Annotated in this window: 53 protein-coding genes, 1 tRNA gene and 5 pseudogenes (2 of these 59 running past the window's edge); 20 read left to right on the forward strand and 39 right to left on the reverse strand. The window is 70.9% G+C overall.

The window, feature by feature from the left end:
• Window positions 1-622, forward strand: the 3' portion of a protein-coding gene (locus tag FHX78_RS16165; RefSeq protein ID WP_145868165.1) for a pyridoxal phosphate-dependent aminotransferase. The gene continues 572 nt to the left of window position 1, outside the view; the window shows 622 of its 1,194 coding nt (coding positions 573-1,194); its start codon lies beyond the left edge, outside the window; the stop codon is at window positions 620-622.
• A gap of 65 nt (window positions 623-687) precedes the next feature.
• Here FHX78_RS16165 and FHX78_RS16170 read toward each other — a convergent pair whose 3' ends face one another.
• Together FHX78_RS16170 and clpB are read right to left on the reverse strand one after the other, a co-directional pair.
• A complete protein-coding gene (locus FHX78_RS16170; protein ID WP_145868166.1) occupies window positions 688-1,212 on the reverse strand; it encodes a YbjN domain-containing protein in 525 nt (174 codons plus the stop codon).
• A 458-nt stretch (window positions 1,213-1,670) separates the two neighbouring features.
• Window positions 1,671-4,286, reverse strand: coding sequence for an ATP-dependent chaperone ClpB (gene clpB / locus FHX78_RS16175; RefSeq protein WP_145868167.1), 2,616 nt, complete (start codon window positions 4,284-4,286; stop codon window positions 1,671-1,673).
• 126 nt (window positions 4,287-4,412) lie between these two features.
• Between clpB and FHX78_RS16180 the strand changes: the two genes are divergently transcribed.
• Entirely contained in the window at window positions 4,413-4,829 is a 417-nt protein-coding gene (locus FHX78_RS16180) for a pyridoxamine 5'-phosphate oxidase family protein (RefSeq protein ID WP_145868168.1), read from the forward strand.
• Between the two features lie 179 nt (window positions 4,830-5,008).
• Here the strand turns inward: FHX78_RS16180 and FHX78_RS16185 are convergent, their stop codons facing one another.
• Together FHX78_RS16185 and FHX78_RS36775 are read right to left on the reverse strand one after the other, a co-directional pair.
• Window positions 5,009-5,344 carry a Rieske (2Fe-2S) protein gene (locus tag FHX78_RS16185; RefSeq protein ID WP_145868169.1) on the reverse strand — a complete coding sequence of 112 codons (336 nt, stop codon included), beginning with the start codon at window positions 5,342-5,344 and terminating at the stop codon, window positions 5,009-5,011.
• A 1-nt stretch (window position 5,345) separates the two neighbouring features.
• Window positions 5,346-5,492 (reverse strand): hypothetical protein, encoded by a 147-nt coding sequence (locus FHX78_RS36775; protein WP_167531775.1) that lies wholly within the window; start codon window positions 5,490-5,492, stop codon window positions 5,346-5,348.
• 105 nt (window positions 5,493-5,597) lie between these two features.
• Between FHX78_RS36775 and FHX78_RS16190 the strand changes: the two genes are divergently transcribed.
• Window positions 5,598-6,611: a helix-turn-helix domain-containing protein gene (locus FHX78_RS16190; protein WP_145868170.1), complete on the forward strand. Its 1,014-nt coding sequence runs from the start codon at window positions 5,598-5,600 to the stop codon at window positions 6,609-6,611.
• 211 nt (window positions 6,612-6,822) lie between these two features.
• Here FHX78_RS16190 and FHX78_RS16195 read toward each other — a convergent pair whose 3' ends face one another.
• The 7 genes from FHX78_RS16195 to FHX78_RS16225 all read right to left on the reverse strand — a co-directional run bounded on the left by FHX78_RS16195 (window position 6,823) and on the right by FHX78_RS16225 (window position 14,685).
• The gene (locus FHX78_RS16195) at window positions 6,823-7,860 is read right to left on the reverse strand and encodes a helix-turn-helix transcriptional regulator (protein ID WP_145872014.1); all 1,038 of its coding nucleotides are present in this window, start codon (window positions 7,858-7,860) and stop codon (window positions 6,823-6,825) included.
• 129 nt (window positions 7,861-7,989) lie between these two features.
• Window positions 7,990-9,096 (reverse strand): sugar ABC transporter substrate-binding protein, encoded by a 1,107-nt coding sequence (locus FHX78_RS16200; protein ID WP_229923904.1) that lies wholly within the window; start codon window positions 9,094-9,096, stop codon window positions 7,990-7,992.
• 277 nt (window positions 9,097-9,373) lie between these two features.
• The gene (locus tag FHX78_RS16205) at window positions 9,374-9,823 is read right to left on the reverse strand and encodes a heat shock protein transcriptional repressor HspR (RefSeq protein ID WP_145868172.1); all 450 of its coding nucleotides are present in this window, start codon (window positions 9,821-9,823) and stop codon (window positions 9,374-9,376) included.
• 6 nt (window positions 9,824-9,829) lie between these two features.
• A complete protein-coding gene (gene dnaJ, locus FHX78_RS16210; RefSeq protein WP_145868173.1) occupies window positions 9,830-11,005 on the reverse strand; it encodes a molecular chaperone DnaJ in 1,176 nt (391 codons plus the stop codon).
• A 36-nt stretch (window positions 11,006-11,041) separates the two neighbouring features.
• On the reverse strand, window positions 11,042-11,713 hold the full coding sequence (grpE, locus tag FHX78_RS16215; protein WP_145868174.1) for a nucleotide exchange factor GrpE: 672 nt from the start codon (window positions 11,711-11,713) through the stop codon (window positions 11,042-11,044).
• Window positions 11,710-13,554 carry a molecular chaperone DnaK gene (dnaK, locus tag FHX78_RS16220; protein ID WP_145868175.1) on the reverse strand — a complete coding sequence of 615 codons (1,845 nt, stop codon included), beginning with the start codon at window positions 13,552-13,554 and terminating at the stop codon, window positions 11,710-11,712. The genes grpE and dnaK overlap by 4 nt, the downstream gene beginning before the upstream one ends.
• A 93-nt stretch (window positions 13,555-13,647) precedes the next feature.
• Window positions 13,648-14,685 carry an MraY family glycosyltransferase gene (locus tag FHX78_RS16225; RefSeq protein ID WP_145868176.1) on the reverse strand — a complete coding sequence of 346 codons (1,038 nt, stop codon included), beginning with the start codon at window positions 14,683-14,685 and terminating at the stop codon, window positions 13,648-13,650.
• A gap of 347 nt (window positions 14,686-15,032) precedes the next feature.
• Between FHX78_RS16225 and FHX78_RS16230 the strand changes: the two genes are divergently transcribed.
• The 3 genes from FHX78_RS16230 to FHX78_RS16240 all read left to right on the forward strand — a co-directional run bounded on the left by FHX78_RS16230 (window position 15,033) and on the right by FHX78_RS16240 (window position 20,117).
• Window positions 15,033-17,324: a (Fe-S)-binding protein gene (locus FHX78_RS16230; protein WP_145868177.1), complete on the forward strand. Its 2,292-nt coding sequence runs from the start codon at window positions 15,033-15,035 to the stop codon at window positions 17,322-17,324.
• Window positions 17,325-17,538: 214 nt separating this feature from the next.
• Window positions 17,539-18,996 carry an FG-GAP-like repeat-containing protein gene (locus FHX78_RS16235; RefSeq protein WP_167531776.1) on the forward strand — a complete coding sequence of 486 codons (1,458 nt, stop codon included), beginning with the start codon at window positions 17,539-17,541 and terminating at the stop codon, window positions 18,994-18,996.
• Window positions 18,997-19,088: 92 nt separating this feature from the next.
• Entirely contained in the window at window positions 19,089-20,117 is a 1,029-nt protein-coding gene (locus FHX78_RS16240; RefSeq protein ID WP_145868178.1) for a Yip1 family protein, read from the forward strand.
• Window positions 20,118-20,192: 75 nt separating this feature from the next.
• Here FHX78_RS16240 and FHX78_RS16245 read toward each other — a convergent pair whose 3' ends face one another.
• Entirely contained in the window at window positions 20,193-20,939 is a 747-nt protein-coding gene (locus FHX78_RS16245) for an SDR family NAD(P)-dependent oxidoreductase (protein WP_145868179.1), read from the reverse strand.
• 92 nt (window positions 20,940-21,031) lie between these two features.
• On the opposite strand from FHX78_RS16245, the gene FHX78_RS16250 reads away from it, so the two are divergent.
• Complete coding sequence (locus tag FHX78_RS16250) at window positions 21,032-21,640, forward strand: TetR/AcrR family transcriptional regulator (RefSeq protein WP_145868180.1); 609 nt, start codon at window positions 21,032-21,034, stop codon at window positions 21,638-21,640.
• A gap of 142 nt (window positions 21,641-21,782) precedes the next feature.
• On the opposite strand, the gene FHX78_RS16255 is transcribed toward FHX78_RS16250, so the two are convergent.
• Window positions 21,783-22,280, reverse strand: coding sequence for a phosphoribosyltransferase (locus FHX78_RS16255; RefSeq protein WP_145868181.1), 498 nt, complete (start codon window positions 22,278-22,280; stop codon window positions 21,783-21,785).
• The gene (gene dcd, locus FHX78_RS16260; protein WP_145868182.1) at window positions 22,277-22,852 is read right to left on the reverse strand and encodes a dCTP deaminase; all 576 of its coding nucleotides are present in this window, start codon (window positions 22,850-22,852) and stop codon (window positions 22,277-22,279) included. The genes FHX78_RS16255 and dcd overlap by 4 nt, the downstream gene beginning before the upstream one ends.
• 532 nt (window positions 22,853-23,384) lie before the next feature.
• Here dcd and FHX78_RS16265 point away from each other — a divergent pair.
• Window positions 23,385-23,455 (forward strand) — tRNA-Gly (locus FHX78_RS16265).
• Between the two features lie 200 nt (window positions 23,456-23,655).
• On the opposite strand, the pseudogene FHX78_RS16270 reads toward FHX78_RS16265, so the two are convergent.
• The 4 pseudogenes from FHX78_RS16270 to FHX78_RS37465 all read right to left on the reverse strand — a co-directional run.
• Window positions 23,656-23,898, reverse strand: a pseudogene (locus tag FHX78_RS16270) (PIN domain-containing protein); the annotation flags it as partial.
• Between the two features lie 59 nt (window positions 23,899-23,957).
• Window positions 23,958-24,020, reverse strand: a pseudogene (locus FHX78_RS38160) (type II toxin-antitoxin system VapB family antitoxin); the annotation flags it as partial.
• 230 nt (window positions 24,021-24,250) lie between these two features.
• A pseudogene (locus FHX78_RS16280) lies at window positions 24,251-24,691 on the reverse strand (PIN domain-containing protein); the annotation flags it as partial.
• Window positions 24,688-24,911, reverse strand: a pseudogene (locus FHX78_RS37465) (hypothetical protein). The pseudogenes FHX78_RS16280 and FHX78_RS37465, both read right to left, overlap by 4 nt.
• Before the next feature lie 222 nt (window positions 24,912-25,133).
• On the opposite strand from FHX78_RS37465, the gene FHX78_RS16285 reads away from it, so the two are divergent.
• Window positions 25,134-25,700, forward strand: coding sequence for a Uma2 family endonuclease (locus tag FHX78_RS16285; protein WP_145868183.1), 567 nt, complete (start codon window positions 25,134-25,136; stop codon window positions 25,698-25,700).
• A gap of 313 nt (window positions 25,701-26,013) precedes the next feature.
• On the opposite strand, the gene FHX78_RS36780 is transcribed toward FHX78_RS16285, so the two are convergent.
• The 3 genes and pseudogenes from FHX78_RS36780 to FHX78_RS16295 all read right to left on the reverse strand — a co-directional run bounded on the left by FHX78_RS36780 (window position 26,014) and on the right by FHX78_RS16295 (window position 26,932).
• Window positions 26,014-26,244 (reverse strand): hypothetical protein, encoded by a 231-nt coding sequence (locus FHX78_RS36780; RefSeq protein WP_167531649.1) that lies wholly within the window; start codon window positions 26,242-26,244, stop codon window positions 26,014-26,016.
• Between the two features lie 180 nt (window positions 26,245-26,424).
• Window positions 26,425-26,568 (reverse strand): annotated as a pseudogene (locus FHX78_RS37470) (phenylacetic acid degradation protein); the annotation flags it as partial.
• A 190-nt stretch (window positions 26,569-26,758) separates the two neighbouring features.
• Window positions 26,759-26,932, reverse strand: a complete 174-nt coding sequence (locus tag FHX78_RS16295) for a CsbD family protein (protein ID WP_145868184.1) — start codon at window positions 26,930-26,932, stop codon at window positions 26,759-26,761.
• Between the two features lie 137 nt (window positions 26,933-27,069).
• Between FHX78_RS16295 and FHX78_RS16300 the strand changes: the two genes are divergently transcribed.
• The 6 genes from FHX78_RS16300 (at window position 27,070) to FHX78_RS16325 (ending at window position 31,378) form a co-directional block, all read left to right on the forward strand.
• Window positions 27,070-27,240 carry a hydrophobic protein gene (locus tag FHX78_RS16300; RefSeq protein ID WP_145872017.1) on the forward strand — a complete coding sequence of 57 codons (171 nt, stop codon included), beginning with the start codon at window positions 27,070-27,072 and terminating at the stop codon, window positions 27,238-27,240.
• A gap of 315 nt (window positions 27,241-27,555) precedes the next feature.
• Window positions 27,556-28,125, forward strand: coding sequence for a DinB family protein (locus FHX78_RS16305; RefSeq protein ID WP_145868185.1), 570 nt, complete (start codon window positions 27,556-27,558; stop codon window positions 28,123-28,125).
• A 267-nt stretch (window positions 28,126-28,392) separates the two neighbouring features.
• Complete coding sequence (locus tag FHX78_RS16310) at window positions 28,393-28,788, forward strand: helix-turn-helix domain-containing protein (RefSeq protein WP_145868186.1); 396 nt, start codon at window positions 28,393-28,395, stop codon at window positions 28,786-28,788.
• A gap of 48 nt (window positions 28,789-28,836) precedes the next feature.
• Window positions 28,837-29,247, forward strand: coding sequence for a VOC family protein (locus FHX78_RS16315; protein ID WP_145868187.1), 411 nt, complete (start codon window positions 28,837-28,839; stop codon window positions 29,245-29,247).
• A gap of 91 nt (window positions 29,248-29,338) precedes the next feature.
• On the forward strand, window positions 29,339-29,755 hold the full coding sequence (locus FHX78_RS16320; RefSeq protein WP_145868188.1) for an SANT/Myb-like DNA-binding domain-containing protein: 417 nt from the start codon (window positions 29,339-29,341) through the stop codon (window positions 29,753-29,755).
• 168 nt (window positions 29,756-29,923) lie between these two features.
• Window positions 29,924-31,378 (forward strand): FG-GAP-like repeat-containing protein, encoded by a 1,455-nt coding sequence (locus tag FHX78_RS16325; RefSeq protein ID WP_145868189.1) that lies wholly within the window; start codon window positions 29,924-29,926, stop codon window positions 31,376-31,378.
• Between the two features lie 133 nt (window positions 31,379-31,511).
• Here FHX78_RS16325 and FHX78_RS16330 read toward each other — a convergent pair whose 3' ends face one another.
• Window positions 31,512-32,171, reverse strand: coding sequence for a fascin domain-containing protein (locus FHX78_RS16330; RefSeq protein WP_145868190.1), 660 nt, complete (start codon window positions 32,169-32,171; stop codon window positions 31,512-31,514).
• Window positions 32,172-32,722: 551 nt separating this feature from the next.
• On the opposite strand from FHX78_RS16330, the gene FHX78_RS16335 reads away from it, so the two are divergent.
• Window positions 32,723-33,496, forward strand: coding sequence for a polysaccharide deacetylase family protein (locus FHX78_RS16335; RefSeq protein WP_145872018.1), 774 nt, complete (start codon window positions 32,723-32,725; stop codon window positions 33,494-33,496).
• A 78-nt stretch (window positions 33,497-33,574) separates the two neighbouring features.
• Here FHX78_RS16335 and FHX78_RS16340 read toward each other — a convergent pair whose 3' ends face one another.
• The 12 genes from FHX78_RS16340 to FHX78_RS16395 all read right to left on the reverse strand — a co-directional run bounded on the left by FHX78_RS16340 (window position 33,575) and on the right by FHX78_RS16395 (window position 47,211).
• On the reverse strand, window positions 33,575-34,084 hold the full coding sequence (locus FHX78_RS16340) for an inclusion body family protein (protein WP_145868191.1): 510 nt from the start codon (window positions 34,082-34,084) through the stop codon (window positions 33,575-33,577).
• Between the two features lie 60 nt (window positions 34,085-34,144).
• On the reverse strand, window positions 34,145-35,983 hold the full coding sequence (locus FHX78_RS16345) for an alpha-keto acid decarboxylase family protein (RefSeq protein ID WP_145868192.1): 1,839 nt from the start codon (window positions 35,981-35,983) through the stop codon (window positions 34,145-34,147).
• Window positions 35,980-38,019 (reverse strand): flavin monoamine oxidase family protein, encoded by a 2,040-nt coding sequence (locus tag FHX78_RS16350; protein WP_145868193.1) that lies wholly within the window; start codon window positions 38,017-38,019, stop codon window positions 35,980-35,982. The genes FHX78_RS16345 and FHX78_RS16350 overlap by 4 nt, the downstream gene beginning before the upstream one ends.
• A 295-nt stretch (window positions 38,020-38,314) precedes the next feature.
• Complete coding sequence (locus tag FHX78_RS16355; protein ID WP_145868194.1) at window positions 38,315-38,788, reverse strand: DUF7919 family protein; 474 nt, start codon at window positions 38,786-38,788, stop codon at window positions 38,315-38,317.
• A 198-nt stretch (window positions 38,789-38,986) separates the two neighbouring features.
• Window positions 38,987-39,343 (reverse strand): hypothetical protein, encoded by a 357-nt coding sequence (locus FHX78_RS16360; RefSeq protein WP_208766188.1) that lies wholly within the window; start codon window positions 39,341-39,343, stop codon window positions 38,987-38,989.
• Window positions 39,344-39,549: 206 nt separating this feature from the next.
• Window positions 39,550-40,869, reverse strand: coding sequence for a phosphatase PAP2 family protein (locus FHX78_RS16365; protein ID WP_373313021.1), 1,320 nt, complete (start codon window positions 40,867-40,869; stop codon window positions 39,550-39,552).
• A gap of 649 nt (window positions 40,870-41,518) precedes the next feature.
• On the reverse strand, window positions 41,519-43,345 hold the full coding sequence (locus FHX78_RS16370; protein ID WP_145868196.1) for an ABC transporter ATP-binding protein: 1,827 nt from the start codon (window positions 43,343-43,345) through the stop codon (window positions 41,519-41,521).
• An 18-nt stretch (window positions 43,346-43,363) separates the two neighbouring features.
• Window positions 43,364-44,437 carry an LLM class flavin-dependent oxidoreductase gene (locus tag FHX78_RS16375; RefSeq protein WP_145868197.1) on the reverse strand — a complete coding sequence of 358 codons (1,074 nt, stop codon included), beginning with the start codon at window positions 44,435-44,437 and terminating at the stop codon, window positions 43,364-43,366.
• On the reverse strand, window positions 44,424-44,867 hold the full coding sequence (locus tag FHX78_RS16380; protein ID WP_145868198.1) for a lasso peptide biosynthesis B2 protein: 444 nt from the start codon (window positions 44,865-44,867) through the stop codon (window positions 44,424-44,426). The genes FHX78_RS16375 and FHX78_RS16380 overlap by 14 nt, the downstream gene beginning before the upstream one ends.
• Complete coding sequence (locus tag FHX78_RS16385; protein ID WP_145868199.1) at window positions 44,864-45,121, reverse strand: lasso peptide biosynthesis PqqD family chaperone; 258 nt, start codon at window positions 45,119-45,121, stop codon at window positions 44,864-44,866. The genes FHX78_RS16380 and FHX78_RS16385 overlap by 4 nt, the downstream gene beginning before the upstream one ends.
• Window positions 45,118-46,950 (reverse strand): asparagine synthase-related protein, encoded by a 1,833-nt coding sequence (locus FHX78_RS16390; RefSeq protein WP_145868200.1) that lies wholly within the window; start codon window positions 46,948-46,950, stop codon window positions 45,118-45,120. The genes FHX78_RS16385 and FHX78_RS16390 overlap by 4 nt, the downstream gene beginning before the upstream one ends.
• Before the next feature lie 135 nt (window positions 46,951-47,085).
• Window positions 47,086-47,211, reverse strand: a complete 126-nt coding sequence (locus FHX78_RS16395) for a lasso RiPP family leader peptide-containing protein (RefSeq protein ID WP_145868201.1) — start codon at window positions 47,209-47,211, stop codon at window positions 47,086-47,088.
• Between the two features lie 238 nt (window positions 47,212-47,449).
• Here FHX78_RS16395 and FHX78_RS16400 point away from each other — a divergent pair, with 238 nt between their 5' ends.
• Window positions 47,450-48,256: a hypothetical protein gene (locus FHX78_RS16400; RefSeq protein ID WP_145868202.1), complete on the forward strand. Its 807-nt coding sequence runs from the start codon at window positions 47,450-47,452 to the stop codon at window positions 48,254-48,256.
• Window positions 48,257-48,287: 31 nt separating this feature from the next.
• Here FHX78_RS16400 and FHX78_RS16405 read toward each other — a convergent pair whose 3' ends face one another.
• Both FHX78_RS16405 and FHX78_RS16410 read right to left on the reverse strand, forming a co-directional pair.
• Window positions 48,288-48,935 (reverse strand): hypothetical protein, encoded by a 648-nt coding sequence (locus tag FHX78_RS16405; RefSeq protein ID WP_229923905.1) that lies wholly within the window; start codon window positions 48,933-48,935, stop codon window positions 48,288-48,290.
• Window positions 48,936-49,126: 191 nt separating this feature from the next.
• Window positions 49,127-49,780: a LuxR C-terminal-related transcriptional regulator gene (locus FHX78_RS16410; RefSeq protein WP_229923906.1), complete on the reverse strand. Its 654-nt coding sequence runs from the start codon at window positions 49,778-49,780 to the stop codon at window positions 49,127-49,129.
• A 482-nt stretch (window positions 49,781-50,262) separates the two neighbouring features.
• On the opposite strand from FHX78_RS16410, the gene FHX78_RS16415 reads away from it, so the two are divergent.
• A complete protein-coding gene (locus FHX78_RS16415; protein ID WP_145868205.1) occupies window positions 50,263-50,922 on the forward strand; it encodes a DUF1326 domain-containing protein in 660 nt (219 codons plus the stop codon).
• Window positions 50,923-51,108: 186 nt separating this feature from the next.
• Here the strand turns inward: FHX78_RS16415 and FHX78_RS16420 are convergent, their stop codons facing one another.
• Window positions 51,109-51,948, reverse strand: a complete 840-nt coding sequence (locus FHX78_RS16420; protein WP_145868206.1) for a DUF2182 domain-containing protein — start codon at window positions 51,946-51,948, stop codon at window positions 51,109-51,111.
• A gap of 238 nt (window positions 51,949-52,186) precedes the next feature.
• Between FHX78_RS16420 and FHX78_RS16425 the strand changes: the two genes are divergently transcribed.
• Both FHX78_RS16425 and FHX78_RS16430 read left to right on the forward strand, forming a co-directional pair.
• Window positions 52,187-53,578 (forward strand): PE-PGRS family protein, encoded by a 1,392-nt coding sequence (locus tag FHX78_RS16425; RefSeq protein WP_145868207.1) that lies wholly within the window; start codon window positions 52,187-52,189, stop codon window positions 53,576-53,578.
• Window positions 53,579-53,629: 51 nt separating this feature from the next.
• A complete protein-coding gene (locus tag FHX78_RS16430) occupies window positions 53,630-54,211 on the forward strand; it encodes a hypothetical protein (protein ID WP_229923907.1) in 582 nt (193 codons plus the stop codon).
• Between the two features lie 19 nt (window positions 54,212-54,230).
• Here the strand turns inward: FHX78_RS16430 and FHX78_RS16435 are convergent, their stop codons facing one another.
• On the reverse strand, window positions 54,231-55,055 hold the full coding sequence (locus tag FHX78_RS16435) for a hypothetical protein (RefSeq protein ID WP_145868209.1): 825 nt from the start codon (window positions 55,053-55,055) through the stop codon (window positions 54,231-54,233).
• 158 nt (window positions 55,056-55,213) lie between these two features.
• A protein-coding gene (locus FHX78_RS16440; protein ID WP_145868210.1) for an NAD(P)/FAD-dependent oxidoreductase crosses the window boundary here: on the reverse strand, window positions 55,214-55,469 show its end. The gene runs 971 nt beyond the window's last position; only the last 256 of its 1,227 coding nucleotides appear in the window; the start codon falls outside the window, past its right edge; it ends in the stop codon at window positions 55,214-55,216.

Consider the following 55,469-nt stretch of genomic DNA (forward strand, 5'->3'; position numbering starts at 1 on the left):
GCTGGCGGCGATCGCCGAGCTGGCGGTGGAGCGCGATCTGCTGGTGGTGACCGACGAGGTCTACGAGCACCTGGTCTTCGACGACGCCGAGCACGTCCCGCTGGCGACCTTCCCGGGGATGCGGGAGCGCACGGTGACCATCTCGAGCGCGGGGAAGACCTTCTCCTTCACCGGCTGGAAGGTCGGCTGGGTGACGGCGACGCCGGACCTGGTGACGGCGGTCCGCTCGGCCAAGCAGTTCCTGACCTATGTCTCGGCCGGCCCGTTCCAGTACGCGGTCGCCGAGGCCCTCGCCCTGCCCGACACGTACTTCGAGGACTTCCGCGCCGACCTGCTCGCCAAGCGGAACCTCCTGGCGGCGGGCCTGGAAGAGGCCGGCCTGGCGGTCTACCGCCCGGCCGGCACCTACTTCGTCACCGCCGACATCCGCCCCCTGGGCGAGAGCGACGGCATCGCCTTCTGCCGCGCGCTGCCGGAACGCGCGGGCGTCGTCGCCATCCCGACGGCCGTCTTCTACGACCACCGGGAGGCGGGCGCCCCCTTCGTCCGCTTCGCCTTCTGCAAGCAGCGGACGGTCCTGGAGGAGGCGGCACGGCGGCTCAAGGCCGCCGGGGCGCGCTGAGCACACCCCGGGCGCACGCCCTCCGAGCACGAAAGAGCCGCGCTCCTTCGTGCCCGGGGGACGGCTCACTCGTCGTCGGGCTTCTCCGCCTCGTTGATCTCCTGCTCCAGGCCGAGCTGCTCCACGAGCCACTTGTCGAACTCGATCGCGGCGCGCACCCAGCTGACCGTGGAGGAGACGAAGTGCTCCAGGCTGACGCCCATGCCGATGAGCATCTGGGCCTCACCGATGAGACGGACGGTGCCGTCGTCGTGGGTGTGGGTGTAGACCTTGGGCCACAGGGTGCGCCGGTTCCAGTCGTCGATGGACTCCAGCAGCTGCGGCTTCTCGTCGATCTGGTGCGGCCGGTCGTAGAACGTCCGGACGGAGAAGATCTGCTGGTCGCCCTCCCCGCGGAACATGAAGTAGGTGCGGAACTGCTCCCACGGCGCCGCGAGGTCACCCTCGTCGTCGACGACGTACTTGAGCTCCATCTGGTCGAGGAGCTGCTTCACGAGGTCCTGATCCGGGACGACGGGGCCCGCCGGTCCTTGGGGCTGCGGCTCGGGCTGGCCCCCGAAATTCGGAATCGAGGACGGGTCGATGGTCACCGTGATTTTCCCTTCGTACGGATCCTGCCATCCTCCCCCATGCGGGGAGGGGGGTGGCAAGCCCCGACGGGGCCTGTCCGCCCCGGGCTGACATGATCTGGCCGTTCGGACGGTCGGCGGACGCGACGGGCGGGGGCGCGACGGCGGCGGACCCCGCGCGGACGTCCTCGGCTTCGGCGGTGCGGCACTCCCCCCGGGTGCCCAGCGGGCCGGGACCTGTACCCGCCAGGGTGGCGGGATCTCCACTGCGGCGGAGATCCGGATGCCGCGCGCGGACGACGACGCCGGTCCGTGTCCGGATCCGGGGTACGCGCGGGGGCTGCCGGAGGGCGTGGGAGCCGACACGGTCGAGGCGGGCGTGGTCCACGAGGACGCCGGCACCGCGCTCGTGCGGTTCTCCGCGTTCACGGTGTGGGGAAAGGGCCCTCCCGCCGCCGGAAGGGCCCTCGCGTCCGCGACTACAGCGTCTTGCCGGTCGCGGGCCCCACGATCAGCTCGTCACCGAAGCGGTCGACGCGGACCGTGTCGCCGTCCTTGATCTCGCCGGAGAGGATCTCCCGGGCGAGCCGGTCGCCGATGGCCGTCTGGACCAGCCGCCGCAGGGGACGGGCGCCGTACGCCGGGTCCATGCCCTCGTCGGCCAGCCAGGCCAGGGCCGCCTCGGTGACCTCCAGGGAGAGGCGGCGCTCGGCGAGCCGGCGGGCCAGCGCGTCGGTCTGGAGCCGCGCGATCCGGCTCAGCTCCTCCTTCGTCAGCGCTGAGAAGACCACGAGGTCGTCGAGGCGGTTGAGGAACTCGGGCTTGAAGGAGGCCCGGACCACTTCCAGGACCTGCTCCTTCTTCTCCGCCTCGGTGGTCAGCGGGTCGACCAGGTACTGGCTGCCGAGGTTGGAGGTGAGCACCAGGATGGTGTTGCGGAAGTCGACGGTGCGGCCCTGGCCGTCGGTGAGCCGGCCGTCGTCGAGCACCTGGAGCAGGATGTCGAAGACCTCGGGGTGGGCCTTCTCCACCTCGTCGAGCAGCACCACGCTGTACGGGCGGCGGCGCACGGCCTCGGTGAGCTGGCCGCCCTCCTCGTAGCCGACGTAACCGGGGGGCGCGCCGACGAGGCGGGCGACGGAGTGCTTCTCGCCGTACTCCGACATGTCGATGCGGATCATGGCCCGCTCGTCGTCGAAGAGGAAGTCGGCGAGCGCCTTGGCGAGTTCGGTCTTGCCGACGCCGGTGGGGCCGAGGAAGAGGAAGGAGCCGGTGGGCCGGTCGGGGTCGGCGATCCCGGCCCGCGCGCGCCGCACCGCGTCCGAGACGGCCCGTACGGCCTCGCCCTGGCCGATGAGCCGCTTGCCGAGCTCGTCCTCCATGCGCAGCAGCTTCTGGGTCTCGCCCTCCAGGAGGCGGCCGGCCGGGATGCCGGTCCAGGAGGCGACGACGTCGGCGATGTCGTCGGCGCCGACCTCCTCCTTGACCATGGTGTCCTTGGCACTCCCGCCGGAAGACGTCAACGCCTCCTCGGCCTCGGAGGCGGCCTCCAGGTCGCGCTCCACGGCCGGGATCTCGCCGTAGAGCAGCTTGGAGGCGGTGTCGAAGTCGCCGTCGCGCTGGGCGCGTTCGGCCTGGCCGCGCAGGTCGTCGAGCTTCTCCTTCAGCTCGCCGACCCGGTTGAGGGACTGCTTCTCCTTCTCCCAGCGGGCGGTGAGGCCGCGCAGCTCCTCCTCCTTGTCGGCGAGGTCGCGGCGCAGCTTCTCCAGGCGTTCGAGGGAGGCGGCGTCGGTCTCCTTGCCGAGGGCCAGTTCCTCCATCCTCAACCGGTCGACGGCGCGCTGGAGTTCGTCGATCTCCACGGGTGAGGAGTCGATCTCCATGCGGAGCCGGGAGGCGGCCTCGTCGACGAGGTCGATGGCCTTGTCGGGGAGGAAGCGGGAGGTGATGTAGCGGTCGGAGAGGGTGGCGGCGGCGACGAGCGCGCTGTCGGCGATCTGGACCTTGTGGTGGGCCTCGTAGCGGCCCTTGAGTCCGCGCAGGATGGCGATGGAGTCCTCGACGGTCGGCTCGGCGACCAGCACCTGCTGGAAGCGCCGCTCCAGCGCCGGGTCCTTCTCGATCCGCTCGCGGTACTCGTCGAGGGTGGTGGCGCCGACCATGCGGAGTTCGCCGCGGGCGAGCATCGGCTTGAGCATGTTGCCGGCGTCCATCGCCGAGTCGCCGCCGGCGCCCGCGCCGACGACCGTGTGCAGTTCGTCGATGAAGGTGATGATCCGGCCGTCGGAGTCCTTGATCTCGGCCAGGACGGTCTTGAGGCGTTCCTCGAACTCGCCGCGGTACTTGGCCCCGGCGACCATGGCGCCGAGGTCGAGGGCGACGAGCCGCTTGTCCTTCAGCGACTCGGGGACGTCGCCCTTGACGATCCGCTGGGCGAGTCCTTCGACGACGGCGGTCTTGCCGACGCCGGGCTCGCCGATGAGGACGGGGTTGTTCTTGGTGCGGCGGGACAGCACCTGGACGACGCGCCGGATCTCCTGGTCCCGTCCGATGACGGGGTCGAGCCTGCCCTCGCGGGCCGCGGCGGTGAAGTCGGTGCCGAACTTCTCCAGGGCCTTGTACTGCCCCTCGGGGTCGGCGGTGGTCACCCGGCGCGCTCCTCTCGCCTTCTGGAAGGCCTCCCGCAGCTTCTTCGCGGTGGCGCCCTGCCCGGACAGCACCTCGCCGGCGGCCCCGCCCTTGGCGGCGATGCCGATGAGGAGGTGCTCGGTGGAGAGGTACTCGTCGCCGAGGTCGCGGGCGCGGGCCTGGGCGTCCGCGATGACGGCGAGGAGTTCGCGGTTGGGCTGGGGCGGCGCGACGGTGGACCCGGTCACGCTCGGCAGGCCGGCCAGGATGCGCTCGGCCCCGGAGCGTACGGCGGCCTGGTCGGCGTCGACCGCGGCGAGCAGGTCCGTGATGTTCTCGTTCTCCTGCCCGGCGAGCAGGGAAAGCAGCAGGTGGGCGGGGGTGAGGTCGGGGTGCCCCTCGGTCACGGCCCGGTTCCCGGCGGCGTTGATCGCTTCCCGGCTCCGGTTGGTCAGCTCGGCGTCCACGTTCGCGTTTCCCTCCTTGGTGACCCTTCAGCGGCCATCGTGGCTGACTCGGTCAACGTACACAAACTTGAGTCTATTCCACTCAAGGCACGGGGCGGGAGGGCCGCACCGGCTAGGTTCCCGTCCATGGCCACCTCGTATTCGGTGGATCCGGGCGATCCGGACGCCCCGTACCTCAGCTTCTGGCGCGAGAAGCACCTGTGCACGCTGACCACCCTCCGCCCGGACGGCACGCCGCACGTCGTCCCGGTGGCGGTGACGTACGACCCCGAGGCGCGGCTGGCCCGGGTGGTCGCGAACACGTCGAGCGCGAAGGTGCGGCACGTGCGGGCGGCGGGGGCGGAGGGCGCGGCCGTGGCGGTGTGCCAGGTGGACGGCCGGCGGTGGGCGACGCTGGAGGGGCGGGCCGTGGTCCGCGCCGAACCGGAGCGCGTCGCGGAGGCGGAACGGCGGTACGCGGAGCGCTACGGCCGGACGCCGTCACCCAACCCCGCACGGGTGGTGATCGAGATCGCGCTCACCCGCGCCCTGGGCCGGGGGTGAGGCCGGGCGGGTCGGGAGGAATAGTTCGTCACATCCAGCGACCCTTTTCAGCCATAGCGCGATCTGGCCGATACCGGGAAATGTCACGCAAAACTGCAGCGGCGTCACCGTGTTCAGGTCACGGTGACGCCGCTGCGGGGGGAAGCACCTGAGCGATCTGTTACGACGGGGGAATCGCGTCAGGCACTGCGGGGGGTGGCCGAGATGGTCCGGGGGGCAGGGGAGTCGGACTCCGCCTGCCGGCGGTCCCGCTGGTCCAGGTTCACAAAGATCATTCCGTACCGGATGGCACACCGCACGGGCTTCGGCGCCCCCCGGGGCCGCCGCAGGCACCGGTACGCCCGTACGTCTCCGTCCTCGTCGCGGGTGACGACGACCGGTTCGCCGAAGACGGTCACCATCAACGAGTCACCGCTGTGGGGGATGGCGGTGACCAGGTCGATGAAGTGCCATCCGGACCGGTAGGCGGTCGCCATCTCCCTGCGGAAGGAGCGGTCGTCGGGTGGAGTGGTCACATCAACGCCCCGAGTCGACGACGATCGACGGCCAGTGGCTGTCGGCCTGTGTCCCGCTCTTCGCGTCGGAGTAACCGCTCAGCGCTCCGAAGGCCGCGACGGCGGAGAGGGCGGCTGCGAGCACCGAGCGAAGCAGTCTCTTGCGCATAGTCGGCTTCGTCCTCACGTGAAAGTCTCCTCGTTCCCCCGTCAGATAAGACGATGGCTCATTCGAACACGTCATGGCCACACAATCGGTGCATCATGTTCCTGCATGTTCAGGACCCTGGGGGGTGGAGATTTCGTGGCAAATCAGACTAAGGCGGAGCATCCCCATGCGGTGACCGAACTGTGCGAGGCAGGCGGCCGACTTTATGCCAACGCGCTGCGTGTGGGGAGGGTCGCACGGGAGGAAGCGGAAGCCGCCCCCTGCCTGATGGAACTGGCCCTGCTGCACCCCGACCCGGACGACAAGAACTGGCTGCGCCCGGTGCCGCCGGCGCTCGCCCTGGCCCAGCGCCTGCACCCCATCGAACGCGACATCGCCGAACGCCGGCGGCTGTCGATCCGGCTCGCGGACGCCTTCGAGCCGTTCATGGCCCTGGGTACCCAGGCCGTCACCTCCGAGAACTCGATCGCCGTGCTCGAGGGCAGCGAGCGGATCAACGCCGCGCTCAACCTGGCCGCCACCCAGTGCCGGACCGAGATGCTCACCATCCAGCCCAGTGACGACCGCTTCTCCGAACGCAGCATCATCCAGGGACTCGAACGGGACAAGCCCCTCATCGAACGGGGCGTGCGCATCAGAACGCTCTACCAGCACACCGCCCGCTACAGCCCGGAGAAGCGGGCCTACGTCGAACAGCTCTCCGCGGGCCGGGTGGAGTACCGCACCATCGACGAGGTGGTGGAACGCCTCATCGTCTGCGACGAGTCGGTCGCCTTCATCCCCACCCGCGACGACCAGCAGGTCGCCCTGGAGATACGCCAGCCCGGACTGGTCCGCTACCTCATCAAGGTGTTCGAGTTCATGTGGAGCCGGGCGGTGCCGCTGAGCGCCGGCGCGCCCTACGAGACCGCCCCCGGGGGCATCACCGACATCCAGCACTCCATCGCCAAACTCCTCGTCGAGGGGCATGTCGACGAGGCGATCGCCCGCCGGCTCGGCATGAACGTCCGCACCTGCCGCGCCCACATCGCCAAGCTCGCCGCCACCCTCGGCAGCGGCAGCCGCGCCCAACTCGGTTACCTCATCGCCCAGTCGGGGATCCTGCACCAGGAGGAGTGAGCCGAGGGCGGATCCCCCGCCCGGGCCCCGCAGCGGGTCCCGCAGGACCGGAAGCCGGCCGCACAGCACCCGCGGCGCCCGCGACGACGCCTGGAGCCGCCGGACGGGGCGGGCCCGGCGTCGTACCGCCCGGACCCTCCGGCAGGGCCGCACATCCGCCCTCACGGCCGCCGGGGCACCGCCGTCCGGCCCGTCGCCGCGCCCGTGCGTCTCAGCGGACGTTCCGGGACCCCTGCTCGGGAAGCGTCAGCGGCACCGGTCCGCGCGGGCCGTCCAGACCGGTCTGCGCGATGCGCACGCCCAGCTGCGTACGGCTGGCCGCGCCCAGGGTCTCCGACAGCCGGGCGATGTGGGCCCGGCAGGTGCGCACACTGATGCCCAGCCGCTCCGCGATCACCGCGTCCTGGTGGCCCTCCGCCAGCAGCGCGGCGATGGACTGCTCCCGGTGCGAGATGCCCTCGATGCCGGTGTCGGGCAGCGGGGCGGTGAGCGGGATGGCGAGCCGCCACAGCCGGTCGAAGACCGTCCCGAGGTACTCCACCAGTGCCGGGTGCCGCAGCTCCAGCGCCATGGTGCGCTCGGCGTTGGCGGGGATGAAGGCCACCGTCCGGTCGAACAGGATCAGCCGCTCGACCACCTCGTCCAGCGTGCGGGCCTCCACCGCGTCGCCCATCAGCTCCAGATAGGTCAGCAGCCCGTGCCCGTGCCGGGCCACGTGCGTGTAGAGGTCCCGCATCCGCACGCCGCGGCCGCGCAGCGCCATCGCCCGGTGCAGCCCCTCCGACAGCTCCGCCTCGCGCCGGATGCCGCCCGGCTGCACGGTGAGCACCTCGGTGGTGCACGCCTGGGTCGCCTCGTCCATCGCCGCCTGGATGCGGGCCAGCCCGTCCAGCACCCGGATCGCCGGGCCCTCCGTCGTCGCGGGGGGCGAGGCGGGTGCGCGGCAGCCGAGACCGGCGTACCACTCGAATGCCTCGACGGCGGAGCCGACCCGGCGCTGGCTCGCGCTGATCTCGTCGTACATCCCGCGCAGCAGCCGGGTCATGACCTCCTGCGGGGCGGTCGGCACCAGGTAGTCCATGTCGTCCGGGTCCGGGTGCAGCAGGGCCAGCTCCAGCAGGCAGGGCACCGGCTCCGCGTCCCGGCGCGGCAGCCGTCCGCGCCGTACGGCCCGGGAATACACACGATCCCCGGCCTCGCACAGTCGGTCAGCACCGTGTGGATGCTCGTCCGTCCCGTGCCCGGCCATCGCCCATCCCACCCCCGGTTCAGCCACTTTCCGCAGCGCAACTATGCGCGGCCGGAACCGGCTGTGCAACACACCTCCGCCCGGCGCCGGCCAGGAGACCGGCGGGGTGGCCGAATATCGACGGGGCGGCTACTTCAGGTTGATCTCCGCGCAGGCCGCCTCGTACTTCGCGGTGCAGATGTCCGACACCTCGTAGATCTTGTCGGCGATCACGGTGCCCTCGATGTTCTCCTTGGTCAGCGCGACCACGGGCACCAGCTGCGCCGGGATGTCCTTGGTCGTGGGGCTGTCCACCCGGTCGCGGGTCTGCGCGTCGAACTGGATGTCCCGGCCCTGGACCTTGGCCACCGCCATCTCGGCGGCGCTCTCGGCCTCCTCCGGGTAGGACTTGTACACGCTCATGTACTGCTCGCCGGCGAGGATCCGCTGCACCGCGGCCAGCTCCGCGTCCTGGCCGGTGATCGGGGGCAGGTCGGTCACGCCGGCGGCCTTGAGTGCCTTGACGATGCCGCCCGCCATGCCGTCGTTGGCGGAGTAGACCGCCTCGATGTTCGCCGCGCCGATCGCGTTGATCGCCTCGGCCATGTTGGCCTCGGCGTTCTCCGGCTTCCAGTCCTTGGTGTCGAAGGACTTGGCGATCGTCACCTTGCCCTTGAGCTCGGACATCGCGCCCGCCTTGAACTGCTTGGCGTTCGGGTCGGTCGGCGAGCCGTTCATCATCACGACCTTGTCGGTGATGCTGAGGTCGTCCCCGAGGGACTCCAGCAGGGAGCGGCCCTGCACCTCGCCGACCAGTTCGTTGTCGAAGGAGATGTAGGCGTCGATCGGTCCCTCGGCCAGCCGGTCGTAGGCGATGACCGGGATGCCCGCGTCCTTGGCCTTCTGCACGCCGTCCGCGATGGCGTGCGCGTCGACCGCGTCCAGCACGATGACGTCGACCTTCTCGTCGATCATCTGCTGCAGCTGGGTGGCCTGCTTGCCGGCGTCCGCCTCGGCGTTGGCGTACTCGACGCGGCCCTTCTCATTGGTGAGGGACTCCACCTTCGTCTTGAAGATGGGGTAGTCGAACTGCTCGTACCGCGTGTTGGCCTTCTCCGGGAGCAGCAGCCCGACGGTGATGTCGTCGCCCTTGGTCGGGCCGGCGTCGTCGCTGCTCCCCGTCGCGTTGAGCACGCCGCAGCCGGCGAGCATGACGGACATCGAGGTGGCGGCCACGGATATGGCGATACGACGCATGCGAGGGCTCACTTCAGGTGCGTTCCGGACGTGGGCACAGCTTTGTGGCCCATGTGACTGAAAAGCCAACGCTTCAGCCCCCGTCGGCGTCAAGGGCAACCACTTAACGAGATGGACACAGCACCGTGCGCTGAACTCGTGAAAGACCTGCGGACACCTGACGTGCATCTTGGGGACACGCGGCCATACCGTGCACACGGATGTGGACCCGCACACGCGACGGGGCCCGGAGGGTTCGGTGAACCTCCGGGCCCCGCGCGGCACTTCGCATCCGCGGTCAGTCGGACTGCTGCCGCTTCGGCCTCCACACCACGAGCGCGCTGGTCTGCTGCACTTCCTGGTAGGGGACCAGATCGCGGCGGTACGAGGCGTGCACCGCGGCCTCGCGCTGACGCATCGCCGCCGCCGCACCGTCCAGGGCGTCCTGCATTTCGGCCACCCGGGCCTGGAGGGCCGCGACCTGGTTCTCCAGTTCGATGATGCGCTTGATCCCGGCCAGGTTGATGCCCTCGTCCTGCGACAACTGCTGCACCTGGCGGAGCAGTTCGATGTCGCGGGCCGAGTAGCGCCGGCCCCGGCCGGCCGTGCGGTCCGGCGAGACGAGTCCCAGCCGGTCGTACTGACGCAGTGTCTGCGGGTGCAGGCCGGAGAGCTGGGCCGCCACCGAAATGACGTAGACCGGGGTGTCCTGGGTCAGTTCATAAGGGTTGCGTCGACGGCCGTCCATCTGCAATCAAGCTCCCTTCGCGGCCTGGAACAGCTCCGCCCGCGGATCCTCCTCCGCGGTCGCCTCGCGATACGCCTCCAGCGCGTCACGAGCCTTCCCCGTCAGATCCTTGGGAACACTCACCTCCACGGTGACCAGCAGATCGCCGCGGGTGCCGTCCTTGCGGACCGCGCCCTTGCCTCGGGCCCGCATGGTCCGCCCGTTGGGCGTGCCCGGAGGCAGCTTCAGGGTGACCGGGGGGCCGCCGAGCGTCGGGACCCGCACCTCGCCGCCGAGCGCCGCCTCGGGATAGGTGACCGGGACGGTGATGGTGAGGTTGTCGTCCTTGCGGCCGAACACCGGGTGGGTGCCGACGTGCACGACGACGTACAGGTCGCCGGCCGCGCCGCCGCGCTCGCCCGGTGCGCCCTTGCCGCGCAGCCGGATCCGCTGGCCGTCGCTGACGCCCGCGGGGATGCGCACCTGCATGGTCCGCGAGGACTTGGCCCGGCCGCTGCCCTTGCAGATGTCGCAGGGCTCCTCGGCGATCAGACCGCGGCCCTTGCAGTCCGGGCACGGGTCGGTGAGGGAGAAACCCCCGCCGCTGCCCCGGGCGACCTGCCCGGTGCCGACGCAGGTCGGGCACACGCGCGGTGTGCCGTTCTTGTCGCCGGTGCCCGAACAGGCCTTGCAGGCCGCCTGCGACGACATCCGCAGCGGGACGGTCGCGCCCTCGATCGCCTCGGTGAAGCTCAGCGTCACCTCGGACTCGATGTCCTGGCCGCGCCGGGGCTGCGTCCGCGTGGTGCCGGCGCCGCCGCGGTTGAACAGGCCCCCGAAGACGTCACCGAGGCCGCCGCCGAAGCCGCCGCCCGCCTGGCCGCCGGGCTGGCCCCCGAAGAGGTCGCCCAGGTCGAAGTTGAAGTTGCCGCCGCCCGCGCCCGGCCCCGGGCGGAAGCCGCCGTTGCCGAAGAGCGCGCGCGCCTCGTCGTACTCCTTGCGCTTCTTGGGGTCACCGAGGATGTCGTTCGCCTCGGAGATCTCCTTGAACCGCTCCTCCGCCTTGGTGTTGCCCTTGTTGGCGTCCGGGTGGAACTCGCGGGCGAGCTTCCGGTACGCCTTCTTGATCTCGGCCTCGGTGGCGTCCTTGGGGACGCCGAGGACCTTGTAGTAGTCCTTCTCGATGAAGTCCTTGGTGCTCATCCCCGACGTCCCTCCTTCCCTGCGTGAGTGTCGACGTCAGCCCTCCTCCGGGCCACCGCTCTCCTTGTTCTCCGCCGTGTCCGCCTGCGCCTCGGAGCCCTCCTCGGCCGGCTTGGCCGTCTGCGCGCCCGGCTGCGGCTCGGCGACGGCCACCCGCGCGGGGCGGATGGTGCGCTCGCCGATGCGGTACCCCGGCTGCAGGATCGCCACGCAGGTCGTCTCGGTGACGTCCGGCGCGTAGCTGTGCATCAGGGCCTCGTGGATCGTCGGGTCGAAGGGCTCGCCCTCCTTGCCGAACTGCTGGAGGCCCATCTTGGCGATGATCGTCTCCAGCGACTCCGCGACGGACTTGAAGCCGCCGACGAGTTCGCCGTGTTCCCGCGCGCGGCCGACGTCGTCGAGGACGGGGAGCAGCTCGGTCAGGAGGTTCGCCACGGCGATCTCCTTGACCGCGATGCGGTCCCGCTCGACACGGCGGCGGTAGTTCTGGAACTCGGCCTGGAGGCGCTGGAGGTCCGCCGTGCGCTCACCGAGCGCCGTGCGGGTCTGGTCCAGCTGGGCCACCAGGGCCGCGTCCTGGCCCGTGTCCCCGGCCGGGGCCGCCCCCTCCTCCGCGGAGGGGGTGGGGGCGGCCTTCGGCTCGGCGTCGTCGGAGGGGACGTCGGGCTGCTGCGACTGCTCGTCGAAGCCCGGGGTCTCCTCGGTCACGCCGCACCGTCCTTACGGTCCTCGTCGACGATCTCGGCGTCGACGACGTCGTCGTCGGCCTTCGTCCCCTCGGCACCGGCGGACGCGCCGCCGGCCGCCTGGGCGCCCTGGGCGTCGGCGTACATGGCCTGGCCCAGCTTCTGGGAGACGGCGGCGACCTTCTCGGTGGCGGTGCGGATCTCGGCGGTGTCCTCGCCCTTGAGCTTCTCCTTCAGCTCGGCGAGGGCGGACTCGACCTCGGTCTTGACGTCACCGGGGACCTTGTCCTCGTTGTCCGCGAGGAACTTCTCGGTCTGGTAGACGAGCTGCTCGCCCTGGTTGCGGGACTCGGCGGCCTCGCGGCGCTTGTGGTCCTCCTCCGCGTAGCGCTCGGCCTCCTCGCGCATGCGGTCGACCTCGTCCTTCGGCAGCGAGGAGCCGCCGGTGACGGTCATCTTCTGCTCCTTGCCCGTGCCCAGGTCCTTGGCGGTCACGTGCATGATGCCGTTGGCGTCGATGTCGAAGGAGACCTCGATCTGCGGGACGCCGCGCGGCGCCGGGGGCAGACCGGTCAGCTCGAACATCCCGAGCTTCTTGTTGTACGCCGCGATCTCGCGCTCGCCCTGGTAGACCTGGATCTGCACCGACGGCTGGTTGTCCTCGGCCGTGGTGAAGATCTCGGAGCGCTTCGTCGGGATCGTGGTGTTGCGCTCGATCAGCTTGGTCATGATGCCGCCCTTGGTCTCGATGCCGAGGGACAGCGGGGTGACGTCGAGCAGCAGGACGTCCTTGACCTCGCCCTTGAGCACACCGGCCTGGAGCGCGGCACCGATCGAGACGACCTCGTCCGGGTTGACGCCCTTGTTGGCCTCCTTGCCGCCGGTCATCTCCTTGACGAGCTCGGCGACGGCGGGCATGCGGGTGGAGCCGCCGACGAGGACGACGTGGTCGATCTCGGACAGCTGGATGCCGGCGTCCTTGATGACGTTGTGGAACGGCGTCTTGCAGCGCTCGAGCAGGTCCGCGGTCAGCTGCTGGAACTGGGCGCGGGTCAGCTTCTCGTCGAGGTGCAGGGGGCCCTCGGCGGACGCGGTGATGTAGGGGAGGTTGATCGAGGTCTCGGTGGACGAGGACAGCTCGATCTTCGCCTTCTCGGCGGCCTCGCGCAGACGCTGCAGCGCCATCTTGTCCTTGCCGAGGTCCACGCCGTGGCCGGACTGGAACTGCTTGACCAGGTAGTCGACGACGCGCTGGTCCCAGTCGTCACCACCGAGGTTGTTGTCGCCGTTGGTGGCCTTCACCTCGACGACACCGTCGCCGATCTCCAGCAGGGAGACGTCGAAGGTACCGCCACCGAGGTCGAAGACGAGGATGGTCTGGTCGTCCTTGTCGAGGCCGTACGCCAGGGCGGCGGCCGTCGGCTCGTTGACGATGCGCAGCACGTTCAGACCGGCGATCTCGCCGGCCTCCTTGGTGGCCTGGCGCTCGGCGTCGTTGAAGTACGCCGGGACGGTGATGACCGCGTCCGTCACCTTCTCGCCCAGGTAGGCCTCGGCGTCGCGCTTCAGCTTCTGCAGCACGAAGGCGCTGATCTGCTGCGGGTTGAAGGGCTTCCCGTCGAGCTCGATCTTCCAGTCGGTGCCCATGTGACGCTTGACCGACCGGATGGTCCTGTCGACGTTGGTCACGGCCTGGCGCTTGGCCACCTCACCGACCAGCACCTCACCGTTCTTGGCGAAGGCGACGACGGAAGGCGTGGTCCTGGCGCCCTCGGCGTTGGTGATGACGGTGGGCTCGCCGCCCTCCAGAACGCTGACGACGGAGTTAGTCGTGCCCAGGTCGATGCCGACCGCACGTGCCATTTCGATTCCTCCAGCTGACTTGAGTGGAACGGACTCAAGCATGCATGACGTCCGGCGCGGGGTCAACAGAGCTGAGTCGAGCGGACTCAACTCTTATCCGTTCCTTACACGCAACTGGCCTGTGACCTGCGACGATGTGGTGGCAGTCCGTTGACGAGGGCGGAAAACAGGGGTGACGGGAAGCCGCACCAGCGCGAGGACGACGACGGCGGCCACCGCCGCGACCCATCCCACCGCACCCCCGGACACCCGTCCGGTGTGCGCGCACACCCCCACCAGTACCCCGCCCAGCGCTCCGGCACCGAGCAGCACGGTCACCGCGCGGGGGGCGAGCCCGAGCCGCCGCAGCCGGTGCCCGAGGTGGTCCGGCCGCCCCCGCGTCAGGGGCCACCGGGCCAGCCGCCGCGCGAGGACCACCAGCACGGCGTCGGCGCACACCACGGCCGTCAGGGCGAACAACACCCCCGCTCCGGCCGCGATTCCCTGCCCGGCCCGTACGAACACGGCCGCCGAGGCGATGACGAACCCCGCGAACAGCGCGCCGCCCGCCCCGAGGGACGCCCGCGCGGGATGCCAGTTGTGCAGCAGGAACCCGGCGAGGGCGGCGGCCAGCACGCTCAGCAGCAGCGCGATCCCGTCCATCAGCTCGAACGCGGCGCAGGCCGCCACCCCGAAGGCGGTCACCACCCCCACGGCGCCGGCCAGCCCGTCGGCGTGGTCGAGGCCCCGGAAGGCGGCGGTGACCGCCACGATCCACGCCGTGGCGAGCAGCCCGCCCACCACCCCGGTCTCCCCGTACGGCACGACGAGCACCGCCGCCACGGCCGTACCGGCGACCGGCACCCACCACCGCAGCCGCCACAGGTCGACGGCGAGTCCGAGCACGTAGACACCGCCCGCGGCGGCCGGCAGCCTCCCGACCCCGCCGCCGAGCGGTGCGACGCCGGCCGCGTCACCGGCGGCCGCGACCAGGCCGGTGGCCAGCACGACGGCCGCTCCCCCGGACAGCGGCACCGCCCGCCGCCGCCTGCGGTCCAGGACGCCCAGGCGCTTGACGGGGGCCCGCAGCAGCGCCGTGAGGAGGGCGGACAGCAGCAGGGCGGTGGCGGTGGCGACGATCCCGGAGAGCACGGATATAAGTTAGGGGCATATCGACCGATTTAGCGCGAATAACACGATCGGATCCCGGACGCCATCCGGGACTCCACCCGGGTCGCCCCGACGGGTCACCGGAACGGCCGCCGAACCGGCCACCGGAACGGCCGCCGAACCGGCCATCGGAGCGGCCGTCGGAACGGCGGCAGGACCGGTTGCCGGAGTAGGCAACCCTCAGCGATTCAGATCACCCCGCGCCCGGCTACAGTGCGGCAGGGGATGGGGGTAGTCTCGAACGGACTGCATAAGTTACCGCTTAGTAATCTCGGGGAAGCCGTAGTGGAGCCCCGACGAATCCCCTCGCAGGCCCGAGGAGCCCCGTAATGCAACTCGCCGCGATCATCGTGTCGATGGTCCTCATGGCAGTCGGCGTCGCCCTGTTCGGCCGTGCCGTCGTGCAGATCTTCCGCTTCATGGCGCTCGGCCAGCCGCTGCCGGCCGGGTCGCGGACCAACGACCCCGTGCTGCGCACCATCACCGTGGCCAGGGAGTTCCTCGGCCACACGAGGATGAACCGCTGGGGCGTCGTCGGCATCGCGCACTGGTTCGTGGCGATCGGCTTCTACACACTGCTCCTGACCATCGTCAACGCCATCGGCCAGCTGTTCCGGGCCGACTGGGTGCTTCCGGTCATCGGCGACTGGGCGCCGTACAACGTCTTCGTCGAGTTCATCGGCACCATGACGATCGTCGGCATCCTGACCCTGATCGCCATCCGCCAGCTGTCCCGGCCGGACAAGCCGGGCCGCAAGTCGCGCTTCGCGGGCTCCAACACCGGCCAGGCGTACTTCGTCGAGACCGTCATCCTGGTCGTCGGCGTCTGCATCTTCATGCTGCACGCGCTCGAGGGCGCGCAGCACCACGTCGACGGCTACGAGGCGTCCTTCTTCGTCTCCTACCCGGTGGTGTCGTGGCTGGAGGGCATGGACGTCTCCACGCTCCAGAACCTCACCTACTTCTTCGCCGGCCTGAAGATCGCCACCTCCTTCATCTGGATGATCACGGTCGCCCTGAAGACCGACATGGGCATCGCCTGGCACCGCTTCCTGGGCTTCCCGAACATCTGGTTCAAGCGCAACGCCAACGGCGACACCTCGCTGGGCGCCCTGCTGCCGATGACCTCCGGCGGCAAGCCGATCGACTTCACCGACCCCGGTGACGACGACGTCTTCGGCGTCTCCCAGGTCGAGCAGTTCTCCTGGAAGGGCCTGCTGGACTTCTCCACCTGCACCGAGTGCGGCCGCTGCCAGTCGCAGTGCCCCGCCTGGAACACCGGCAAGCCGCTCTCCCCCAAGCTGCTGATCATGTCGCTCCGCGACCACGCCCACGCCAAGGCCCCCTACCTGCTGGCCGGCGGCGGCAAGACCATGGAGGGCGAGGAGAAGGCGTCCGAGGAGCAGCTGGCCGGCGTCCCCGCCGCCGCGCTCGCGGAGGCCGAGCGCCCGCTGATCGGCACCGCCGAGGAGAACGGCGTCATCGACCCGGACGTCCTGTGGTCCTGCACCACCTGCGGCGCCTGCGTCGAGCAGTGCCCCGTCGACATCGAGCACGTCGACCACATCGTCGACATGCGCCGCTACCAGGTCATGATCGAGAGCGCCTTCCCCTCCGAGGCGGGCACGATGCTCAAGAACCTGGAGAAGAAGGGCAACCCCTGGGGCCTGGCGAAGAAGCAGCGCCTGGAGTGGACCAAGGAGGTCGACTTCGAGGTCCCGGTCGTCGGCAAGGACATCGAGGACCTCTCCGAGGTCGAGTACCTGTACTGGGTCGGCTGCGCCGGCGCCCTCGAGGACCGCGCCAAGAAGACCACCAAGGCCTTCGCGGAACTCCTCCACATCGCGGGCGTCACGTTCGCCATCATGGGCGGCGACGAGAAGTGCACCGGTGACTCCGCCCGCCGCCTCGGCAACGAGCCCCTGTTCCAGGAACTGGGCATGGAGAACGTCGCCGCGCTGAACATGGCCTTCGGCGAGGACGACGAGGACGAGTCGACGAAGAAGCCGAAGTCGGCGAAGAAGATCGTCGCCACCTGCCCGCACTGCCTCAACACCCTCGGCAACGAGTACCCGCAGCTCGGCGGCGACTACGAGGTCATCCACCACACCCAGCTGCTCCAGCACCTGGTCGACGAGGGCAAGCTCATCCCGGTCACCCCGGTCGAGGGCCTCATCACCTACCACGACCCCTGCTACCTGGGCCGCCACAACAAGATCTACACGCCCCCGCGCGAGATCATCGGCAAGGTCCCGGGCCTGCGCAACGAGGAGATGCACCGCCACAAGGAGCGCGGCTTCTGCTGCGGCGCCGGCGGCGCCCGGATGTGGATGGAGGAGCGGATCGGCAAGCGCATCAACAACGAGCGCGTCGACGAGGCCCTGTCCCTCAACCCGGACATCGTCTCCACCGCCTGCCCGTTCTGCCTCGTCATGCTGACCGACTCGGTCAACGGCAAGAAGGCCGCGACCGAAAGCGGCTCCGCCGCGGGCGGCCAGGCCAAGGAGTCCATCCAGGTCGTCGACGTGGCCCAGCTGCTGCTGGAGTCCGTCAAGACCCCGGCCGACCCGGCGGGCGACGAGGAGAGCGAGAGCGCTCCGGAGCCGCAGCCGGTGAAGTAACGCGGCGGCACACACGCGTGACGAAGGGGCCGTTCCCACCGGGGCGGCCCCTTCGCCATGTTCACGTACAACCCTCCGGCCGACTCGGGGGTCTCCTGTTCGGCGATCACCCGTGAACCCCCGGGCAACTCCCGGCGACACACAGGTGCACAGCGCCCCAGGACCCGTGGACGGCCGTACCCGGCGACCGCCCCGCACACCGCAGGAGAACTCCTTGCACAGAAACCTCCGCACCGCTCTCGCGACCGCCACGGCGGCCGCCCTCACCGGCGGCCTGCTGGTCGCCATGGCCGGCCCCGCGGCCGCCGCCCCGTCGGGGCTCGACGGCGACTTCAACGGTGACGGCTACCGGGACGTCGCCGTCACCGCACCTCTCGCCCACGTGAGCGGCAAGGGCGGCGCCGGCGCCGTCACGGTCCTCTACGGCTCCCCCGCGGGCGCCGGCGCGAACAAGGTCCAGACCCTCACCCAGGACAGCGCGGGCGTCCCGGGCGCCGCCGAGAAGGACGACCAGTTCGGCGCCCACACCGCGCCCGGCGACTTCAACGGCGACGGCTACGCCGACCTGGCCGTGGGCGCCCCCGGCGAGGACGCCGGCGACGACGCCAACGGCGGCACCGTCGTCATCCTGTGGGGAGGCTCCGCCGGCCTCTCCGGCGGCACCACCGTCTCCGACCCCTCCCGCTCCAGCCACGACTGGTTCGGCCAGGTCGTCGCGGCGGGCGACTACAACGGCGACGGCCGCGACGACCTCGCGATCGCCTCCGACATCAACAAGGTCGACATCTACCGCGGCGGATTCACCAAGTCCGGCTCCACCGGCGGCCGCTACACCGTCACCGCGCCCATCCTGCCGGTCCCGGGCATCGACATCTTCAACCTCACCCCGGGCGACGTCGACGCGGACAACCGCACCGACCTCGTCGTGGACGGCTACGAGGGCGACAGCGACGGCGAGTACTCGTACAACGCCAACTACTGGCTGCCCGGCTCCTCCTCCGGCATCACCACCTCGGGCTCGCGGAAGCTCCCCGCCGGCGTCATCTCCGACATCGGTGACGTGAACGGCGACGGCTACGGCGACATCGTCATCGGCAACTCCTGGGACGCCGGCACGAACACCGCGGGCACCTCCAAGGGCGGATCGGTGGACGTCGTCTACGGCGCCTCGTACGGCCCCGAGGGCGGCACCGAGCGCGTCAACCAGAACACCGCGGGCGTGCCCGGCGACAACGAGACCGGCGACGGCTTCGGCTACGAGGTCACCCTCGGCGACATCAACGGCGACGGCCACGACGACCTCGTCATCGGCGCGCCGGGCGAGGACCTGGGCGGCATCGCGGACACCGGCATGGTCTCCGTGATCTACGGCGGCGCCGCCGGCCTCTCCGAGACCGGCTCCCAGTCCCTGCACCAGGACACCGCGGGCGTCCCCGGCAGCAGCGAGGAGGGCGACGGCTTCGGCGGCGAGGTCCTCCTCTCCGACGTCACCGGCGACGGAAAGGCCGACCTGACCGTCGGCCTGCCGTGGGAGAACGACTCCAACGGCTACGCCGTCGCCTTCACCTCCGACGGCCTGAAGATCAACGCCGCCGGGCGCGGCATCGGCCTCGGCGCCGTCGGCGTGTCCTCGTCGGGCAACCCGATGCTCGGCTTCCACGTCAACGGCTGATCCCCCGCCGACGTGCTCTCCGTCCTCCGCAGGACCCGGCCACCCCGGGCCCCCTACGGGGACGGACCACGGGGCTGACGACCCCTTAGGGGATGTCACAGCTCGGCCGCAAAGCCGGGCCCGAGAGCCGGGGCCCGGCACACGACCGCCCGGGACCAGGTACGTTCGAGGACGTGGCTGGATTCAGGATCGGACGCGGCCGGAACAACAACGGCGCTCCTCACGCGCGACCGCAACACCCCCCGCACGGACAGCAGACGCCGCAGGGGCCGTCGTACGGCTACCCGCAGGCGCCGCAGCCGTCCCCGCCGCAGCCGTCGTACGGCGGTGGCGGCGCCGGCCCCTGGCCGCACGCGCACCGCGGCCCGGGCGGACCCGGCGGTCACGGGGGTCACGGGGGGCACGGGGAGCCGGAGTACTTCGGCGACGGGGCGTACCCGCAGGGCGCCCAGGGCGCCCCGCACGACCCGTACGCGGCCAACAACCCGGGCCACACCCAGGCCTTCTCCCTCGGCGAGGACCCCTACCAGCAGGGCGACACCTACCGCGCCGGCTCGGCCCCGCCGGCCGGGCCGACCGGCCCCCGCCTGCGCTGGAAGGACCTGCTCAAGGGCATCGTCCTGTCCCCCGCCCAGACGTTCCTGCGGATGCGTGACTACACGATGTGGGGCCCCGCCCTCGTCGTCACCTTCCTCTACGGCCTGCTCGCCGTCTTCGGCTTCGACGGCGCCCGTGCGGACGCGATCAACGCCACCCTGGCGAACGCCGTCCCGATCGTCCTGACGACCGCCGTCGCGATGGTGCTCAGCGCCTTCGTGCTCGGCGTGGTCACCCACACGCTGGCCCGTCAGCTCGGCGGTGACGGCGCCTGGCAGCCCACGGTCGGCCTCTCCATGCTGATCATGTCCCTCACGGACGCGCCCCGCCTGGTCGTCGCCATGTTCGCCGGCGGCGACGCCGCCTTCGTCCAGCTGCTCGGCTGGGCGACCTGGGTGGCGGCCGGCGCCCTGCTCACCGTGATGGTCGGCCGCTCCCACGACCTGCCCTGGCCGAAGGCCCTGGGCGCGTCCGCGATCCAGCTGGCCGCCCTGCTGTCGATCGTGAAGCTGGGCACCTTCTGACCCACGGCCCGTGCTGACGAAGGGGGCTCCCGGCGTGAACCGGGAGCCCCCTTCGGCCTGTTCTCCCCCCACCGCTCAGAACTGCATCTCTCCGCCGTCCACGTACAGGGTGGTGCCCAGCACGAAACTGCTGTCCGCGGAGGCGAGGAAGGCCACCGCGGCGGCGACCTCCTCCGGGCGCCCCAGCCGGCCGACCGGCACCTCCGTCGCGAGGCCCGCCTTGACGGCGGCCGCGTTCTCCGCGCCGACGATGGTGTCGATCCCGGGGGTGTCGATCGCGCCCGGCGAGACCGCGTTGACCCGGATGCCCCGGCCCTTCAGCTCGTTGGCCCAGGTCCGCGTGAGGGACCGGACCGCGGCCTTCGACGCCGCGTACAGGCCGTAGTCCGGCCGGCCGTCGTCGGCGCGGACGGAGGAGTTGATGATCACCGCGGCGCCGTCGTTGAGCAGCGGCAGCGCCTTCTGCACGGTGAGCAGCGTGCCCCGGACGTTGACGCCGAAGATCTGGTCGAACTGCTCCCCGGTGGCCTGCGCGAGGGGTGCGAACGTCGCCGTGGCCGCGTTGGCGAACACCACGTCCAGGCCCCGGCCCCGGTCGCGGACCGCGTCGTAGAGACGGTCCAGGTCGGCCGGGTCGGCTATGTCGCCGGGCACGGCGGTGACGGCGGAGCCGATCGACCCGACGGCCCGGTCCAGCACGTCCTCGCGCCGGCCGGTGATGAACACGTGCGCGCCCTCGGACACCAGCCGCGCGGTGGTGGCCAGGCCGATCCCGGTGCCGCCGCCGGTGACGACGGCGGTCTTGCCTACCAACTGTCCCATTGTCTGAACTCCCGAAACTTAGATACCGATCGGTGCAGAACTGAACCGTAGCACTTCTGCACCGATCGGTATCGAGGGAGTAGGATGGGGCCGTGGAGATCACCCGGAAAGCACCGATCGGCCGGCCGCGAGGATTCGACGCCGACGAGGCCCTGGAACGGGCGATGAAGGTCTTCTGGGAGCAGGGCTACGAGGGCGCCAGCCTGACCGACCTGACCAGCGCCATGGGCATCACCCGCAAGAGCATGTACGCGGCCTTCGGCAACAAGGAGGACCTCTTCCGCAAGGCCCTGGACCGCTACACCGACGGCCCCGCCTCCTACGCGGCCCGCGCGATGGAACTGCCCAGCGCCCGGGAGGTGGCCACGGCGTTCCTCACCGGCTCGGTCCGGGCGACCACGAGCCCCGGCTGCCCCGCCGGATGCCTGGGCGTACAGGGCTCACTGGCTGCCGGCGACGCGGGGAGAGTGGCCCAGGACACCCTGACCGCCTGGCGCGACGACGGCCGCGCCCGCCTCCGCGACCGGTTCCGGCGGGCCGTCGACGAGGGCGACCTGCCCCCGGACGCGGACCCCGAACTGCTCGCCCGCTACCTCATGACCGTGGCGAACGGCATCGCCGTGCAGGCCGCGGGCGGCGCCACCCGCCCGGAACTCCAGCGGGTGGCCGACGCGGCCCTGCGCAACTGGCCACCGCTGTGACAGCCGGTGCGCATGGGCATCATGGGGCGCACGGGGCTCTCTTGCCCCGCCCGGAGACTCGGACGCGCGACGGCGTCCGCGAGGTGCCGGCCCGGCGCGCGGGCGGGGCCGGCGTACGGACGTGAGGTGTCCGCAGGCCCCCTCAGGCGTCGAGCACCTGCCCCGACCGCCTGACCACGGGCTCCTGGACGGACCAGGGGAAATTGATCCACTCGTCGGTCCGCTTCCACACGTACTCGCACTTCACCAGCGACTGCGTCTTCTCGTAGACGACGGCGCTGCGCACCTCGGCGACGGCGTCGAGGCAGAAGTCGCGGACGAGCTTCAGCGTCTTGCCGGTGTCGGCGACGTCGTCCGCGATCAGCACCTTCTTGTCGGTGAAGTCGATGGCGTTGGGCACGGGCGCCAGCATGACCGGCATCTCCAGGGTGGTCCCCACGCCCGTGTAGAACTCGACGTTCACCAGGTGGATGTTCTTGCAGTCGAGGGCATAGGCGAGCCCGCCGGCGACGAAGACACCGCCGCGCGCGATGCTCAGCACTATGTCGGGCTCGTACCCGTCGTCGGCGATCGTCTGCGCGAGCTCGCGCACGGCCACCCCGAACTGCTCGTAGCTGAGGTTCTCCCGCATGCCGCTCACACCTGCGTCCGGTGGAAGTTCAGGTAGGACCGCGAGGCCGTCGGCCCCCGCTGCCCCTGGTACCGCGAGCCGTACCGCTCGCTCCCGTACGGGTGCTCGGCCGGCGAGCTGAGCCGGAACATGCACAGCTGCCCGATCTTCATCCCGGGCCACAGCTTGATCGGCAGCGTCGCCAGATTGCTCAGCTCGAGCGTCACGTGCCCGGAGAACCCGGGGTCGATGAACCCGGCCGTGGAGTGCGTCACCAGCCCGAGCCGCCCCAGCGAGCTCTTCCCCTCCAGCCGCGAGGCGAGGTCCACGGGCAGCGTGATGACCTCGTACGTGCTGGCCAGCACGAACTCACCCGGATGCAGAATGAACGGTTCGTCCCCCTCCGGCTCCACGAGCCGGGTCAGATCCGCCTGCTCGACGGAGGGGTCGATGTGCGGGTAACGGTGATTCTCGAACACCCGGAAGAAGCGGTCGAGGCGTACGTCGATGCTGGACGGCTGCACCATGGATTCGTCGTAGGGATCGATCCGCACCCGCCCGGCGTCGATCTCGGCCCGGATGTCCTTGTCTGAGAGAAGCACGCCCCGAGGATACGCAAGGCGCGCGGAGCAGCGACAACCGCCGCCGCGCCGCGCGCCCACGCCCTCTGTCTCTACCGCTCTCCCGAGCCCCTCGCTACCGCTTCTGGAGGGTCACCGGCACGACACTGCGAAGCCGCGCACAGCGCGGGCACCGCACGAGCCGACCGGGGCCGAGTCGCTCGGCCTGCTGCATCGGGAACGAGGCGGCGGTGAACACGTGCCCATCGGCACAGCGGACGACGGTGCGCTCCATCAAGTCCAAGAGTCCCTTCCCCAAGAGCCGCGTCTGGCTAGCTGCCCTGACGACGAACGGCACATTACGGGATCAAAGAGACACCCCTCCAGGCGGCACCCCGGTACCCGACCGAACGCCGCCCGACCCCTCCACCGTACGCCCCAACTTCTGCCCCCCGCAGCAGCATCCATCCCCTGAAACACCGTCAGACCCCCGGGCTTGGACACCGGGGGCCTGACATGGGGTAAAGTGAGCGAGCGTCCGGAGACCACTCGGGTGAGGGGCTCTGGATCTTACGCGGGTGTAGTTTAATGGTAGAACATCAGCTTCCCAAGCTGAGAGCGCGAGTTCGATTCTCGTCACCCGCTCTTCTCGAAGCCCCAGGTCAGTGACCTGGGGCTTCGCAGTGCGCATCGCAATCTTTCCGCCTTGAGGCCCTCAGGTTGACCTGGAAGGTGACGGACAGGGCACTGTGACGGACGAAGAGCTGTGGGAAAGACTGGCGTGGGACGGCGGAAGCTCGAAGAGATGGGCGTCTTCCGGTCTCTGGTCGGGCGACAAAGGCACGTCAGACGACGTCGTGGACGTTGTGCTCGGTCAGGTCGGATGCGTGCCGGGCGACAGTGCTGTAGTCGGCATCGTCATGAAGGACAGTCAGGCCGTGGTGGGCGGCAGTGGCTGCGATGACGAGGTCTACTGCCGAAGCACTGCGATGCTCCCCTGCCTGGGCCATACGGTGTTGCACCGCGCTGATCCAACGCCCTGCGTTCTTCGGCACCGCCGCATCGGGATAGAGGTCGGGAAACATTTCCGCTGCTGCTCGGCGTAGAAGTTCAGAGCGAGATTGACCGCCTCCTCCTTGGTTCGGACGTGGGCCAGAGCCATGGCCCGCCCCAGGGCGTCGTCGTCGATATCGATCTGGGTCACGGACATACGGCACCTCCCAGGCAATGTTGGGTCCACATGTCGGCTCCCGGTGTACGCAGTCGCGACGGGTCCTCCAGAGCCGAATCGTCGGGCGTACGGAGAGCACGAGCTCCTTGAGGTGCCGGGCCGCTCGCCCCGCCGCACGGCGCCGACCCGCGCTTTCACCGAGCGCTTGCCGCGGGAGGCCACATGTCCCCTGCGGGAGTGGGCGCTTGGCTGCGGAGGATCCTGGGGCAGAGCGGGAGATCGTCGGGGAGTACCCGGAACGCCTTGTGGTGGCCCAAGGGGCGTACGGCCCGGAAGTCACGTCGGTCGAGAGCGAGGAGCGCGTCCGTGTCGTAGTCGGCAGCCAGCGCCACGTGGACCGCGTCAGCGAGGTCGAGGTCCAGCGCACGGTGGCGGACACGGACGGACTGGGCGGCGCCCAGGTGGTCCGCCGTGATCTCCGGCATGACGACACGCCCCCGGCTCATCCAGCGTCGGAGGTCGTCGACCGCGCCGAGGGCGGCCTCCCTGCCGAGCTCACGCGTGGCGACGTGATCCAGTTCGGCCAGCAGCAGCGGGGACATGACCAGGAGGCCGGCAGCCATGATCGCCTCGTTCGCCGCCCGGTGTTCGGGGTGAGCCGAGTCCAGGGCCGCCAGGAGACCGGACGTGTCGGCGATGACAATGATCACGCGGCGGTTCCGGAATCCGGGTCGGTCCCACGGCGGACAGCGTCGGCGACCGTGTCACGCACCTCCGATCTGGAGGGCGTGCGTCCCGTTCCTCGAAGGTGCGCGAGAACAGCGGCTCGCCCCAGACCCTGTTCGCCATGGCCGCGAGGTGGATGCCCTGACGGATGATCTCGGCCTCACTTATCCCCCGACGCTTCGCGGCCTCCTTGATGATCGCCAGGTCTTAGGGGTCGGCGTAGACGTTCGTGCGCTTCATGGACATGTACCAGTCCGTCGGCTCATCGGATACCGCGATCGCAGACATGGGTGCGGCATCGAGCTGTGGCCCCGCAACGTGCTCGCCAAGGTGCTGCGCCGGTCTCCGTGCCGCCCCGGCACAGCGGAGTCAGTACGCTGAGTGCAGCGGGATCGGGCCCGCCACACAGTGTCCGGGAGGCGTGTCATGACTGCCGAGATGGTGGCCCCGGCGTGGATGCACGAGCAGATCACGGCGGAGGAGTACGAGTCGTGGTCCGAGGAGCAGTGCGCCGGCATCGAGATCGTGGACGGAATGGTCGTCGTGAGCCCTAGCGCCTCCAAGCGGCACAACCGGCTGGCCCGCCTCCTGGCGAACGCCCTGGACGCCGCCGCGGGCCCCGACTGGAACGCCGACACGGACTTTGACGTCCGGCTACAGGACGTCCCGCTCACCAACCGCCGCCCCGACGTCATCGTCTACCGCGCTGACACGATCGACATCACGCCCACCCGGCCCGAGCACGTACTGCTGGTGGCCGAGGTGGTGTCGCCCGGCTCGGAGACCACCGACCGGATCGTGAAGGTGGACCAGTACGCCAAGGCCGGGATCGGCTTCTACTGGCGGATCGAGCAGGCCGCGACGGGCACACCGCTGGTGTATACGTACCTGCTCGATCCCGCGACGAGGACGTACCGCGAAGGGGACGTGTTCGCCGGCACCCTGAAGACCACCGCCCCCTTCGCGGCGGAGATCGACCTCGGCCAGGTCTGAACTGGTCGCAGGGCAGTCAGAGGGGCTGCTCAGCCTGGACGACAAGCACAGCAAATCAAGCGGGGAACAGCATCCACCCAGGTGACGCCCGAGTCGGCTCGAAGCGATCGCAGCGTCCCGGGCTGAGGGCTTCGCAGCGCTCGCGTGCGGTTGCCCCGGTCAGCCCTCCGCCCACCACCGGAAGCGGTCCGCCCCACCGCCGGCCTGTGGGGCTCGTGGGGGCCGATCACGGCGTTCGTCTCACGCAGCGCGGCCCGGCGCTCCGGAAGGGGACGCGGCGGCGCGTGAGCGGGTGGGCCGACTTGGCGGCGTTCTACGAACGCGCGTCACGATCCCTCAGGGCACTGATGCCACTGGCATCGTTGAAGTGGCGATAGGCGTGTGCCTGGCGACGCGCATCGTGAAGGCCTCTCGTAGCCGCCGCCTCAATTCGCTGCGCTTCCGGACTGGCAACCATCCGGCGCCGGTCGCGGCGCACCAGCACGATCACTGCGGCTGCCACGATGGACACGACCGCTGTCGCAGTCATCACCAGGAAGCCCATAGTCACCCCCCTTTTCACCCCAGGCCACTCATCACGGCGCTTCGGCCTTATCGCCAAAGACTGCCAGGTAACCGTACCCATTCGGCTGTCGCCGCAGACCGGTCGCTTCTCCGCAGCAGTAACGCCCTGAACTCTGCCGCCCTCCAGCAAAGCCATCTGTGGCCCCTGCTTTCCCGAGTGGTGGAAGAACTCCTCGTGCATGCGGGAGCGGGCGACCCCCAGACCGCGCAGCGCCCGCTCGGCGCACTCGACCAAGCCGTACGGCCCGCTCGGGAACCAGCCGTCCACCTGCTGCTCGGGCAGCAGGGCCGGCAGCAGTCCGGTTCCGTAGCCGGCCCACCGCAGGTCAGCGTGGCAGCCATGCGCAGGAGACCAAGGAGATCGTGGCTGCTGGTCGCGCGGAGTGAGGGCGGTGCCTTCGCCCGGGGCCCGGCAAGGGGCGCGCACCGTTGACATGAGGAAGGGCCGTCCCGGTTTATCCCGGGGCAGCCCTTCCTCAGGTGTCACGGCGGCGTCAGCGCTTGAAGACGTCCTTGGTCTTCTCCTTGGCTTCGCGGGCGTCTCCCGTGCTCTTCTTGGCCTGTCCCTCGGCGGCCATGCGGTCGTTTCCGACGGCGCTCCCCACCGCCTTCTCGGCCTTGCCCTGAGCCTGCTCGGCCTTCGCCTTGGCCTTCTCACCGGCACTCATGGATCATGCCTCCTCATGGCGTCCTTGCCGCTGTCGCGGTGAAGCCCGCGTGCCCCCACTTTTCCTTCACAAACAAGACGCTGTTGGTGAATGACGGCACCGACGCAGGGCAAACGGTGGCGCAGGAGGTAATGACTATGGTTCCCCTGTTGCTCGTTCTGCTTCTCGCGCTGATCCTCTTCGGTGCGGGTTTCGCCGTGAAGATCCTTTGGTGGGTCGCCATCGCCGTTCTGGTGATCTGGCTGCTCGGTTTCGTCATGCGTTCCACCTCGGCAGGCGGTGGCCGAGGCCGCTGGTACCGATGGTGATGCGTCCCTGAGTCGCGTTACGTATCGCAGGGCCCGGCCACCGCGGTGGCCGGGCCCTGCGATCACGCGTGGGACATCGGAATGCCGAGCCCGACGAATGGCTCGGCCGGCACGGGTGCGGGCCGCCGTGTTTTCACGGCGCCGCGTCGAAGCGGGCAGCCCATGTGGCCGAGCCGGTGTACCGGCATTGGACGAGGCGGTCGGTTGAAGCCGACACCGACGCCACCTCGCCGGTCATTGAGGTCAGGAACTGACCTACATGCCGCTTAGCGTCTTGCCTGTTCGACGGAGTACGAACCACGGAAGGCAGTGACCATGAGCGAGACCTCGACTGTCAACGAACCGGCCACCCACGACTCGGCCCATGAGCCGGCCCCCACCGGCGAGCGCGCCGACCTGCTGGAGTCCCTGGCCAAGCACCGGCACTTCCTGCGCTTCACCACCCGTGACCTCACCGACGAGCAGGCCGGGCGCCGGACCACCGCCAGCCAGCTGTGCCTGGGCGGGCTGATCAAACACGTGACCGCGGTCGAGCGAAGCTGGGCGCGGTTCATCCTGGACGGCCCGTCGGCGATGCCCGACTTCACCACCATGACCGACGCCGACTGGGCCCGACGGGCCGACGAGTTCCGGATGCTGCCCGGCGAGACGCTGACCGGCGTGCTCGCCGACTACGCCGAGACGGCCCGCCGAACCGACGAACTGGTCGCCACCCTCCCCGACCTGAACGCCACCCACCCGCTGCCGAAGGCCCCGTGGTCCGAGCCGGGCGCGCGATGGTCGGCCCGCCGGGTACTGCTGCACATCATCGCCGAGACCGCCCAGCACGCCGGCCACGCCGACATCATCCGCGAGTCCCTGGACGGCGCCAAGACCATGGGGTGACCGGCGGGCGCGGCACGGCGTATCGCCCCGATACAGGGGGCGATACGCCGTGCCTACTGTCGGGTGCAGGCCGGCGTCGCCCTGTGCACTCCTGGCGCCGTGGGAGTGCGTTCGCGAGATCGGGTGGCGTCGGGACGGAGGGGCCGGCGTGCCCGGTCGCGGAGTGGTGGCTTGTGGAGTACCGGAGGGTCCGGGGGCCAGGGGTGTCCGGGTGGGCCGTGGTGAGATGGTGTCGTGAGCCGCGCTGTGGAAGAGACCAATCGCCGTATGCTCCGGGCGCGTGACGTCATGGACCGTGACTACGCGCAGCCGCTGGACGTCCCCGCCCTGGCCCGTGTCGCGCATGTGTCCCCGGCGCACTTCACGCGTACCTTCCGGGCCACGTTCGGTGAGACACCGCACCGCTACCTGCAGCGGCGCCGCGTGGAGCGGGCGATGTTCCTGCTGCGGGAGACCGACCACAGCGTGACGGACATCAGCTTCGAGGTCGGGTTCACCAGCCCGGGCACCTTCAGCCGCACGTTCCACGACATCGTCGGCCGGTCGCCGCGGACGTACCGCAAGGAAGCGGTCGCCGCGGGGGTGCCGACGTGCTTCACGATGGCGTGGGCCCGCCCGTACGTCCGTATGCCCGGCCGGTCGTCGGACCAGCCGGGCGACTGAGCAGTTCTGGATAAGTTTTCCGCCCGGCCGGTCCTTAGGGTCGGTGTCATGTTCAACGCCATCACGCAGTCGCAGATATACGTCCTCGACCAGGACGAGGCCATCGACTTCTACGTCGGCAAGCTCGGCCTGGAGATCACCGCGGACGTCGACATGGGGTTCATGCGCTGGCTGACCGTCAGCGTTCCCGGCCGGCCCGAACGACAGATCCTGCTGGAGAGGCCGGGCGCACCGGCGATGTCGGAGGAGACGGCGGAGCAGGTGCGCCAGTTGGTGACCAAGGGGGCCATGGGCGGCTGGCTCATCCTCACCACGGACGACTGCCGCAAGACCTACGAGACGCTGCTCGGCAAGGGCGTGGAGTTCACCGAGGAGCCCACCGAGCGCCCGTACGGGATCGACTGCGGTCTGCGCGACCCGTTCGGCAACCGCATCCGTTTCACTCAGCCGAAGGCCTGAAGGAGGGCTCGGGCCCCTTCGCGCACGGGCGGGGTGGGCAGGGACGAGAAACGATCTACCGTCTGCCCCATGGGGACGCCAGGATGGTTCCATGGGGGATTCCACCGTGCACGCGGCGTTCCGTCTCACGTTCACCGACTACCAGCAGGACCCGAACGACAGTGATGTCCTGCGGCGGGCGGTGACCGTCCAGGCCGACCGGATCACGTTCGACGACGGCCACCTGAACCTGTGGCTCGACGGCACCCATGTCGGGGAGTTCTCCCTCGACATCATCGAGTCCGTCTCTCCGCAGGGCGACGGTGGCAGGAGGCGTGAGACGTGGGAGGAGCAACGGGCTCGTTTCCCTCGGATGGGCCACCCGTGGTCGCCGGAGGACGACGCCCGTCTCCTCGCCCTCTACCAGCAGGGGGAACGTGACCTGAGCGCCCTCGGGGAGCAGTTCGGGCGCAAGCCCGGCGCCATCCGGTCCCGCCTGGCCAAGCTCGGGCTCGAAAGCCTCGCCTGACAGGTTCGGGGGGAAAAGGAACGGCTGGACGGCTGGACGGCTGGACCGCTGGACGGCTGTGGCTGGGGGCGGCGGGCTCGTGGGCCACCAACTCCCCTGTTTCGTACAACCTTTCGGGTGCGACGGAGGTCTTTTCTGCGTCCTTATGTATGTCGTGGAAAGGAACTCATGACCCGGTCCCCTCACCAGCGTTCCCGGCGTTCCGTCGTGCTGGGCGCCACCCTCGTCGCCGCCCTGGCCGGTGGGCTGCTCATCGCCCTGCCCGGCGGGGCGAGTGCCGCCCCGTCGGGTCTCGCCGACGACTTCAACGGCGACGGCTACCGTGACCTGGCCACGGGCGCCCCGGGCGCCGTCGCGGGCGGGAAGGCGAAGGCGGGTGCCGTGGTCGTCACCTACGGCTCCTCTAGCGGTATCAGCGCCTCGCGCCACAAGAGCACGTCGCAGAGTTCCTCCGGCGTGCCGGGCTCTCCCGAGACCTCCGACCGCTTCGGCACCGAACTCGCGCACGGTGACCTCAACAGGGACGGCTACGGCGATCTCGTCGTGGGCACACCGCTGGAGGACGTCGGCAGCGACGTCGACGGCGGGTCGGTCACCATCCTGTGGGGCGGCTCGTCCGGCCTCTCGGGCGGTACGGCGATCAGCGACCCGAACGCGTCGGGCCACGACCGGTTCGGCCAGTCCCTCGCCGTCGGCGACTTCACCGGTGACGGGAAGCCCGATCTGGCGGTCGGGTCCACCGGCAAGGAGGTGTGGATCTTCAAGGGCGGCTTCACCAAGTCCGCCGGCGCGGCCGGGAAGCTGCGCTTCGACGCGAAGATCGAGTCCGGCGCGTACCCCAAGGGCGCCGTTCACCTGGCGGCCGGGGACTTCGACGACGACGGGTCGGACGACGTGGTGGTGGGGTCCTCCGTGGGCAACGTCGTCCACCGGGGCGGCCCGGCCGGGCCCACGCCGCAGACGCAGGTGGGCACGGGGTACGCGGGCGCGCTGGCCGTGGCCGACTTCGACCGCGACGGGCACGACGACCTGGTCGTCGGCACCGACTCCGCTCCCGTCCTGGACCAGACGGCGAAGGGCGGCTACGTCACCGTCTTCTACGGCGGTGGGGCGGGCGTCACCACCACGCGCAACACCGTTCTCACCCAGGACAGCGCGGGTGTGCCGGGAGCGGACGAGTCCTACGACCTGTTCGGTGGCGCGCTCGCCGCGGGCGACGTCAACGCCGACGGCTACCCGGACCTCGCCGTCGGCGCGGGCTTCGAGAGCATCGGCACCGCGAGCCACACGGGCATGGTCTGGGTGCTGCGCGGCGGCGCCTCCGGCCTGACGGGTACCGGTGCCCAGGCCTTCAACCAGGGCACCGCGGGTGTCCCGGGCGCCAACGAGTCCTCTGACGTCTTCGGCGGCGCCGTCCACCTCGCCGACCACGACAAGGACGGCCGCGCCGATCTGTCGGTGGGCGCGGCCGGCGAGAACAGCGACGACGGCGCGGTGTGGGTCCTGCGCGGCTCCACCGCGGGCGTCACGGTCACCGGCGCGGTGAGCTTCGGCGCGTCGTCCGTGGGCATCGGGGAGTCGGGGAACGACCCCATGTTCGGGGACGTCCTGTCCGGTTCCTGAGCACTGGACGGACGGCCGGAAGGGGCGGCACCGGAACTCTCCGGTGCCGCCCCTTCCTCAGTGCCTCACGGGGGTGATCCGCGGGGTGGGCCCCTCAGCGGTCCCCGTGTCGTCCGTGCCGGACGCGTGAGGGTCAGACGAGGGTGTAGAGGTTGAACTCCTGCCAGCCGGCGATCTCGGCGGAGCGGGCGCGCAGGACGTACTGGAGGGAGCCGGTGTAGCTGTTCTCCATGGTGACGAAGAGGCCGTTCAGCGTGGACTGGAGCGCCCAGCGGTCCTCGGTCTCGTTGTAGTAGAGGACGAACCGCTCCCAGCCGCCGACGCTGGTGGAGCGGGCGCGCAGCTCGTTCTGCGCGCTGCCGGTGTAGTTCTTCTCGACCGCCACGTAGAGGTCGTTGGCCAGGGACTTCAGCGCGTACGTGCTGGTGGTCTCGTCCCACTCGAAGGAGAAGCCCTCCCAGGAGCCGCTGTACTCGGCGGAACGAGCCCGCAGCACACCGGTGTTGGGGGCGGGGTACGTCTTCTCCGTGGCGACGAACCTGTCGTTGCGGACCGACTGCATGGCCAGCAGCTCGGGCTCCTCGGCCTGCGCGGAGACGTCGTCGCCGGCGGCGAGCGGCGCCTGGCGGGCGTTCGTGTTCTCGGTGATGTGGGCCAGTTCGGCGGCGTCGACCTTCTCCCAGCCGCTGGGGACGGCCGCCGGCCGATCGGCCTGCGGGGCGGCGCCGGCCGCGGGTGCGGTCCAGGCGGAGGCCGCCAGCAGGGCGCTGAGGGACAGGAGGACGGGGGTCATGCGTCTCACAGTTATTCCTCACCATTCGTCGAACGGATGCTGGGCACGGCGAGACGGTGGGCCCACGAAGGGTTCTCCGGCCGTTTCTCAGGAGGTCGGCGGCGCCGCGGCGCGAGCCGCTTCACGCGCGCGGGGACCTGTCCCCGACGCGCGGCTGGCCCCTCCCGTATTCCTCGCCCCCCACGACTGCGGTCGGTGCCCCTCCCCGGGCACTTCGGCAGCGGCTGCGCCCCATGGCGTAGCCGCGCCAGCGTAAGCAGTGGGGCGGGTGTTCCGGCAGTGATTTAACCTCGAATTACGTGAGGGTTCATCGCCGGACGCCGCCCCCTGCGCAGGGCGCGGGAAGGGGCTCACCGCCGGGCCGTCCGGGTCGTCCGGGTCGTCCGCGCCGTCCGCGCCGCGCGGTCGTCGCTCGTCGGGTTGTCCGCGAACTCCCCCGGAATTGTCCGTGATCGGTAACCGGCGCATCCGGGAGGCGCTGATCTCCGTCCTGCCAGGTGGTCTCCCACGGAGCGGGGATCGACGGGGAACTGCGGGAGGGCGGGGCGGACATGGCGCGGCACGGGGCTGGGCGGGGCTGGTACGGCAAGGTGGTCACGGCGGCGCTGGGGGTGACGGTGTTCGCCGTCGGTGCCTCGGTGTGGACCGCGCAGGCCGACGTCGTGGGCGGTTCCTCGCCGGAGGCGACCGCGCCGGCCACGCCGGGCGGTGACCTCCGTCCGGTCGCGAAGACCATCGTGCACGCCTCGGACCAGGGGGCGCGCGGCGTCAACATCACCGTCGACGACGGCCCCGACCCCGCGTGGACGCCTCAAGTGCTGGACGTGCTGGAGGAGTTCGGGGTGAAGGCCACGTTCTGTGTGACGGGGGCGCAGGCGCAGGCCCACCCGGATCTCGTGAAGGAGGTCGTGGCGGCCGGGCACCGGCTGTGCGACCACACGGTGTCGCACGACGTCACCATGGACAAGAAGTCCGAGGCCTACCAGAAGAAGGAGATCCTGGACGCCGAACGCATGATCGTCGAGGCGTCCGGGGGCGTACGGCCGCAGTACTACCGGGCGCCCGGCGGGGCCTTCACCCCGTACAGCCGGGAGCTGGCCGCGTCCCGCGGCATGCGTCCGCTCGGCTGGAACGTGGACACCAAGGACTTCGAGCAGCCGGGTGCCGACGCCATCGTCGCCACCGTCCAGCGGGAGATCGCCAACGGGCCGACGGTGCTGTTCCACGACGCGGGCGGCGACCGTGCCCAGACGGTCGAGGCCATGCGCCGCGTCCTTCCCTGGCTGAAGGAGCAGGGGTACTCCTTCGGGTTCCCGGTGCGCTGAACCCTCCGCGACGTGGTCGTCGCGGAGGGCGCGGTGATCAGCCGGGGGCCGGTCGGGGCCGCCGGGGCGGTGACGACCTCAGGGGCGCTCGATGGTGATGAAGGGGTCCCACTGGAAGTAGCCCCGCAGGTTGCGGTGGCGGTCCAGGATCTGGAAGTAGAAGTGGTAGACGACCTTGCCGGTCCGCTTGACCGTCGTGCGCCAGTAGTGGTCCTCGTACTCCTGGGTCGTGAACGCCGGTGTGCCCTCGCTGCCCTCCTGCGGCATCGGGTAGACGCCGTCGACCACCTCGATCTCCGGCGTCCTGATGAGCACGTGGCTGGTGTCGCTGCTCACGTACCGGTACAGGAGCGCCTTGTAGTCGCTGCCGAGTGACAGCGTCGTCTCCCGCCACTTGACGCTGTCCCCCGGCTCGGCCCGGAGGTTCAGCTCGGCGCCCGAGGTGCCGATGATGTGGTCCTGCCGCGTGGTCATGTAGATGAGGCTCTGGTCGGCGTAGGTCGGTGCGTCGGGGTTCCTCGACGCGTTGGGGTTGCGCTCGACGATGGTGGCCGCGTCGAACGCGATCAGGACGTTGAGTTCAGCCATGTCGTGCCCCTTCCGGATGCGGGTCGTGGGACGTCCGTGCCTGCCGGGCCGGTCGGCCCGTCAGCTGCTCGTGCCGGGCTTCGGCACCTTGTACGCCATCGCCCTCGGGTAGTCGTGCCGGTGCAGGCGGACGCGGACCAGCAGCGGTCCGGCGTTCACCGGGTCGGCGGGGTCGGTGAGACGGGCCAGCAGGGCGTCCAGTTCGGCGGTGTCCGTGACGCTGACGCCGCTCGCCGGTGTGTCCCGGCCGGCGAAGACGGCGGCGAGGCGGTCGTAGTGCCACGGGTGGAGGACGTTGTAGAAGTCCGGCTCGGGGCCGTCCTGTCCGGCGTAGTAGCCGGGGTGGACCAGCATCTGCTCGATGCCGTAGAAGTGCCCGTTGTCCATGACGAACACCACCGACCGCAGTCCCAGCCGGGTGTGGGTGGAGATCTCCTGGCAGGTCTCCTGGAAGGCGCCGTCGCCGACGAACACCATCGGGCGGGCGGGTGTGCGCTCGGGGGCGAGCGCGGCACCGGTGGCCGCGCCGACCGACCAGCCGATGGACAGCCAGCTGACCTGCGACAGGAAGCCGCCCGCGGGCAGCGACAGGTTCATCGAGCCGATGAGGGAGAACGCGGCGTCGGAGACGACCGTCCAGTCCTCCCGGGTCTCCTCGCCCAGGAAGTGGTTGATCCGGTCGAACACGCCGTCGTAGGTGAGGTGGTGGGGGTGCCGGGACGCGGAGCCGGGGACGCGCAGGGCGGCCCGGTGGTCCTCCAGGGTGGCCGGGCGGTGGCGGGGACCGCGGTGGTGGGCGTGGGCCTCGGCGTAGTAGTCGGCGCTCAGCCCGCCGGAGCCGTAGGCCTTGACCAGCGCGTCCTGGAGGGCGGGCAGCAGGTCCTCGAGCTGGACGTCGGGGAAGTAGGAGGTGCCGACGCTGACGCCGCCGTTCGCGGCCATCACCCAGTCGGTGCCGACGGACCGCTCGCCGCCGAGGTTCTTCGACGTGGACCAGGCGCCGAGCCCGATCCGGCAGGTGGCCCACTCCTTGAAGACCCAGTGGACGTCCGGGTGGCTGGCGTGGCCGTTGTAGACGCCGTGGAACTGCGGGTGGTCCTCGTCGAGGACGGCCTTGGCGCCGACGGTGGTGCAGAACGGCACCCCGGTGGCCTCCACCAGGTCGGTGAGCTGCCCGCCGAGGCGGAACCGGTCGGTCTCCTCACCGGCCCACACGATGGGGCGGGGCCTGCCGTCCGGACCCGGGTGCTCCTCGACCAGGGTGAGGATCGCGTGCACGGCGTCGTCCAGCAAGGAACGGCCGCGGTCGCCGAGCGGCCGTTCACGGCGCAGGAGCGGCTCCTCGGGCTCGGCGCAGGGCTCGTCCCACAGGTCCTCCATGACCTCCAGGTAGACCGGCCTGCGCTCGGTCAGGCAGGCGGTGAGCGCGGCGTCGATCTGGCCGGGGGCCAGGCCCGGGTGGGAGATGACCTGCGCGTCCACGGTGACCTGCCGGTAGACGTCCAGGTTGCTCTCGGTGCGCGGGCTCATGTGGGAGGTGAGCAGGCCGAGGGCGCGCTGGTTCTGCCACTGCTCGTAGGGCGGGGAGGCGTTGACGGCGACGAGCGGGACCCGTTCGACGTAGGCGCCGCCGCAGGCGTTGAGCAGGTTGAAAGCGCCGACGCCGTAGGTGACGGCGGCCGCGCCGATGCCGTGGATACGGGCGTAGGCGTCGGCGGCCTGGCCGGCGCCGCCCTCGGTGGGGGTGCCGACCCACTCGATGTCGCCCTCGGCGCGCAGGGTGGTCAGGAACGGGCCGAGGTGGTTGCCGGGGACGCCGAACAGGTGGGTGATGCCCAGCTCGGCCAGGCGCAGGGCGAGGTAACGGGCGACCGTGCACCCGGGGTTGACCGCGATCACGATGCGTTCCCCTCCCGCTCCGGGCCGGGGGTGGTGACCGGCGGGGCCTGGTGGACGGCGACGGCGGCGCGGACGGCGCTCTCCAGGGCGCCCTCGATCCAGGCGTGCTTGAGGGAGGTGTGCTCGCCGGCGAAGTGCACGGGGCCCTCGGGCCGGGAGACGTCCAGGTGGAAGCTGGTCATCTGGTGGGCGGTGTAGATGGCGGCCTCACCGAAGGCGTACGGGTCGCGGGCCCAGGACTGGGTGGCGCCCCGGCCGGTGAAGAACACCTCGATGCGCCGGCCGTGCAGGGCCTGGAGGTTGCGCAGGGCGTAGACGTAGCGCTCGGCGTCGGGCATGGAGTCCCAGCGGGCGGCGTCGTCGGACCAGCAGTAGGAGGCGAGGACGACGCCGCCGGTGCTGCCCTCGACCCGGTGCGAGGGGTAGTACATGAACCGGTTGGGGTTGTCGGCCGCGGAGCCCCCGCCGAAGCAGTGGGTGGCGGGGCGGACGGCGGGGCCGCGCAGCGGCAGGCTGCTGTCGATCCGGCGCATCTCCTCGGTGACGCCGCTGTCCTTGATCGCGGCACCGAGCAGGCCGGCCTCCGGCTGCGGGAGGGTGACGCGGGACACGGCGTCCGCGTCGGCGCCGTACCGGTAGGAGTCGTACAGGCCCGGGGCGATGGCCTCCAGCTCGCTGCGCCAGTCGTCCTCGGTGAACTCCCACCACCGGTGGCTGAACTCCAGCAGCACCTTGGTGGCCTGGTCGTAGTGCGTCTCGATGATCGCCCGGCGCTTCTTGTACGACATCGAGGGGACGATCTCCACGAAGCGCAGCGCGGAGAACGGGACGGTGACGATCGCCAGGTCCGCGGTCCACAGCTGCGGCGTGTCCTGGGGGTCGTCCTCGGTGACGGTCTGTACGGCCACGCCCCAGCCGTCGGGGCCGACGGCGCCGGTGCCGTCGGGGTCGGCGTCGCGGCTGGGGTCGTGGTATTCGAGGCGGATCACGCGTTGGCCGAAGCGCACTTCGTCGAGCAGGCCCTGGTGGAGGGCGTGCGGCAGGCGCCAACTGCCGCCCGGGACCTCCCAGTAGCGCACGCCGGGGTTGATGTCGCTGCGGCTGAGGAAGCTGTGGAAGAAGGAGAGGTGCAGCCGTGAGGACATGTTCTCCAGCGTTCCGACGGCCTCGATCGCCTCGTCGCTGAGCCCGGCGTGGTCGCGCAGGAAGCCGCCCATCGAGTAGCCGTCGAAGTCGCGGATCACCCGCGCCCAGCCCTCGATCCACTCGTCGACCGGCTTGTTGACGCGCTGCCCGTCGACGACGTCGGAGTAGTAGTCGCGGACGCTCTCCAGGGCGTCGTCGACCATTTTGACCACGGGGGCGCGGACCTCGTCGTCGGTGAGGTGGAAGCCCTCGTTGATCCGCTCGGGCCCGGCGGCGTACGCGGACCTGCGCACCTGGGTGCGGTTGGTGCGGATCCAGGAGTTGCCGCGCTTGTCGGGTTCGCGGAAGTCGGGGCTGTCGTCGCCGTAGGTCCAGGTGCGGCCGGTGAAGGAGGTGTACGTGACCGGGGGGACGGGGACGTCGGGGCCGCTGCCGGTGGCGGGGTCCACGTCCACGTTGTAGAACTGGCGCCGTCCGAGGCCGAGTTTGTCGACGAGGGCGAGGACCAGCGGGTGGAAGTCGGGCAGCCGCATGGCGCCGGCCTCGGCGTACTGGGCGGGGTCGGCGAAGGGCTGGTGGTGCTCGGTGGCGCGGAAGGTCTTGATGCGTCCGCCGACGCGGTTGGCGTTGGCCTCCAGGACGGTGACGTCGTGGCCGGCGTCCTTGAGCAGACGGGCGGCGACCAGGCCGGTGATGCCGGCGCCGATGACGAGGATCTTCTTGCGCGGGTGGCGGGTGGGGCCGAGGTGGCCGGTGTCGATGAGGGTGTGGAGGTAGTCGAGCTTGAGGTCCTTGTCGTCCGGGCCGACGAGGAGGAGTTCGCGGGCAAGTCGGAGACAGGTCTGCCAGCGCGCACGGGTGGCGGAGTTTTCCCGTGAAAGGTCGGTCATAGCTTGCGATCGTAGGGATGGAGAAACGGTTGCTCCTTTTCTTTCGGGGACAAAGTCCAAAAAGCACTGATCGCCTCGCATGACGTGAATTCGGCTTGCTCGGTCCATTCCCGCCGGACGGCAGGTCCGCCAGGGGCGGGTGGGAAAAGAGAAACAGAGCCGAATCGATAATCCACAAGGGGAGTACGGAATTCCCGTCGGCTCGGTGGGGGTGGTCCCGCCATTCGACGGGGGTGAAAAGGGCGCCGGGACGGTGGTTTTCCGCCGGGTCGCCGGGGCCGGGCGATCGCCGCCTTCAGACGACGGGGCGGTCCTCGTCGACGTGGCGGAGTGTCGCGTCGTCCGGGATCCAGGGGAACCGGATGCCGGGGAACCTCGCCGGCCAGGGCCCGTACGGGTCGAAGGCGAGGACCGCCTCGACGAACGGCCGGGGCGGCAGGTAACCGTGGTCGGCTACGTAGTGGCCGATGAGGTGCGGGGCCGCGAAGACGGTGCCGGGGGTGCCGGGCACGCGGATCTCACCGGTGCCGGCGCTCGCGCGCAGGTGTCCCGGCCGGGGCGTGTACCAGGGGTGGGCGTCCGGCAGCGGCGTGGGGCAGAGGGCGCACTCGTGCAGGCCGAGCACGGCGTTCACCTGCTGGGCGTCCAGGACGGCCGCCAGCCTGTCGGTGAAGCCGGCGGGGGCCGGGCCGGTCGTCCAGCGGTGGCCGGCCGCCGGCCAGCCGACGGTGACGCGTGCGTAGTCCGGCCGGAAGCCGACGGACCGCATGCGTCGGTGAGATCGGTGAACGTGTCGTCGCCGTCCCGGTGCGGGTAGCGGCCGAGGTCCTCGTAGAACATGCGGCCATCATCGCGCCGCGGCTGCGCGCCGCGGCTCCGCCGCCTCTGCCCGGTCGTTGCGGCGCGGCGGACGACGGCCGGGCGGCCCGCCGGGACCCCACGGGTCCGGCGGGCCGCCCGGGTCGCGTCAGCAGTGCGGAGCGTAGTAGCGCCACCTGTCCCCGGAGCCGGGCGTGCCGTTGCCCGAGGAATTGACGTAGACGGCGGACGCGTAACCGTAGACACCGGTGGCGGCGTTCCGTCCGCGCACCCACACCGTGCTGCCGGAGACGGACGTGCCGTCCGTCCAGCAGTCCACGTTGAAGGTCTGGAGCCGCTGCCCCTGACCCACCACCGTGCAGGAGGTGTAGGCGCACGAACGGATGTTCACGCCGTCTCCGAGGAAGAAGCCCGCCGTCGCCGCCTGCGCGGTACCGGCCAGCGTCATTCCGCCGAGCGCCAGCGTCGCGCCGGCGACGACCGTCGCTCGCAGCACGTTTCTCATGTGACAACCCCCCGTGGTCGACTCATCGAATAGCTGAGCCCAGCCAAACAGAAAAGGCATGCCCACGTCAATGGGATGGATTACCGGTCGGGGACATGGGTACGGGAATGGTGAATTCCACTCCGGGCCGGCGGGAAAGGGAATGCCGGCACCGAAACGGAATCCCCCTGGGTCACATCGGCTACTGGGTCAGATCGGCTACTGGGTCAGATCGGCTCGGGCTGTGGTTCCGGGGTGCGCGCCGGTGTGAGCCTCGGTTCCCACAGGGCGGTGGTCCGGACGTAGCCGTAGACCACCGAGGCCGTCACCAGCAGGAGCAGCGGACCGGAGATCCACGCGTGCCGGGCCAGCTCCACCGGAAGGAAGCGGTACGACAGCAGGAGGGCGACGAAGACCGTCGTGCCGTACGCGGTCAGCCGCACCCCCGACCGGTCCCAGCCGCGGTCGTACGCGCGCAGGGCCGCCTCGATGGTGAGCGTGAACACCACGCCGGCCAGGAGATCCGCGCCGTAGTGGTAGCCGAAGCCGAGCGTCGCGGCGAGCGTGGCGATCAGCCAGAACGTTCCCGCGTAGCGCAGGACGCGCGGGCCCTTCCGGGAATGGATGAAGATCGCGGTGGCCCACGCCGTGTGCAGGCTGGGCATGCAGTTCCGTGGGGTGATCCCGTCGAACGGTATGGAGTGCGGGGCCGTGATCGGCGGAGGGGTGTGCGGCCACAGGTCGGCCACCGCCCACTGGACGCTGGGCGGCATGTCCTCCGCCCACAGGCTGACCGCCGCCCAGTGCTCGGTGCCGGTGCCGTAGGCGAAGAGCGGGCCGACCACGGGGTAGATCATGTAGAAGGCCGGGCCGAGGAGGCCGATCACCAGGAAGGTGCGCACCAGGTGATGGGCCGGGAAGCGGCCCTCGGTGGCCACACCGCGCAGCTGGTAGAGCGCGACGACGACCGCGGCGACCGCGAGCTGGCCGTAGACGAAGTCGAGGAGGTTGAAGCCGAGGGGGCCACTGGCCGTGACGATCCGGCCCACCACCCACGAGGGGTTGCCCAGCGCCTGGTCGGCGATGGCCACGTACGGGTCGAGCACCTGTGGGCGGGTCTGGGAGGTGATGAACAGCCAGGTGTCACCGGTCTTGCGGCCGGCCATCAGCAGCAGGGCGAGCCCGACTCCCTTCAGCAGCAGGACACGTTCCCGGCCGGTGCGGCGCGTGACGGCGACGACCGCACAGCCCAGGGTCACCCACAGGGCGCCGTTGCCGAAGGGGTGGCCGCCGTTCGTGCCGATGTCGAACGCCCACCGGACCACCAGGAAGACGAGGTCGACACCGATCGCCGCCCCCAGCGCGACGAGCCGTTGCCGCCAGGTGAGGACCACCATCATCAACGCCATGGAGGCGTACAGCAGACCGCCCGACTTGGGGGCGAACACCACCTCGCGGGCCTGGTTGGTGATCGGCCCGGGAAGGCCGTGGCGGCGCGCGGCGACCTCCAGCGCGATCATGAATCCGAGGGCCACGGCACCCGCCAGGGCCCAGAGTCCCGCCCGCGGACGGCGCCACACGGACGACAGGGTTATTCGGTTCTCCTGTGCCCGGTTCTCATGTGCCGGGCTTTCATGTGCCCGGTTCTCATGTGCCCGGTTCTCGTGTATTCGGTTCTCACGCGAAAGGTGCTGCGGGGGTATGTCGGTCAATGTTCTGGCTGCTTCGCTAGATGGGGTGGACAGGGCGGGCGGCGGGGCGGGCCGGTGCGGTGCGGACGGTCGGCTTCGGGGCGGGGTGCCCTCGCTCCGGCGAGGAGCGGCCCGCCGTGGAAAGACGGGATGACGACGGTCCGCGTTCCGGGCGCGGGGTCACGGCGGGGCGGCACGGGGCGCCGGGCCCGTCACGCCGCGAGGCCGGCACACGAGCCGGCACGCGAGCCGTCGCCCCGATGCCGACACCTCATGCCCCCTTGTTCCGCCCCCACACGCCACCCGTTCCCTCGGTGTGCCCCCGGCCGCCCTCGACGGCCGCCCCCCGGCCCTGGCCGCGAGCGAAACACGGGGGATCTACGCAGGTCAATATGCGTGCCGGAGTCGTTTCCGGAGGGCTCCGCGGCCGGGTTCCGGCAGCGTCGGTACGAGCCGTCCGGGCGGTCGCGCCGAAGGCGACGGCGCCCGCGCCGCCGCCGTGTCCTCAGGTCACCGGCAGGTGCTCGCCCGGCGGGGGCAACAGCAGTTGCGTGGCCGCCAGTTGCCGGTACAGGACGTCCTGGGCAATCAGCTCCTCGTGGCGTCCGACCGCCCGCACCCGGCCGCGGTCCATGACGACGATGCGGTCGGCCATGGTCACGGTGGAGAGGCGGTGGGCGATGACGATCACCGTCGTCTCACGGACCAGGTCCGCGACGACGTCCCGCAGCGCCTGCTCGTTGGTGGCGTCGAGCTGGGACGTGGCCTCGTCCAGGAGGAGCAGCCGGGGCCTGCGCAGCAGGGCGCGGGCGACGGCCAGGCGCTGGCGTTCGCCGCCGGAGAGCTTCGTCCCCCGGTGGCCGACGTGGGTGTCGAGGCCCTGCGGCAGCGAGCGGACGAACTCGTCGAGGCGGGTGCGCGCGAGCGCCTCGTGGATCCGGTCGTCACCGGCGTCGGGAGCCGCGAAGACGAGGTTCTCCCGCAGGGTCCCGGAGAGCACGGGTGCGTCCTGCTCGATGTAACCGATGGCGGCCCGGAGCCGGGGCAGGGGGATGCCGAGCACATCGTGGCCGTCGACGAGCACCCTGCCACCGGTGGGTTCGTAGAACCGCTCGATGAGCGCGAAGACGGTCGACTTGCCCGCACCGGAGGGGCCGACCACGGCCGTCATGTGGCCGCTCGGCGCCGTGAAGTCCACGCCCCGGTGAACGTCGGGCAGTTCGGGGCGATAGCGGAAGACGACGTTCTCGAACGTGATGGTGACGGGGGCGTCGGGGAGGGCCGTCGCGCGTGCCGGCCGGTCCGCTCCGCCGACGTCGTCGGTCTCCAGCAGGTCGATCTCCCGCAGCCGTGCGACGGCGGCCGCGCCGACGTGGAACTGCGTGGTCGCCTGGATCAGCTGGGAGATGGGCTCCATCAGGTAGAAGAGGAAGAGGAGGAAGGCGACCAGGGTGGACACGCCGATGGTTCCCGAGGCCACGCGGGCGCCACCGACGCCCAGGACGGCGAGGAAGGACATCTGGACGGAGAGTCCCGCGGAAGTGCCCATCACCGACTGCCACTTGGCGGCCTGCACGCCGTTGCGCCACGCCTCGTCGACGGACTCCCGCACCACGGCGGTCTCCCGGTCCTCGGCTCCGGAGGCCTTCACGGTGCGGAAGGCGCCCAGCGCGCGTTCGAGTACGGCCCCCATCGCGCCCACCGACGCCTGGGCCCGCAGCGTCGCGCGGGAGATGCGCGGCATCGTCGTGGTGATCACCCCGCCGACGAGGGTGATGACGCCGACGGTGACCCCGAGGAGCAGGGGGTCGAGCCTGCCCATCATCACCATCACCCCCGCGAGGGTGAGGACACCGTTCACGGCCGAGACGGTGGACTGGGTGGTGACCTGCCGCAGCAGGGTGGTGTCCGAGGTGACGCGGGCCAGCAGGTCGCCGGGCTCGGTGCGTTCGAGCTCTCCCACCTTGAGGCGGAGGAGCCGTGCGACAAGCTGGTGGCGGGAGTTCCGTACGATCGACTCGGCGGTGTGGGCCAGGACGTACTGGCTCAGGGCCTTGAGGACCGCACCGAGCAGGACGAGGCCCGACAGCATGATCAGGGTGCCCGTGAACAGCTCCCCCTGGCCGAGGTCGTCTATGAGCTCCTTCGCCGCCAGCGGCTGGACCAGGACGGCCGCCGCCCCGGCGAGACCGAGCAGCCAGCCGGCGGCGATCCGCCCCCGGTGCCGGCGGACGTGGACCAGCAGCACGCCGAACGTGGCGCGCGGGGAGAGCGGGGGGCGGGGCCGGGAGCCGGTCCCCGGCCCCGTGTCGAGGCGGTCGGTGTCACGCATGGCGCGGCGGCCCGCCCCTCAGACGGCGCCACGGCCGGGAACCGCGCCGACGGCCCGCCGGACGGCGGGGAAGACCTCCGTGGCGAGCCGCTCCAGGTTGCGGAGCACGTCGCCGGTCTTCTCGGCGGCTTCGACCTGGCACATCACGCGCCGGCAGCCGGAGACGGAGACATGGCGCACCAGCCGTTCCACGCAGGTCTCCACGGAACCGACGGGCTGGGTGCCGAGGAGCCGGTCCGTGAGTGTCCCGACGCTCTCGGGGGACACCGGGGGCGGGACGGACTCCGGCCGGGCGGCCAGCCGGCTCGGGTCGTTGTTGAGGGAGAGGATGAACCGCGCCCGGTTCCCCATCAGCCGCCGTGCGCGCTCAGCCGACTCGGTCACCTGTGTGAAGACGGCGAACGCGTGGCCCCAGGGGGGTGCCGGGCGGCCGCCGGCGCGGGCCCTGGCGTCGTAGTGGGCCACCATCTGCGCCTTGGCCTCGGGGCCCTTGTCGTAGAACAGCAGCAGGGGCAGGCCCCGGTCGGCCGCGAGCTCCGTCGTCGCGGGCGAACCGGCGGCGACGTAGACCGGTGGGCGCGGGAGGGACCGTACGGCCGGTGACGGCCGCAGGGGCGCGGGGAGGCCGTGCGCGATGCCCGTGGTCACCTCACCGTTCAGCGTGGCGAGGGTGAGGTCCAGGGGCTCGGCCAGACCGGCCCGCCAGGACGCGAGCCCGGGGCCGATCACGTCGTACTCGACGCCGGGGAACCCACGGCCGACGCCCAGGACGAACCGGCCGCCCGACAACTGGTCCAGCAGGGCGGTCTGCTCCGCCACGTGGACGGGTGAGTGCAACGGCAGCACCGTCACCGCGGTGCCCACGTGCACGGTGTGCGTCTTGCCCAGCAGATAGGCCGCGAGCCCGAGCGCCGAGGGGTTCACGGAGGCGCCGAGGAAGTGGTGTTCGGTCAGCCACAGGTCGTCCAGGCCCAGCTCCTCGGCGAACCGCGCCACCTCGACCGTACGGGCGAGGACGTCGCCGTCGGACTCGTCCGCGTACCGGTCGGTGGACAGCAGCACACCGAACCGGATGTCGTCATGCGTGGTCACGGGCCCTCCGTCGGTCGGTCGGGGCGGGTACGCGGATGAGTGTGTGGAAGAGCCGGACGTTCTCGTCCTCGCCCACCGGGTGGCGGTTCACCTCGACCCAGGCGTGGGCCCGGAAGGGCTGGGTGCGCACGCCGGTGCACCAGTCCGGCCAGTTGCCCTTCACCCGGCAGAGCAGCACCGTGGCCACGGCACGCTGCAGGCAGCCCTGGCCGGCGCACCTGCGGCTGACGGACACCACGGCCCGGCGGCTCGTCAGGGCCTCGGCCTCGGTGGCGGGACGGGCGCCCCGGGCGGCGGCGCCCAGGACACGGCGCAGCCTCGCGGGGGGCAGCTTGATGAGGAACCAGGCGGCCGTCACGGCGATCCGGGCGAGGAGCGCCAGGGGCCAGGGGGTCCGGGTGCGCTGCTCGGGCAGGAGCGGGAAACTCATGAGGTCACCAGTCCGGCCCTGGTCAGACCCGCCAGCAGCTTCTCGACGTCCGCCGTCACGCGCGCGGGGTCCTGTGCGAAGCGTGTGCTGAGTTCGTCGACGACGTCCGGAATGCGCCTGCCTTCCTGGAGCAGCCGTACGACCGCCGCTCCGGTGGGGTTGAGCATCCAGTAGCGGCCCGTGCCCTCGTGGAGCAGGACCATGCCGTCGTCGGTCTCGGTCGTGGAGACCTCGGGGCCGAGTGCGAAGCTCATCGGGTTCCTTCCCTGCCCCGCGCCCGTGTGCGCGCCGCCTCGACCGAGCGCAGCCACGACTCGCAGGCCAGTGTGGCGACCATGGGGATGAACGTCCGGGAGGTGGGGTGCGGGCTGAGCAGTACGGTGCGGACCGCCTCCTCGTCCACGAGTCCCAGGCGCGCCAGGCGCATGTCCTCGCCGAGTGCGAGCAGGTCCCGCCGGTACCGGCGCACCCCCGCGTACACCTCGGCGCTGAACTCGCCCTTGGTGGAGCGGCTCAGGACGGGGGCGGGGACGACGCCCCGCATGGCGGTGGCCAGCACCGGTTTGGCCTGCCCCGTGTCGTAGCGGTCCGCGATGCGCGCCGAGAGCGCCGCCTCCACCACCCGGTCGTCGAGGTACGGGGCGTGGTAGGCCACCCCGAGGGGGGAGGTGAGGCGGTCGGTCAGACGGACCTTGCCTCCGCACTGGCGCACGGCCTGGATGAGCACGTGCTGGGCGGGCGAGGCGGAGAAGGGTGCGGTTCCCGCCCCGGCCGCCTCGTCGAACGCTGCCCGGCACGCGTCCACGGCGTCGCCGGTCGCCCAGTGGGGCAGCCTCGGGAAGTAGCCCCAGCCGGTGACCGGCTCCCGGGGTCCGTGGATCGGCCGGGACAGCGACGCGGAGGCGGTGGCGAGCCACTGGCTGTAGGAGGGGTTGCGCAGGAGGTTGCGCAGCATCGCCCCGAGCGGCCAGCGGTACATGCTGCGGGCGGCCCGCAGTGCGCTGACCGAGCGCAGCGGCCGGTCGCGGGCGAGGGCGTGGTAGAGGGAGGGCGGGGCGTTGAAGAGTTCGTCGCCGCCGTGGCCGGTGAGCCGGACCGACACGCCCTGGGTGGCGAGGCGTTCGGTGACGTACAGGGTCTCCGCCCTCTTGCGGTTCCAGGCGTACGGGGCTTCGAGGACGTCGTCGTGGTCGAGCTGCCCGGCGAACGAGGGCGGCAGGTCCGTCGCGTCGAACACCAGGTGTTCGGCGTCGGGCAGCAGGGCGGCCGCCCGGGCTCCCCATCGTGCGTCGTCGTTGCCGGGGTCCGTGGCCTCGTGCCGTACGGTCACCCATCTCCGGCCGGGCTCCCGGCGGCCGGTGAGGAAGGCGAGGGACGAGGAGTCCATGCCGCCGGACAGGTCGCAGGCGAGGCCCGTCCCGGAGCGCGTCCGCGCGGCGACGGCGTCCGTCAGCGCGTCACGGACCCGTACGGCGGCCTCGGCGAGCGGCAGGCCGGGGGCCGGTGGGACCCACCAGGCGACGGTCCGGTGGCTGCCGTCGGGGTGGACGCGCAGACGGTGTCCCGGCTTCAGGCACTCGACTCCGCGCCATGCCGTGCGTTCGCTCAACGGCGGGGGCGGCTGGGCCATGAGGTGGCCGAGCAGGGCCCGTTCGTCGATGCCGCCGCCGGCCAGCTCCGCCAGGGTGTCCGGCCGGTCGGCCGCCAGGGTCGCTCCGTTGACGGTCGCGTAGAAGACCTCGCGGACGCCCGAGAGCGACCCCTGCACGGTCAACTGGCCCTGCAAGGACGCGACGGCGTGGTAGCTGCCCGGGATCCTGCGCAGCGCCTCGTGGAGTTCGTCGGCGCCGGTGGCGCGTTCCAGTAGTCCGCCGAGGTCCGCGGGGACGGCCCGGAAGCAGCCGAGAAGCGCCAGGCTCCGGTTTCCGCGCGTGACCGTCAGGACGTCCCCGTCGTCCCACGTGCCCACCAGCCACGGCCGTCCGGACGCGTGCGACAGCGTCCTGTCCCGTTTCCCGTCGCGGAGGACGTCCTCCACGACGGCCGCGCCGGCCCGGTTGTCGGTGACAGCGAGGAACTCCACATGTCCTCCACGGTGCGGTGGTGTGGTTGCACGGAGACACGCACGCGAGCCGGACGGGACGGTGCCGCCCGGCGGTTCCACGCCTTCCGGCCACCGCTGGTCCGGTGACCGGAAGGATGTCGCACGGCCGCGGAATCAGCAGCCCAGCCACCAGCACTGGTCGTACTCGTCCCAGCCCCAGGTGCCGTTGTCCAGCGTGAGGTCCGAGAACTCCCCGATCTCCACCAGGGCGGGCGGTTCGTACACCGAGACATCGCTCATAGCGGTCACCTCTCCTGTTGATCGACTGTGTGCGGAACGCCACCGGTCATCACTCGCGCACCGGCACGCGCCGCCCAATCTATGAAGGCCGCTGTCCCGGACACCTGAGCAAGCGGTCCCGGCCCTGTCCCGATTCGGTCCTGGGACATGGACACGCCCGCGGGGCACGCCACAGCATGGGCGCGGTGAGAGCCGGGGGGCCGCCGAGTCGGCACAACGCAGGAGGGATGCACTCCGTATGGATGCGACGCAGAGCGACCGGTACGGCAGGAGGCGTGCACTGCGGGGTGCTCTGGGGATCACCGGATCCCTGGCGCTCGGTATGACGGCGCTCGGCACGCCGGCCCGGGCATCGGTGCCCCGGCGCGACGGCCCCGGTCTCCCCGAGGTGCCGGGGATGCTCGGGGACCGGCTGGCCAACGAGTTCTGGTACCAGTTCGACGAGGCGACGTACTTCCGGCAGACGCCCGAGCTGGTGGAGGCCTACGCCGCGGTGGCCGAGTACACGGGCGGCAACCCGTTGGGCGGTGTCCGCGCCGCCTGGGTGCGCACCGGAACGGCGGCGGGCTACCCGGACACCTACGCGTCGTTCCTGGAGCCGGTGCGCGGCCCGCTCGCGGTGATCTCGCGCGTACAGGTCGACGTCTTCGAGAGGTACTACGGCCGCGACCACCGCCGGATCGTGGAGGCCATGGCGTACTTCGCGCAGGGAGTGCTGTTCGACCCGCGCAGGGCGCCCACGCAGTCCGAGGTGCACACCATGGACGGCGATCCGCCGCTCGCCTACCACACCTGGCACGCCTACCAGTACGCGAGCGTGCTGCTGGGGATCGACCGGCGGTTCTGGACGTCGATGATCCCCGTCAACGGATTCGCGTGGGCGGTGCAACTGCTGGCGAAGCCCCGTACGCGGACGGTCAACCCGCCGCTTCCGCGGAGCACGGTGGCACGGGTGGCAGCCGAGTGGCTGCCGCGCGGGGTGCGCCGGGTCGACGCACAGCTGCTGGCCTTCCATCGCCCGCCGGACGACCCGGGCACGCGCTGACCGGCCCCGTGCCCCGGTTCCGGTTCTGCGGCTACCGGCCCGTCGTACCGGGCGGGCCGGGGAACGACTGGAAGGCCCGGTCGAGCCGGCGGGTGGTCAGGGGCAGCCAGGTCCGCGCGAGCCGGTGCACCGTCCGGTGCGGCAGGGGCGGGTTGACCTCGTCCATCGCGGGCCGGGCCGTGTTCTGCACGGCCCACGCGAACGCGAGGACGGGTGCCGTACCGCGCCAGCGTTCCGCGTCGATGCCGTGGAGCATCATCGCGCGCATGAAGAGGAACCAGGTGTGGTACGCGGTCGGGGCCTCCCCTTCGGCCGCGTCCATGGTGTGCACCCGCAGGCCCGCGCGCTCCCGCGGGTCGAACAGCGTGCCCTGCCCGAAGTACGAGAACGCCTCGACCAGGTCCCGCTGCCGCGCGTAGTAGGTGTCGAACACGTCGAGCTGTACGCGCGACAGAATCCGCAGTGCCCGTCGCACGGGAGCCATGAACGCCGCGAAGTTGGCGGGGTAGTCGGGCTCCCGGTACTGGGCGAACCAGGTTTCCCGCAGTGTCACCGGGAGATTGCCACCGAAGTGGTTGTTGATCTCCGCATAGGCTTCCTTGATCTCAGCGGACTGGTCGTAGAGCGTGGCCTGGTTGAATCTGTACCAGAGTTCGTTCGCGCGCCGGTCCCCGGACATCCCCGGAACGTCGGGGAAATCGGGTCCGCCGGATCCCTCGAGTAGGGGAACGGCAATTCCCCGACCCGTTCCCGCGGAGAGCAGCCAGGCCATCCCGGCCGCTCCCACGCCCACCCGGAGCGCGTTGCGGCGACTCACTCCCTTACCGTGCATGACGTCTCCTCTTATTCGACGGTTTCGGGCGAGGGCTTTCACGCACCTATCCCCGCGTTCCTGGCGAGAACGACCGCCATGGACCTGTCGCTCACATTCAGCTTCGCGAATATGTGGGACACATGATTGCGCACGGTCTTCTCGGCCAGGAAAAGACGTCGGGCGATCTCCCGGTTTCCGCAGCCCCGCGCGAGGAGATCGAGCACCTCCCGCTCCCGCAGCGTCAGCTGGGAGAACCCCGACTGCTCCGGCAGGTCACCGAACGCGGAGAAATAGGACTGCATGCGCTGGGCGATGGCCGGGCCGAAGACGGCACCGCCCGCCGCGACGAGACGGATGGCGAGGAGGAAGTGCTCGCGCGGGACGGTCTTGCCGAGGAACCCCCGGGCACCCGCGCTCATCGCGGCGATCACGGCCTCGTCGCTCTCCGTGATGGAAACGACCAGTAAGCGCGCCGCATTCGCCTCGGACAATCGGCCCACGGTCCGCACGAAGTCGCCCTCCCGGATCCGGGAAAGCGGGAAATCGGCCACGATCACGTCAGGGACCGGGCGGGAACCGCCATGGAGTTCGCGGACCGCCTCCTCTTCCGTCGCGGCCTCTCCAGCCAGTTCCAGATCGTGCGTCCGCTCCAGTTCCAGGCGGACACCGGCCCGGAACATGGGGTGCTCATCGACCAGGAACACGCGCACAGGTGCCAGTCGGCCTCTTGTCGAGGGTGTCGTCCGTTCGTCTTGCCGCGCTCTCCCGCGGAAGGAGTTACCGGAATATTCCAGTCTCCTCGATGAGCCCGTCTCGAACTCGGTGGAAACGCTCGGGGCGCTGCTCGATGCACGTGGACCCACATCGCTCCTGAGCTCACTCATAACAAAAGGATAGACCAGCCTGCATACAATCCGGCTGATGAATTCCGGACAATCAAGAAAAGTGCGTTGACAGGTTCCGCTTTTACTGTACGGAAAGCCCGTAGGCGTACACCGGAGCGCGAACATCACACACCCACGGGATGCGCCCGGGCGTCCTCCCGGTATCCGCGGACGGGACGCCGCGCGCGAGCGTCGCGTGGGGTGCAAGCTGGAAGGGAGGCCGCCTCGACACCCCCGGGCGCGGGCTCGGCGGACGCGGTCTCGCCACTCCGAGGGAGCCCCCGTGGGCTCGGCAGGAGGGAAGCGAGATGGCAGCAGATCAAGTCACCACCGGTACACGCTGGCACCTGGCCGGTGACTGGTTCGACGTGTGCAAGTGCGCCATACCCTGCCCCTGTACGTTCGCCCAGCCCCCGACCTACGGCGACTGCCAGGGCGTGATGGTCTGGCACATCCGGGAGGGCAGTTTCGGCGACGTGCGGCTCGACGGGCTCAACGTCCTGATGCTCGGCTCCTTCACCGGCAACCCCTGGGCGGGCACCCACACCGACCCCTACGCCGCGATCTTCTTCGACGAACGGGCCAACGAGCGGCAGCGCGGCGCACTCGGGGCGATCTTCGGCGGTGAGGCGGGCGGATGGCCCGCGGAGTTCGGGGAGATGTTCCACCCGGAGATGCGCGGCATGGAGTTCGCTCCCGTGCACGTCGAGATCGACGACGACCTCGCCACCTGGCGGGCCGAGGTACCCGGCCGGGTGACCGCCACCGCCGAGGCGCTCACCGGCCCGACGACGCCGGACGGCGCACGCGTGCAGGTCCTCAACGCCCCGGGCGCCGAGGTCGGGCCGGGCCAGGTCGCCACCTGGGGGCGGGCCACCGCCGACCGGGCCGACGCGTACGGCTTCTCCTGGGAGCACTCGGGCAAGTCGAGCAAGCACTTCCCGTTCGACTGGAGCGGCCCCGACTGAGGAGCGCGACCGCCGCACGAGTGGGACGACCCGCCGTCAACGGGCGTCCCGGGGGCGGCGGGGCCGCCGTACATGGGACGACCCGCCGTCAACGGGCGTTCCGCGGGCGGCGGCGGGGTCGTCGTCGCATGGCACGACGACGACTCAGCCACCGCCCGTCGACGGCATCGGGAGCATCGTCGGCAGTTAGGACATCATCGGCATCGACGGCCGCAGTCCCGGCAGCAGCCAGTCCTGGAACGGCGCGAGCACGGCGAGCACGAGGAAGGCGATGCCCACGGCCCGGGAGAGCAGCGGCCCACGCGACCACAGCTTCTCCAGGAAGACCACCAGCGCCAGCCCGGCCATCGCCGCCACGTTCATCACACCGAGCGGGATCAGGACCACCATGAGCCCCGCGCAGCAGCCGACGCAGTAGGCGCCGTGGTGGAGGCCCACCCGCAGGTCGCGGGCCGGCCGCCGGAACCCGGCGTAGCGCACCAGCTGGCTCATGGGGTCGCGGCAGTGCCGCAGACAGACGTTCTTGAGGGGGCCGAGCTGGTACAGGCCCGCGAGCAGGAAGGCCACCGCGCCGATCCAGCGTCCGGCGGTCGCGCGGCCGTCCACCAGGCCGCCGGTGAGGGCCAGGGCACCGTAGGCGAGCAGGCCGAAGGCGGTCCACACCAGCAGGTACCCGCACACGAACGCGACGGTGCGCACGGCCCGCCGCGGGCCGGAGGACTGCCGGCCGATCCCGCGCACCCAGGTGACGGCCACCGGCGCCATGGACGGCAGCATCATGGCCGCCATCATCGTCACCCACAGCAGCAGGAACAGCGGCAGTGCCAGGCCCATCGTGCCGGGCTCGACGCCCATGTCCCGGGCCTGGCCGACCGTCAGCACCCAGGCGGGCACCGCGATCAGGGCGATCAGGGCGAGGAGGAGCCAGGAGGCGGCGAGGTCGCGGGCCGACAGCAGGCCCCCGCGCGCTCCGGTCGGCGCGGGAGTCCGGGCGGACACGAGGGTGGGGGTCCGGCTGCGGCGCATGGGCGTGTACTCCTGTGACTGGTTCCAGGACAGCACGCATCCCGTCGCCGCGCGACCGCGCACCGCCCCCGCGGCCCGCCGCCGTCCGGAAAGGAAGGGAGCCGTCAGGACGTGGCCGTCACGTAGTAGATGCCCTGACCGGGCCGAAGTGTCCACGACAGCAGCGCCGCGCCCTGGCACCATGGTGCGGGCCGCTCGCGGCGAAGGCCGGACCGGTTCTCGAGGGACGGGGGCAGGTATGTCGTTTCGGGGAGCGAATCCCGAGGACCTGGAGCAGCTGGCGAAGCTCCTGGACGGGCGCGGCGGGGTGGAGGACCGCCTCGACGAGGCGTTCACCCGCGCCGCCCGGCTGGGTGTGAGCGGGCAGCTGGCGACGCTGAAGCCGATGCGGTCCTGGGCCGGCGGTGAGGCGCGGGACCTCCGCAAACGCGCCGTCGTCCTGCGCCTGGAGAACGGCGATCCGACGGCCGGCCTGCTGTGGGCGGGGTTCACACCGAAGGACCTGGAGACCTACCGGGGCGAGGGGATCAGCCCGGAGACGCTGCTGCTGGCCAACTCGGTGGCGGCGAGCGGCGATCCGAACGCCGAGGACCTGGCGCGGCAGCCGGGCGAGAAGCTCGGCGACTGGGTCGCACGCCTGGAGGCGCACGCGATCTCGAAGATCCCCGGTCTGGAGCCGCACGAAGAGACGCTCACCGAGATGATCAAGTTCGGTGCCGACGCGTTCAACGTCGCGGCCGCGACCCAGGTGGTGGCGGCGACCGGCTTCTCGGGCACCAAGGTGCTGCTGGGCAACGCGGTGAAGACCGGCAAGCTCGGGCCGATGAAGGACGCCCTCGCGGCACGCTGGACGGCGGCCGGCAGCAACCCCATACTGAACCGGCCAGGCAGATGGCTCCGAAGTTACGATCCGCCGATTCGCTCCTTGTCCGCCCCAGGAAGCTGGTTTCCCGGACAGCTGGGCAACATGGCGTCCCGAAGCCGGACCTACCAGAGAGTTGCCAACGTGCCCTTCAGCACGGGCTGGTTGGATGACCGTTGGGGCAAGGGATGGGACGCACTGCGCCAACGCGGCTTCATGAACTCCAAGCTGCTCGGCTTCACTCCCAACCAGGCCATCAACTTCTTCGCCGGGTCGGACGACATGGCCCGCTTGTACGGTGGAGCGACCCACTCCGGTCAGACCGTCACACGCGCGGGGCAAGCCAGTCTCGTGCAGGTGGGGAAGGCCGGTGGGTTCAAAGCAGCGGTGAAGACCGCAGGTCTGTGGCGCGGAGCCGGCATCGTCGGGTCGGCGGGGGCGACGGCCTTCTCCGTGGCCAACATCGCCACCATGGACCACGCGAAGGAGTGGGAGAAGAGCAAGGCCGGCTATCTCGCCAACTACGCGGAGGTCGGGTTCAACGCCTCTCTGACCGCGGCGATGGTCGCCCCCAACCCGGTCACGATCGGTCTCGCCGTGGGAACCGGCATCGTCTACGGGGGCCTGAAGGTCGTTGAGCACTGGGACGACATCACCGAGGGCGCCGACAAGGCGGCCGAGTGGGTGGGGGACAAGGCGAGCGACATCGGGAACGACATCGCCGACGGTGCCAAGAAGCTGGGCAGCGCGCTCAACCCCTTCGATTAGCGCACGCACGAGATGAGAGTCTTTGTCGCCATGGACACGAGTAGTGAGCCCTTGCAGTTCGAGCTGCTGCCGTACAGGACCGCGCCCAAGAAGCAGTTGCCCACAGCCGGGGTCAAAGGCGACGTGGGGCGCTTCGGGTCCGTCGTCGTGGAGCGCTGCCCGCTCTACCGGCCGACCGACAAGGGAATGGACACCGCTCGGCTGTCCGGTCCCGCTTTCCCGGAGACGGTCTTCCGGGGAAAGCGCCGGACAGGACGGCCGTCACTCTTCAAGGCCGAGCTCACCCTGGACGGCCGGCCCGCGGAGTTGCAGTTCAACTCTCGGGCCCTGCGCAAGCAGGACAGAGCGCTGCGCATCGGGTACGAGGGACGGGAGTATGTCTACGGCCTTGAGGGCCTGGGCAGCGTGCGGGACTTGACGAGGGATGGCGTCAAGGTTTCGATCGGACCCGGCCGTCATGTCCCGCCCGCAACGACCTACAGCGCCGGCACGGCCACCGGCCCGGTGGACGCCGTGGACCTGGCCATCGCCATCGTGCTGGAGGAGGTGGACACCGATGTCCTCACCCTGGGCGGCGCCGCGCTGTCGGCACCCTTCGCCCTGATGCAGCGTTTCTCGGACGGGGCGGAGTAGGGGATCCGGCCGGCCCGGTTCAGGGCGCGCCCAGCTCCTCCTTCTCGGGCAGCAGGTCGGTCAGCCTGCGCCATATCTCCCCGGCGTCCGAGCGGACCAGGTGCAGTGGACTCTCCGGCGTGACCTGGCCGGGGAGGATCGGCTCCTCCGGCTGTTCGCGGATCCAGTAGCCCCGGGGACCGCAGTCCCAGACCGCCAGGCTGCGGAGCATCGGCGCGTGCTCGCCGTCGTGCCGGCCGTCCCAGGCGACGGTGACCCGCCAGGAGGAGTTCAGGGCGAGGATCAGCTCCGTCAGCGTGTCCGCCGTCTCCCCGGTGGTGCCGGCGTCGGTGAGCTGCTTCCGCACCGCGGTCCGGTCCTCCTCCGGTTCCCCGGTGGGGGCGGACAGCACGGTGAAGGCGGCGTCCAGCGCCTTCATCGTCGACTCGACGCGGGGTGTCCGCGGCTGCTCGCCGGCACCGCGACGGCGCAGGTGGACCATGCGGGCGAGCTCGAAGACGAGGGTGCTCGGTTCGACCGGGATGTACTCCGACTCCTCCTCGCCCGGCCAGCCCTCGTGGGCGATCACCGTGTCCTGGCCGACGACGGCACCGTGGTGCACGGGGCCGGACTCGCCGGTGGTCTCGACGCTGATGACGAGGACGGGGTCGCGCAGCGCCTCCACCAGCTCGCGCAGGAGCGGGGAGAGTTGGCCCTCCTCGCCGACCAGGCCCAGTTCCCGCAGTTCACCGAGGGAGGGGAAGAGTTCCGGGCTCGGGGTCTCCCCCTCGGCGAGACGGGTCAGCACCCGGACGTGGCGATCGGCCAGGCGCAGACGGGACCTCGAACTGTCGTAACCGGGCATGAGCACATCCTCCGCGGGCGGGTGGCTCGAGGCTAGCCCACGAACGGCCCGCCCCGGCCGGGTCCGCCCGCACCCGGCGGCGGTCGCGGGCGGGGCGGTTCCGGCGGGGGCGGGTGCGGCCGAGGCGGCCGACGGCTGTGACGGGGCCGGTGCGGGTGTCAGGCCGACGCCTCGGCCGCCGCCGTGGTCTCGGCCGTGGTCGCCGCCGTGGCCGCGGCCGGGCGGCGCAGGACGCGGCGGCGCCGGGTCGGCAGCCCGAGCATCGGGTGGGCGACGCCCCAGGCCGCGCCCTTGCAGACCAGTTCCTTGTAGACGGCGGCGAACCGTCCCGTCAGGGCCGCCCCGACGGAGCGGTCGTCGGCGGTGACGTACTGGATCAGCCCTTCCCTGCGGCCCAGCGAGACGCACTGGTTG

This window comes from Streptomyces capillispiralis (assembly GCF_007829875.1).
In the GTDB taxonomy this organism is placed as follows: Bacteria; Actinomycetota; Actinomycetes; order Streptomycetales; family Streptomycetaceae; genus Streptomyces; species Streptomyces capillispiralis.

Bases quoted from the DNA above. Each gene is read 5' to 3' on its own strand.
- FHX78_RS16435 (WP_145868209.1), bottom strand. From the start codon at position 55,055: ATGCCCGGTTACGACAGTTCGAGGTCCCGTCTGCGCCTGGCCGATCGC.
- FHX78_RS16180 (WP_145868168.1), top strand. From the start codon at position 4,413: ATGGCCACCTCGTATTCGGTGGATCCGGGCGATCCGGACGCCCCGTAC.
- FHX78_RS16190 (WP_145868170.1), top strand. From the start codon at position 5,598: ATGTTCAGGACCCTGGGGGGTGGAGATTTCGTGGCAAATCAGACTAAG.
- FHX78_RS16340 (WP_145868191.1), bottom strand. From the start codon at position 34,084: ATGGCTGAACTCAACGTCCTGATCGCGTTCGACGCGGCCACCATCGTC.
- FHX78_RS36780 (WP_167531649.1), bottom strand. From the start codon at position 26,244: ATGGGCTTCCTGGTGATGACTGCGACAGCGGTCGTGTCCATCGTGGCA.
- FHX78_RS16335 (WP_145872018.1), top strand. From the start codon at position 32,723: ATGGCGCGGCACGGGGCTGGGCGGGGCTGGTACGGCAAGGTGGTCACG.
- FHX78_RS16320 (WP_145868188.1), top strand. From the start codon at position 29,339: ATGGGGGATTCCACCGTGCACGCGGCGTTCCGTCTCACGTTCACCGAC.
- FHX78_RS16405 (WP_229923905.1), bottom strand. From the start codon at position 48,935: ATGTCCGGGGACCGGCGCGCGAACGAACTCTGGTACAGATTCAACCAG.
- FHX78_RS16330 (WP_145868190.1), bottom strand. From the start codon at position 32,171: ATGACCCCCGTCCTCCTGTCCCTCAGCGCCCTGCTGGCGGCCTCCGCC.
- FHX78_RS16380 (WP_145868198.1), bottom strand. From the start codon at position 44,867: ATGAGTTTCCCGCTCCTGCCCGAGCAGCGCACCCGGACCCCCTGGCCC.
- FHX78_RS16325 (WP_145868189.1), top strand. From the start codon at position 29,924: ATGACCCGGTCCCCTCACCAGCGTTCCCGGCGTTCCGTCGTGCTGGGC.
- dnaK (WP_145868175.1), bottom strand. From the start codon at position 13,554: ATGGCACGTGCGGTCGGCATCGACCTGGGCACGACTAACTCCGTCGTC.
- dnaJ (WP_145868173.1), bottom strand. From the start codon at position 11,005: ATGAGCACCAAGGACTTCATCGAGAAGGACTACTACAAGGTCCTCGGC.
- FHX78_RS36775 (WP_167531775.1), bottom strand. From the start codon at position 5,492: ATGCGCAAGAGACTGCTTCGCTCGGTGCTCGCAGCCGCCCTCTCCGCC.
- FHX78_RS16415 (WP_145868205.1), top strand. From the start codon at position 50,263: ATGGCAGCAGATCAAGTCACCACCGGTACACGCTGGCACCTGGCCGGT.
- FHX78_RS16300 (WP_145872017.1), top strand. From the start codon at position 27,070: ATGGTTCCCCTGTTGCTCGTTCTGCTTCTCGCGCTGATCCTCTTCGGT.
- FHX78_RS16370 (WP_145868196.1), bottom strand. From the start codon at position 43,345: ATGCGTGACACCGACCGCCTCGACACGGGGCCGGGGACCGGCTCCCGG.
- FHX78_RS16240 (WP_145868178.1), top strand. From the start codon at position 19,089: ATGTCACAGCTCGGCCGCAAAGCCGGGCCCGAGAGCCGGGGCCCGGCA.
- FHX78_RS16355 (WP_145868194.1), bottom strand. From the start codon at position 38,788: ATGCGGTCCGTCGGCTTCCGGCCGGACTACGCACGCGTCACCGTCGGC.
- FHX78_RS16230 (WP_145868177.1), top strand. From the start codon at position 15,033: ATGCAACTCGCCGCGATCATCGTGTCGATGGTCCTCATGGCAGTCGGC.
- FHX78_RS16195 (WP_145872014.1), bottom strand. From the start codon at position 7,860: ATGGCCGGGCACGGGACGGACGAGCATCCACACGGTGCTGACCGACTG.
- FHX78_RS16245 (WP_145868179.1), bottom strand. From the start codon at position 20,939: ATGGGACAGTTGGTAGGCAAGACCGCCGTCGTCACCGGCGGCGGCACC.
- FHX78_RS16305 (WP_145868185.1), top strand. From the start codon at position 27,556: ATGAGCGAGACCTCGACTGTCAACGAACCGGCCACCCACGACTCGGCC.
- FHX78_RS16200 (WP_229923904.1), bottom strand. From the start codon at position 9,096: ATGCGTCGTATCGCCATATCCGTGGCCGCCACCTCGATGTCCGTCATG.
- FHX78_RS16315 (WP_145868187.1), top strand. From the start codon at position 28,837: ATGTTCAACGCCATCACGCAGTCGCAGATATACGTCCTCGACCAGGAC.
- FHX78_RS16205 (WP_145868172.1), bottom strand. From the start codon at position 9,823: ATGGACGGCCGTCGACGCAACCCTTATGAACTGACCCAGGACACCCCG.
- FHX78_RS16310 (WP_145868186.1), top strand. From the start codon at position 28,393: ATGCTCCGGGCGCGTGACGTCATGGACCGTGACTACGCGCAGCCGCTG.
- FHX78_RS16420 (WP_145868206.1), bottom strand. From the start codon at position 51,948: ATGCGCCGCAGCCGGACCCCCACCCTCGTGTCCGCCCGGACTCCCGCG.
- FHX78_RS16385 (WP_145868199.1), bottom strand. From the start codon at position 45,121: ATGAGCTTCGCACTCGGCCCCGAGGTCTCCACGACCGAGACCGACGAC.
- FHX78_RS16400 (WP_145868202.1), top strand. From the start codon at position 47,450: ATGGATGCGACGCAGAGCGACCGGTACGGCAGGAGGCGTGCACTGCGG.
- FHX78_RS16285 (WP_145868183.1), top strand. From the start codon at position 25,134: ATGACTGCCGAGATGGTGGCCCCGGCGTGGATGCACGAGCAGATCACG.
- FHX78_RS16360 (WP_208766188.1), bottom strand. From the start codon at position 39,343: ATGAGAAACGTGCTGCGAGCGACGGTCGTCGCCGGCGCGACGCTGGCG.
- FHX78_RS16395 (WP_145868201.1), bottom strand. From the start codon at position 47,211: ATGAGCGATGTCTCGGTGTACGAACCGCCCGCCCTGGTGGAGATCGGG.
- FHX78_RS16350 (WP_145868193.1), bottom strand. From the start codon at position 38,019: ATGACCGACCTTTCACGGGAAAACTCCGCCACCCGTGCGCGCTGGCAG.
- FHX78_RS16295 (WP_145868184.1), bottom strand. From the start codon at position 26,932: ATGAGTGCCGGTGAGAAGGCCAAGGCGAAGGCCGAGCAGGCTCAGGGC.
- FHX78_RS16425 (WP_145868207.1), top strand. From the start codon at position 52,187: ATGTCGTTTCGGGGAGCGAATCCCGAGGACCTGGAGCAGCTGGCGAAG.